The sequence below is a fragment of the Moraxella macacae 0408225 genome, from assembly GCF_000320365.1.
GTDB lineage: Bacteria > Pseudomonadota > Gammaproteobacteria > Pseudomonadales > Moraxellaceae > Faucicola > Faucicola macacae.
Genome location: NZ_ANIN01000002.1, coordinates 576,714 through 634,384 on the forward strand (window position 1 = coordinate 576,714; position 57,671 = coordinate 634,384).

The 57,671-nt window shown below is 39.6% G+C and carries 51 protein-coding genes and 1 pseudogene (2 of these 52 cut by a window edge); 24 read left to right on the forward strand and 28 right to left on the reverse strand.

Going from position 1 to position 57,671, the window contains the following annotated elements; all coding sequences use genetic code 11:
• A protein-coding gene (locus tag MOMA_RS08105) for a peptidylprolyl isomerase (RefSeq protein WP_009502045.1) crosses the window boundary here: on the reverse strand, positions 1–716 show its 5' portion. Its footprint begins 727 nt before the window's first position; the window shows 716 of its 1,443 coding nt (coding positions 1–716); the start codon lies at positions 714–716; its stop codon lies off the left edge, out of view.
• Positions 717–771: 55 nt separating this feature from the next.
• Positions 772–3,519: an LPS-assembly protein LptD gene (locus MOMA_RS08110; RefSeq protein WP_009502046.1), complete on the reverse strand. Its 2,748-nt coding sequence runs from the start codon at positions 3,517–3,519 to the stop codon at positions 772–774.
• 288 nt (positions 3,520–3,807) lie between these two features.
• On the opposite strand from MOMA_RS08110, the gene MOMA_RS08115 reads away from it, so the two are divergent.
• Both MOMA_RS08115 and murU read left to right on the forward strand, forming a co-directional pair.
• The gene (locus tag MOMA_RS08115) at positions 3,808–4,851 is read left to right on the forward strand and encodes an aminoglycoside phosphotransferase family protein (RefSeq protein ID WP_009502047.1); all 1,044 of its coding nucleotides are present in this window, start codon (positions 3,808–3,810) and stop codon (positions 4,849–4,851) included.
• A gap of 15 nt (positions 4,852–4,866) precedes the next feature.
• A complete protein-coding gene (murU, locus tag MOMA_RS08120; RefSeq protein WP_009502048.1) occupies positions 4,867–5,574 on the forward strand; it encodes an N-acetylmuramate alpha-1-phosphate uridylyltransferase MurU in 708 nt (235 codons plus the stop codon).
• Between the two features lie 163 nt (positions 5,575–5,737).
• On the opposite strand, the gene MOMA_RS08125 is transcribed toward murU, so the two are convergent.
• Positions 5,738–7,075, reverse strand: a complete 1,338-nt coding sequence (locus tag MOMA_RS08125; RefSeq protein WP_009502049.1) for a glyceraldehyde-3-phosphate dehydrogenase — start codon at positions 7,073–7,075, stop codon at positions 5,738–5,740.
• A 247-nt stretch (positions 7,076–7,322) separates the two neighbouring features.
• Between MOMA_RS08125 and aphA the strand changes: the two genes are divergently transcribed.
• Positions 7,323–8,051, forward strand: coding sequence for an acid phosphatase AphA (gene aphA, locus MOMA_RS08130; protein WP_009502050.1), 729 nt, complete (start codon positions 7,323–7,325; stop codon positions 8,049–8,051).
• 142 nt (positions 8,052–8,193) lie between these two features.
• Here the strand turns inward: aphA and MOMA_RS08135 are convergent, their stop codons facing one another.
• Positions 8,194–9,213, reverse strand: a complete 1,020-nt coding sequence (locus MOMA_RS08135) for a coiled-coil domain-containing protein (protein ID WP_009502051.1) — start codon at positions 9,211–9,213, stop codon at positions 8,194–8,196.
• Positions 9,214–9,546: 333 nt separating this feature from the next.
• Positions 9,547–10,560, reverse strand: coding sequence for an NUDIX domain-containing protein (locus MOMA_RS08140; RefSeq protein WP_009502053.1), 1,014 nt, complete (start codon positions 10,558–10,560; stop codon positions 9,547–9,549).
• Positions 10,561–10,711: 151 nt separating this feature from the next.
• Here MOMA_RS08140 and hemP point away from each other — a divergent pair, with 151 nt between their 5' ends.
• Positions 10,712–10,876: a hemin uptake protein HemP gene (gene hemP / locus MOMA_RS09735; protein ID WP_009502054.1), complete on the forward strand. Its 165-nt coding sequence runs from the start codon at positions 10,712–10,714 to the stop codon at positions 10,874–10,876.
• A 176-nt stretch (positions 10,877–11,052) separates the two neighbouring features.
• Here hemP and orn read toward each other — a convergent pair whose 3' ends face one another.
• Positions 11,053–11,604: an oligoribonuclease gene (gene orn, locus MOMA_RS08145; protein WP_009502055.1), complete on the reverse strand. Its 552-nt coding sequence runs from the start codon at positions 11,602–11,604 to the stop codon at positions 11,053–11,055.
• Between the two features lie 131 nt (positions 11,605–11,735).
• On the opposite strand from orn, the gene rsgA reads away from it, so the two are divergent.
• From rsgA to secB, 4 genes are all read left to right on the forward strand, one after another.
• Positions 11,736–12,809, forward strand: a complete 1,074-nt coding sequence (gene rsgA / locus MOMA_RS08150; RefSeq protein ID WP_009502056.1) for a ribosome small subunit-dependent GTPase A — start codon at positions 11,736–11,738, stop codon at positions 12,807–12,809.
• A gap of 188 nt (positions 12,810–12,997) precedes the next feature.
• Positions 12,998–13,417, forward strand: a complete 420-nt coding sequence (locus MOMA_RS08155) for a rhodanese-like domain-containing protein (protein WP_009502057.1) — start codon at positions 12,998–13,000, stop codon at positions 13,415–13,417.
• A 169-nt stretch (positions 13,418–13,586) separates the two neighbouring features.
• Positions 13,587–13,850, forward strand: coding sequence for a glutaredoxin 3 (grxC, locus tag MOMA_RS08160; protein WP_009502058.1), 264 nt, complete (start codon positions 13,587–13,589; stop codon positions 13,848–13,850).
• A gap of 125 nt (positions 13,851–13,975) precedes the next feature.
• Positions 13,976–14,419, forward strand: a complete 444-nt coding sequence (gene secB, locus MOMA_RS08165; RefSeq protein ID WP_009502059.1) for a protein-export chaperone SecB — start codon at positions 13,976–13,978, stop codon at positions 14,417–14,419.
• Positions 14,420–14,512: 93 nt separating this feature from the next.
• On the opposite strand, the gene lysS is transcribed toward secB, so the two are convergent.
• From lysS to prfA, 3 genes are all read right to left on the reverse strand, one after another.
• Positions 14,513–16,051 carry a lysine--tRNA ligase gene (gene lysS / locus MOMA_RS08170; RefSeq protein WP_009502060.1) on the reverse strand — a complete coding sequence of 513 codons (1,539 nt, stop codon included), beginning with the start codon at positions 16,049–16,051 and terminating at the stop codon, positions 14,513–14,515.
• A gap of 20 nt (positions 16,052–16,071) precedes the next feature.
• Complete coding sequence (locus tag MOMA_RS09740) at positions 16,072–17,919, reverse strand: HpaII family restriction endonuclease (protein WP_009502061.1); 1,848 nt, start codon at positions 17,917–17,919, stop codon at positions 16,072–16,074.
• 91 nt (positions 17,920–18,010) lie between these two features.
• Positions 18,011–19,093, reverse strand: a complete 1,083-nt coding sequence (gene prfA, locus MOMA_RS08180; protein ID WP_009502062.1) for a peptide chain release factor 1 — start codon at positions 19,091–19,093, stop codon at positions 18,011–18,013.
• A 244-nt stretch (positions 19,094–19,337) separates the two neighbouring features.
• On the opposite strand from prfA, the gene pnuC reads away from it, so the two are divergent.
• Positions 19,338–20,051 carry a nicotinamide riboside transporter PnuC gene (gene pnuC, locus MOMA_RS08185; RefSeq protein WP_009502063.1) on the forward strand — a complete coding sequence of 238 codons (714 nt, stop codon included), beginning with the start codon at positions 19,338–19,340 and terminating at the stop codon, positions 20,049–20,051.
• Complete coding sequence (locus MOMA_RS08190; RefSeq protein ID WP_009502064.1) at positions 19,988–20,605, forward strand: AAA family ATPase; 618 nt, start codon at positions 19,988–19,990, stop codon at positions 20,603–20,605. The genes pnuC and MOMA_RS08190 overlap by 64 nt, the downstream gene beginning before the upstream one ends.
• Before the next feature lie 70 nt (positions 20,606–20,675).
• On the opposite strand, the gene MOMA_RS08195 is transcribed toward MOMA_RS08190, so the two are convergent.
• On the reverse strand, positions 20,676–21,053 hold the full coding sequence (locus MOMA_RS08195; RefSeq protein WP_009502065.1) for a rhodanese-like domain-containing protein: 378 nt from the start codon (positions 21,051–21,053) through the stop codon (positions 20,676–20,678).
• Positions 21,054–21,333: 280 nt separating this feature from the next.
• Between MOMA_RS08195 and ccoS the strand changes: the two genes are divergently transcribed.
• Positions 21,334–21,528: a cbb3-type cytochrome oxidase assembly protein CcoS gene (gene ccoS, locus MOMA_RS08200; protein ID WP_009502066.1), complete on the forward strand. Its 195-nt coding sequence runs from the start codon at positions 21,334–21,336 to the stop codon at positions 21,526–21,528.
• A gap of 40 nt (positions 21,529–21,568) precedes the next feature.
• Positions 21,569–22,393 (forward strand): sulfite exporter TauE/SafE family protein, encoded by an 825-nt coding sequence (locus tag MOMA_RS08205; RefSeq protein ID WP_009502067.1) that lies wholly within the window; start codon positions 21,569–21,571, stop codon positions 22,391–22,393.
• Positions 22,394–22,415: 22 nt separating this feature from the next.
• On the opposite strand, the gene MOMA_RS08210 is transcribed toward MOMA_RS08205, so the two are convergent.
• The 3 genes from MOMA_RS08210 to mfd all read right to left on the reverse strand — a co-directional run bounded on the left by MOMA_RS08210 (position 22,416) and on the right by mfd (position 26,793).
• Positions 22,416–22,784 (reverse strand): tautomerase family protein, encoded by a 369-nt coding sequence (locus MOMA_RS08210; RefSeq protein WP_009502068.1) that lies wholly within the window; start codon positions 22,782–22,784, stop codon positions 22,416–22,418.
• A gap of 72 nt (positions 22,785–22,856) precedes the next feature.
• Positions 22,857–23,048 (reverse strand): oxidoreductase-like domain-containing protein, encoded by a 192-nt coding sequence (locus MOMA_RS08215; RefSeq protein WP_009502069.1) that lies wholly within the window; start codon positions 23,046–23,048, stop codon positions 22,857–22,859.
• A gap of 91 nt (positions 23,049–23,139) precedes the next feature.
• Positions 23,140–26,793 (reverse strand): transcription-repair coupling factor, encoded by a 3,654-nt coding sequence (mfd, locus tag MOMA_RS08220; protein ID WP_009502070.1) that lies wholly within the window; start codon positions 26,791–26,793, stop codon positions 23,140–23,142.
• A 283-nt stretch (positions 26,794–27,076) separates the two neighbouring features.
• Between mfd and MOMA_RS08225 the strand changes: the two genes are divergently transcribed.
• Positions 27,077–29,173, forward strand: coding sequence for a TonB-dependent receptor plug domain-containing protein (locus MOMA_RS08225; RefSeq protein WP_009502071.1), 2,097 nt, complete (start codon positions 27,077–27,079; stop codon positions 29,171–29,173).
• 136 nt (positions 29,174–29,309) lie between these two features.
• Positions 29,310–30,566 carry an HmuY family protein gene (locus MOMA_RS08230; protein WP_009502072.1) on the forward strand — a complete coding sequence of 419 codons (1,257 nt, stop codon included), beginning with the start codon at positions 29,310–29,312 and terminating at the stop codon, positions 30,564–30,566.
• 151 nt (positions 30,567–30,717) lie between these two features.
• On the opposite strand, the gene MOMA_RS08235 is transcribed toward MOMA_RS08230, so the two are convergent.
• Positions 30,718–31,761, reverse strand: a complete 1,044-nt coding sequence (locus MOMA_RS08235) for a type I glyceraldehyde-3-phosphate dehydrogenase (RefSeq protein WP_009502073.1) — start codon at positions 31,759–31,761, stop codon at positions 30,718–30,720.
• Positions 31,762–31,888: 127 nt separating this feature from the next.
• Entirely contained in the window at positions 31,889–32,551 is a 663-nt protein-coding gene (gene adk, locus MOMA_RS08240; protein ID WP_009502074.1) for an adenylate kinase, read from the reverse strand.
• Positions 32,552–32,916: 365 nt separating this feature from the next.
• Between adk and MOMA_RS08250 the strand changes: the two genes are divergently transcribed.
• Together MOMA_RS08250 and MOMA_RS08255 are read left to right on the forward strand one after the other, a co-directional pair.
• Positions 32,917–33,129, forward strand: a complete 213-nt coding sequence (locus tag MOMA_RS08250; protein ID WP_009502075.1) for a PspC domain-containing protein — start codon at positions 32,917–32,919, stop codon at positions 33,127–33,129.
• Between the two features lie 231 nt (positions 33,130–33,360).
• The gene (locus MOMA_RS08255; RefSeq protein WP_009502076.1) at positions 33,361–34,677 is read left to right on the forward strand and encodes a glutamate-5-semialdehyde dehydrogenase; all 1,317 of its coding nucleotides are present in this window, start codon (positions 33,361–33,363) and stop codon (positions 34,675–34,677) included.
• 98 nt (positions 34,678–34,775) lie between these two features.
• Here the strand turns inward: MOMA_RS08255 and MOMA_RS08260 are convergent, their stop codons facing one another.
• From MOMA_RS08260 to ychF, 9 genes are all read right to left on the reverse strand, one after another.
• Complete coding sequence (locus MOMA_RS08260) at positions 34,776–35,822, reverse strand: threonine aldolase family protein (RefSeq protein WP_009502077.1); 1,047 nt, start codon at positions 35,820–35,822, stop codon at positions 34,776–34,778.
• A gap of 83 nt (positions 35,823–35,905) precedes the next feature.
• Complete coding sequence (gene lpxK, locus MOMA_RS08265) at positions 35,906–37,084, reverse strand: tetraacyldisaccharide 4'-kinase (RefSeq protein WP_009502078.1); 1,179 nt, start codon at positions 37,082–37,084, stop codon at positions 35,906–35,908.
• Between the two features lies 1 nt (position 37,085).
• On the reverse strand, positions 37,086–38,594 hold the full coding sequence (putP, locus tag MOMA_RS08270; protein WP_009502079.1) for a sodium/proline symporter PutP: 1,509 nt from the start codon (positions 38,592–38,594) through the stop codon (positions 37,086–37,088).
• Between the two features lie 244 nt (positions 38,595–38,838).
• A complete protein-coding gene (holA, locus tag MOMA_RS08275; protein WP_009502080.1) occupies positions 38,839–39,885 on the reverse strand; it encodes a DNA polymerase III subunit delta in 1,047 nt (348 codons plus the stop codon).
• Positions 39,886–39,947: 62 nt separating this feature from the next.
• Positions 39,948–40,493, reverse strand: a complete 546-nt coding sequence (gene lptE / locus MOMA_RS08280; protein WP_009502081.1) for an LPS assembly lipoprotein LptE — start codon at positions 40,491–40,493, stop codon at positions 39,948–39,950.
• A gap of 129 nt (positions 40,494–40,622) precedes the next feature.
• Entirely contained in the window at positions 40,623–40,970 is a 348-nt protein-coding gene (locus MOMA_RS08285) for a hypothetical protein (protein ID WP_009502082.1), read from the reverse strand.
• A 92-nt stretch (positions 40,971–41,062) separates the two neighbouring features.
• Positions 41,063–41,449: an SCP2 sterol-binding domain-containing protein gene (locus MOMA_RS08290; RefSeq protein WP_009502083.1), complete on the reverse strand. Its 387-nt coding sequence runs from the start codon at positions 41,447–41,449 to the stop codon at positions 41,063–41,065.
• Positions 41,450–41,631: 182 nt separating this feature from the next.
• Positions 41,632–42,309, reverse strand: coding sequence for a lipoprotein-releasing ABC transporter ATP-binding protein LolD (gene lolD / locus MOMA_RS08295; protein ID WP_009502084.1), 678 nt, complete (start codon positions 42,307–42,309; stop codon positions 41,632–41,634).
• A 23-nt stretch (positions 42,310–42,332) separates the two neighbouring features.
• Positions 42,333–43,424: a redox-regulated ATPase YchF gene (gene ychF, locus MOMA_RS08300; RefSeq protein ID WP_009502085.1), complete on the reverse strand. Its 1,092-nt coding sequence runs from the start codon at positions 43,422–43,424 to the stop codon at positions 42,333–42,335.
• Between the two features lie 172 nt (positions 43,425–43,596).
• On the opposite strand from ychF, the gene MOMA_RS08305 reads away from it, so the two are divergent.
• The gene (locus tag MOMA_RS08305) at positions 43,597–44,457 is read left to right on the forward strand and encodes an Rpn family recombination-promoting nuclease/putative transposase (protein WP_009502086.1); all 861 of its coding nucleotides are present in this window, start codon (positions 43,597–43,599) and stop codon (positions 44,455–44,457) included.
• 103 nt (positions 44,458–44,560) lie between these two features.
• Positions 44,561–45,418: a 16S rRNA (adenine(1518)-N(6)/adenine(1519)-N(6))-dimethyltransferase RsmA gene (gene rsmA, locus MOMA_RS08310; RefSeq protein WP_009502087.1), complete on the forward strand. Its 858-nt coding sequence runs from the start codon at positions 44,561–44,563 to the stop codon at positions 45,416–45,418.
• On the opposite strand, the gene argC is transcribed toward rsmA, so the two are convergent.
• From argC to ppsR, 3 genes are all read right to left on the reverse strand, one after another.
• Positions 45,415–46,512 (reverse strand): N-acetyl-gamma-glutamyl-phosphate reductase, encoded by a 1,098-nt coding sequence (argC, locus tag MOMA_RS08315; RefSeq protein WP_009502088.1) that lies wholly within the window; start codon positions 46,510–46,512, stop codon positions 45,415–45,417. The two genes, rsmA and argC, sit on opposite strands and share 4 nt — an antisense overlap.
• A gap of 74 nt (positions 46,513–46,586) precedes the next feature.
• The gene (hemE, locus tag MOMA_RS08320; protein WP_040625383.1) at positions 46,587–47,687 is read right to left on the reverse strand and encodes a uroporphyrinogen decarboxylase; all 1,101 of its coding nucleotides are present in this window, start codon (positions 47,685–47,687) and stop codon (positions 46,587–46,589) included.
• 99 nt (positions 47,688–47,786) lie between these two features.
• Entirely contained in the window at positions 47,787–48,662 is an 876-nt protein-coding gene (gene ppsR / locus MOMA_RS08325) for a posphoenolpyruvate synthetase regulatory kinase/phosphorylase PpsR (protein WP_009502090.1), read from the reverse strand.
• 221 nt (positions 48,663–48,883) lie between these two features.
• On the opposite strand from ppsR, the gene ppsA reads away from it, so the two are divergent.
• Positions 48,884–51,259 carry a phosphoenolpyruvate synthase gene (gene ppsA, locus MOMA_RS08330; RefSeq protein WP_009502091.1) on the forward strand — a complete coding sequence of 792 codons (2,376 nt, stop codon included), beginning with the start codon at positions 48,884–48,886 and terminating at the stop codon, positions 51,257–51,259.
• Between the two features lie 121 nt (positions 51,260–51,380).
• On the opposite strand, the gene MOMA_RS08335 is transcribed toward ppsA, so the two are convergent.
• Positions 51,381–52,778 (reverse strand): S1C family serine protease, encoded by a 1,398-nt coding sequence (locus MOMA_RS08335; protein ID WP_009502092.1) that lies wholly within the window; start codon positions 52,776–52,778, stop codon positions 51,381–51,383.
• A 362-nt stretch (positions 52,779–53,140) separates the two neighbouring features.
• Here MOMA_RS08335 and MOMA_RS08340 point away from each other — a divergent pair, with 362 nt between their 5' ends.
• From MOMA_RS08340 to MOMA_RS08360, 5 genes and pseudogenes are all read left to right on the forward strand, one after another.
• Positions 53,141–54,319 (forward strand): acetate/propionate family kinase, encoded by a 1,179-nt coding sequence (locus tag MOMA_RS08340; RefSeq protein ID WP_009502093.1) that lies wholly within the window; start codon positions 53,141–53,143, stop codon positions 54,317–54,319.
• Positions 54,320–54,809: 490 nt separating this feature from the next.
• Positions 54,810–55,871 (forward strand): annotated as a pseudogene (gene pta / locus MOMA_RS08345) (phosphate acetyltransferase); the annotation flags it as partial.
• 228 nt (positions 55,872–56,099) lie between these two features.
• Positions 56,100–56,885 (forward strand): NYN domain-containing protein, encoded by a 786-nt coding sequence (locus tag MOMA_RS08350; protein WP_009502095.1) that lies wholly within the window; start codon positions 56,100–56,102, stop codon positions 56,883–56,885.
• Positions 56,886–56,903: 18 nt separating this feature from the next.
• On the forward strand, positions 56,904–57,293 hold the full coding sequence (gene rsfS / locus MOMA_RS08355; RefSeq protein ID WP_009502096.1) for a ribosome silencing factor: 390 nt from the start codon (positions 56,904–56,906) through the stop codon (positions 57,291–57,293).
• A gap of 54 nt (positions 57,294–57,347) precedes the next feature.
• A protein-coding gene (locus tag MOMA_RS08360) for an NAD-dependent epimerase/dehydratase family protein (RefSeq protein WP_009502097.1) crosses the window boundary here: on the forward strand, positions 57,348–57,671 show its 5' portion. The gene runs 390 nt beyond the window's last position; the window shows 324 of its 714 coding nt (coding positions 1–324); its start codon is at positions 57,348–57,350; the stop codon falls past the right edge of the window.

Genomic DNA, 57,671 nt, shown 5'->3' on the forward strand with positions numbered 1-57,671 from the left:
TGACGTTCGCTGACATTTTCGCCGTCTTTATTGCCATATGGCACGCGAATATGAAACGGGCGATATTGGCTTTGCTTTAATTTTTCGCCCTCAGGGGATTGCAAAAACTTATCCACATCTTTTTCACTGATACGCACAAGACGGGCAACTTGTTGCTGCTGCAAAAGCTGAATGCTTAAATCCTCAACAACTTTTTGGCGTAAGGCTTGATAACCGCCCGGTTGTTGTTTGTCTAGGCGTTGCTGAAAATCTGCCAAACTGCTTGAACCATTTTGTTTGGCAATACCGGTTAACACACCGGTTAATCGATCTTCGTCCACTGTTAGTCCTTGACGTTTGATAAAATCAAGCTGAACTTGGCGGTTTATCATTTGTTCCAGTACTTGCGCATACAGTTCATTTGCCTTCGGTATGGGTTGGTTTTGGCGTTGCAATTGAGTTACCGCTTGGGCAACCGCTTGATCCAATTCACTGTTTAAAATCGTGCTGTCATTGACGATCGCTACCACACCATCAATTGTTTGTGCTTGTGCTTGTGCTTGATCTTGGTTTAAGTCTTGTTTTGACGCTTGCACTAAGTCTTGGTGGTTTTCAACAGGCTTGGTGGCTGTATCGGCGGCGGTTGCAATTTGACTAAGCACAATCGCCGTACCAAACATCAAAGCTTTTAACAACACTTGCAACCATGTTGGTTGGATTTTTTTTGTATATTTCATAAATACTGTTCCTCATTACCAATCATGAATTGGTATCAATTAACTTAAAATTAAATTAAAATCGGTTTAATTGATTAAAACCTTGCACGCGGTCGTTAATCATAGACGAAAGTTTGCCATAACGTTTGTTAAAAATACCGTTTAGGCTAAGCTGTGCCATGATTGCACGTTTTGGCTTATTGTCATTGTCAAGTTCATTATAATAGCTGCGGCCATACAACGAAAATCCATAACAACAACTTTCATAAGTAACCCCTGCCAATACATCGCTGTAACGGTTTTTTAAATTGTCATATTGTACCGCCGTCAAAAAACCCCAATTTTGGCTGATTGGAACAACCGCGGCCACCGTTAGGGCTGTAAGAGCCTGTTGTCCCATTGGATGCGGTTTGCGTTTTACCATGCCAAGGTTGTACAAAGCGTTATTATTAGGCTGATAACGCAATTGGGCATTATAATAGTGCAAATCACCCTTGGCATTCACCGCCCCATCTAAATCCAGCCAAACATCTTGATAAGGCTGGGCGTTAATTTGTAACACCGTGCCTGAACTTTTTACCGCCAACGGTCGGTTATGATCCGCCAAATGCACTCGTATTTTATCCAAATAAAACTGCTGTCCAATGCTTGCATCCAAACGCGTAAGGCCATTGGCATCAATATAACGATAATTGACAGAAGGGGTTATATGATTGTTATCTGCCAAACGATCATAGCCAAAAAACCAAGAATTTTCATACAGTTGTGGAAAATTAAGCGAGGCTAAACGCGTGTTAAAATTTGGTACATCGCTTTGGTCTTTGTAGGGTGAGTACACATATTTTAAACGCGGACTAATTAATTGATAACCACCTTTTGTGCTATTCAATTTTTTGTTATCCAATTTTTTGTTATCCAATTGTGCAAAAGGTGATCCTGATTTGTAAAAATTCAATCCCATATCAAGGCTAAATTCAGGCACAAAAATAGATCGGATTTTATCATCTTTGGCAAAATTATTCGCAAGCGTGGTTTGTTTGTCGTATTGGGTGTAAAGATGCTGTAAACTTAGCGTGGGCGTCATATAACCCCAAGTGCGTTTTAGCGGATACGAAGCACTGATTTTATTATACAGTCGTCCGCCACTTTGTTCAACCGCAGAATTGTCATCAATTGGCCGTTTAAAATAAGCAAAATCACTCACTCCTTGCACATCGATGTGTTTAAAAAAAGGCAAACGGTATTGCATGGATAATTGTGGCAGGCGCTGATAAGGTCGATCTTTATCCAAAATATCTTGCCTGTAGGTTAATTTATTATCCAATGTTTGAAAGGTTTCCACTTTTGCCAAAGCGGTCAAATAATCGTTATGATAATTAGCTTGAATGCGCCGCGGTAGATTAAGCTGAATATGCTCCATGCCAAGCGTGTCAAAATCATCAAAATACGCCGAGTCTGATACATATTGGTATACAGCATTGGCTGATAACGTTGGGTATTTTTTTGATTGCCAATGATGCTGATAAAACAGACTTTTGCGATCTTCGCCGTTGTATTTTTTATCATGTGGCAAAAAAGTACCCGTCAGATCGCCTTGTCCAAAACTTGCACTTAAGTAACGCAACTCACCTGTTAACATTGGGTTACGGTTGCTAAAAATATTCGGTGTCAATGTCATATCATAATTGGGTGCAAGATTAACATAATACGGTGTTTGCACCGCAAGGCCGCCGTCATTGCTAAAACCAAATTTTGGCAACAAAAACCCACTCGTACGCCTATCGTCAATCGGAAAATTAAAATAGGGCAAATAAAAAAGCGCCTTGTCTTTGATTTTAAAGGCAGCGTTATACACTTGAGCCCTACCCGTATCCGTGTTAATATCCAAATTTTTGGCGTTAATTTGCCACGTTGGATTTTCAGGAGGACACAAGGTAAACATCACATCATCAATTTCATAATGCGTGTCATCTACCTTATGCAACTGTTTGGCATAACCATGGGCTTGTAATGACACACTGGCAAAAGCAACCTCTTTTGCCACAGCTTTGCTAAAATCAGACTGATACGCCACTTCATCAGCAACACTGATTAAACCCAAATCACTGTTGGTTGTTGTATCATCACTGTGGTTGCTTTGTGTTTGGTTGTTTTGTGTTTGGTTGTTTTGTAGCATCGTAACATTACCTTGTGCCAAGGCAATGCCGTCTTTTAAATTTACCGCCACTTTATCCGCATTGAGTTGTTGCAAGCCTTGACTAATCTGAACATCACCGACAAATTCAGCATAGCTTTCATTGTTGTAATAACCGTAATCGGCTTTGGCATACAGTGTTGTATCGTTGCTTAGGCTATTTTGAGAATCTTGGGTTCGAGAATCGCCTTTTGCCACATCGGTATTTGGTAGCAAATGTGTCCACGCGCCTTGACACACAGCGGCTTTTTGCGTTTTTCCGAGCAAATTGTTGGTTAAATTTTTACCAAATCCTGCCAATTTTTCTGCTTGCTTATTGGGCTGTGCTTGCTTATTGGATTGATTGTGATTGGTCGCTTGATTGATTTTATAATATTGTTTTAAACGCTCTAAACTTTGTTGCCTAGCTGTATTTGCGGTAAAATTTTGGTGTGTGCGAGCCGATTTTACCTCGATTTGAGTCTCATCAATGTTGGCTTCATTGATGTTGGCTTCATCGGTTTGAGTGCCATCGATTGACAAATTTTCTTCCATCAAGTCAACATTTGTCGATAAATTTTCTGCATAAACCACAGGCGACAACATAAATCCTGCCAGTGCCACAAAACAATGTTGGTAATTTTTTATCATAAACCCACCAAACAACCGCCTAAAGAATGCTAAAAACCTTAGCATAATATCATTTACCGCCAAATTATACTATTTTTTTTCATAATTTTGGTTGTTTTCATAATTTTTGCTAAAAAATTTTGTAAATTAGCCAACTTTTATTGGCTTTTAAACATTGGTTTTTAAAAATTTTTGCCCAAATGATAGAATTTTCTTGAGAAATTGGCGGTTTTTGGATAGGATAGTAGCTTTTATAAGACAATAGTTTTTACTGTTGTTAAAATTTTCACGCTTAATCAGTTTACTTTTATGAATAACACCCACACACAACGTGATGCCGCTCTTTATCAATGGCTACAATCGGTTTTTGACCAACCGTTTTCTTACCAACGCTTAGCAGGTGATGCCAGTTTTCGCCGTTATTATCGTTTACAAGTTGATAACCACAAAACCAAGCAACCGTTTATCGTTATGGACGCCCCACCCAACCAAGAAAGCATCAAAGAATTTATTGCAGTGGATAAATTAATGGCAGATTTTATCCATGTGCCAAAACTTATCGCTGTTAATGAAGCACAAGGTTTTATTGTACTAGAAGATTTAGGAACCACGGATTTTGCTGATAAACTCAACGAAAACGCAACAAATCAAGAAAAATTGTATCAAAAAGCCCTCCAAACTTTGATAAATCTACAAAAAATTTCAATTACCAATGCCAAAAACTTACAACATCACCCATTGCCAAATTATGATGAATCTTTGTTAAAACGCGAAATGAGTTTGTTTGATGCGTGGTTTTTGCCCTATATTGGCATTGCTTTGGACGAAAACACCCAACAATTGTGGCTAAACACACAAAACCAAATCGTCAAAGATGTCGCAAGCCACCCTAAAGTGGTTGTACACCGAGATTTTCACAGTCGCAATTTGATTGTTACCAATGAATTGACCTATGAGTTAGGCGTGATTGATTTTCAAGATGCGGTGATCGGATCGTATCTGTATGATTTGGCATCATTGTTAAGAGATGCTTACATCAATTTTGATGAAAACTGGGTTGAAACAAATTTACAATATTTTTATGCCAACACGGATTATAAAAATACCCTTGATTTTCAACAAGTTAAGCAAGATTTTAACACCATTAGCCTACAGCGTCATTTAAAAGTGATCGGTATTTTTATTCGTTTGTATCAACGCGACAAAAAAGACAGATACCTTGCCAACTTACCAAAAGTCATGCAAGATTTATTAATCTCGCTAAAAAACCTCATAAACAAAAATCAAGTATATGCTGATTTTTATGCATGGATTGAACAAACTGTATTGGCAAAATTTCAACAAAAATTCTAAAGCAAAGGCTTAATAATGATAAACCAAGCGATGATTTTAGCAGCAGGCAAAGGCACTCGCTTACGCCCTTTAACTTTCAGCATACCAAAACCTTTGGTGGCAGTTGGTGGCAAGCCCTTGATTGTGTGGCATATTTTGGCATTAAAACAAGCAGGCATTCAAAAAATTGTCATCAATGTGTCATGGCTTGCAGATAAACTAATCAATGCACTTGGCGATGGCAGCCAGTTTGGAGTGCATTTAAAATTCTCACGCGAAGACGCCAAGGCATTAGAAACAGCTGGTGGCATTAAAAAAGCCTTGGCAGATGGTTTATTAAGCGACGACCCTTTTATTTTGGTAAATGGTGATGTGTGGACGCCGTTTGATTTTACTCAATTAACCAATTATCGTTTTAGTGACAACCAACTGGCCCATTTGCTATTAACCGACAAAGCCACGCACAACCCAAATGGTGATTTTTCCTTAACAAACAACTTAGTAACGTTAACCGATTTGCCAAAATATACGTTTGCAGGCATTAGTGTCATTGCACCAAAATTGCTACAAAATGTAACCTTGGGCGAAATACAGCCTTTGGCTCCAATTTTAAAACAAGCAATTGCCCGCCAACAAGTAACCGGTGCATTGCTTAATGACAATTGGGTTGATGTAGGAGAGCTTAAAAGACTTGAAAGCTTAAATCAATATTTGGCACAACAAAATTTGGCACAACAAAGATAAAACCATCGCTACAAATAAACGCACAACCGTATTGACACTTGTGCGTTTATTTTTTTATCAAATATTGTTAATAATGTGGTGTTGTTAATAATGTGGTGTTGTTAACAATGTGGTGTTGTTAACAATGTGGTGTTAATAACACATTGTTAATCAAATCAAGCAATTAGCCATTGCTTGCCATCACTTCTGCCACGCGAATCACTTGCGTGCTATAGCCCATTTCATTGTCATACCACACATAAAGCGTTGCACGGTTATCGGTTGCAATGGTTGCTTTGGCGTCAAAAATTGCCACTTTTTGCGAACCAACAAAATCTGTAGATACCGCTTCAGAACTGTCAGAATAATCAATTTGCTGTTGCCACTGCTCGCTATCCGCTTGGGCTTTAATAAAGGCATTTAGTTTGTCGGTAGAATCCACTGCTTTTTCAAAATTCAGATTTAAAATTGCCAATGAAACGTTTGGTGTTGGCACACGAATGGCACTGCCTGTTAATTTGCCTTTTAACTCTGGAATGGCTTTTGCAACCGCACTGGCAGCCCCCGTTGATGTCATTACCATATTTAAAGGTGCAGCACGTCCGCGACGTTCAGATTTGTGATAATTGTCTACTAAATTTTGATCATTGGTAAAAGCGTGAATGGTTTCCATATGACCATTGGCAATGCCATAAGTATCGTGTAGTACTTTTAAAATTGGGGTAATGGCATTTGTGGTACAGCTGGCCGCCGATACAAGCGTATCTTTGCCAATGGTATGGTGATTTACCCCATACACAATATTTTTAATCTCGCCTTTGGCAGGAGCAGTTAGCAATACTTTTTTTACGCCTTTGCTCTCTAAGTGTTTGCCAAGCCCTGCTTCATCTTTCCATTTGCCTGTGTTGTCAATCACAAGCACATTGTCAAGCCCATAAGCGGTGTAATCAATTTCACTTGGATCGGAGGCATAAATCACCTTAATAAAACGACCGTTGACAATCATACCGTTGTTTTCAGTGTCAATTTCAACCGAACCATCAAACCAACCATGAACCGAATCCCTCTCCAGCAGCGATCCGCGTTTTTGCAAATCACCATCACCAGCAGGACGCACCACAATGGCTTTTAATTGTAAGCCCTTATCCGATGCAGCACCACTCATCAACAAGCGTGCCAAAATCCGTCCAATCCGTCCAAAACCATACAATACCACATCGGTGCTTGCAATAGCGACCCCATTGCCAAATTCACTTGCTTTTTTGCCTAATTTTAGGGCTTGACCCAAATCAACCGTGGTATCTGTTACATTTAATTCTGTGATAAATGCCAAGCTATCGGCGATATCCAAGCCATGTTCGTTATGTTTGGCAAGAATATCAACCACCGATAACAAAACACGCTCACCAAAAAACAACACATTAACGTTTTGTTGTGCAAGTTTGGCAAGGCTTATAATCAGTTCAACTGCTTTGTTTTCTTGAGTTTGGCGGTTTTTTAGATGGGTTTGGTAAATAGACATGATTTTTCCTTAGATTTGAATACGTTACGATTTGAATACTTTACAAAAAATTAAAGTTGAATTATAAAATAATTTTTATCATCTATCAATTATAAATAGCCAAAATAGCCAAAACAGATAAATAAGCATCATTCCAATGACATTCATTACAATAATTATACAATCAAGCATATACATTACAAATAATTTACGATACTATTACGAAACTGTATTTATTTTTTCAAAAAAACATATTATGGAGAAATATATGAATCGCCTGCTTAAATTGACCGGTTGTATATTGGCATGTATGCCCTTGATTGTCCAAGCCGCAGGACCCAAAATTCCTTATACCCATAAAGGCATTACCGCCATTGACTACGCACACGAAAAAGACGTAAATTGGGTATCGGTTGAAAGTATCGCCAAAAGTCTTGCAGGCAAACCACCGATGACTGTTAGTTTTGATATTGACGATACAACTTTGGTATCTTCGCATTGTTTTTATTTTGGTAAAAATCAATTTTCACCAACAAGCTACGATTATTTAAAAAATCAAGATTTTTGGAATTATGTCGCAAACGGCTGTGATTTATCCTCCATACCAAAAGAATCTGCTCGCCAATTAATTAACATGCACCAAGCACGTGGCGATCAGGTTATTTTTATCACAGGTCGTACAGGACAAGCAAACAACGATCCAACACAGCTTGATTTTCTGGCAAGAATTTTAGAAAAAACTTTTAATATCAAAAATATGCAACCTGTCAATTACACCAAGGACACGCCAATTGCTCCTTATGCTTATGACAAAACTTACTACATTGTCAAACATAATGTAAAAATCCACTATGGCGACAGCAACGATGACATACTAGCAGCCAAAGAAGCAGGGGTTTTACCCATTCGCGTGATTCGCACGCCTGTTAGCACCAACAAACCATTGCCAATTAACGGTGGCTATGGTGAAGCAGTATTAATTGATTCTTCCTACTAAATAAATTAATAAACTTGCATAAAAAATCCCCACCAAATTTTAGTGGGGATTTAATGAAACACTTTAAACAATTTTTAACAACAATGTTTTTAACGATGTTTAATTAAAAAACAATCTGTTAAACTAAACCATAACGCTAAACTTAGTAATCCGATGCCGCTCTTTTAGCCCCTGCAATGCTTGCAAAGAAAGTCAATAACGCACTGATTAACCAAAACAGTCCAGTATACAAAGCAACTTTGCGAGCAGCATCTTCTGCTTGTTGCAAGGTTTGGTTGATGGTGTCTTCTACGCTTTGTTTGGTTTGGGTTAAGTACTCTTCAGTTTTGTGTTTGTATTCACTATAAGCACTGACTACTTGATCGCGGATTTGTAAGGCTTGCTCTTGGGATAGCCCTTCTTTTTGTAACGCAACAATCAGATCATCACCTGTTAAATTTTTTTCAATTTTTGCCATGTGCTGTTTGGCGTGTTCGTCCAAGTTTTTCCAAGTGTCCAAATTGGTAAAATCCAGATTTTCTACCGCTTGTTTGGTTTGGTTGATTTGTTTTTCCAGCACATTGACCGTGGCAGATACTTGCTCTTTGTTTAAGCCATCGGTGTTTTTGGCAATCCAAGATTCAATGTCTTCACGGCTGACATTGGCAGATGCTTTTTGTAATGCTTCTTGAGCTTTTTGTTGAATTTGGGTGTTTTGTGATGCTGCACCAACTGCAACCGCACCCGATCCTAAGACATTGGCCGTTGTGCTTGCTGCCGAACTGACGGTGGTTCCGATAACATTGCCCGTACCTCTTAAAATACTGGTTGCACCGTTCATGGTAAATAAAGTGGTGGCAAACAAAATGGAAGCTGCTGTTAAAATCCCAGTTAAGGTAACATTTTTTGGGCTAATAACCGAGCCGTTGCCAAGTAAAGTTTCAGGAGCTGAGTATTTAACAGCAAAAAACCCTGCAAAAAACGCACTCAATAAAGCGGTTAAAGCAGCATAAATACCTGCGGCTATGCTTGTACCTTTAAGATCAAAAGGCATGAATGAGCTTAATACCAAGGCCAAAGAGATCATCGCCATGACAATCACAATGCCAATTAACAAGCCTGCAAAAACACCACGCCAAGAAGGGCGTGCTTGTGATACCTGTGATACTAAGGGTTCTACCATAATAGCTTCTCCAAAAAGAATAAAAAAGCCTCACTCGAATTTAACTGCTTACATTAATACTGTTTGCATTAATACTATTTGCATTAATACTATTTGCATTAATACTATTTGCATTAATACTATTTGCATTAATACTATTTGCATTAATACTATTTGCATTAATACTATTTGTATTAATACTGTTTGTATTAATTTGCATGAATGCTTACGTCAAAATCCGTGTAAAGCGATGGTCGATAAAAATCCTAGTTTATTATAACAAAATTTTTTATGCTTGGCAATTTTTTCTCATTAATTAATTAATAACTAAAAATAGTATTTACCTAAACTTATTTATTCAAAACCTCTTATTCCTGCAACACCATACGCACCATAGCGTTGAGCAATTTGACAATCTTTAGGAGATAAGCCGCCAAGAGCAAAAACAGGCATATGGGCGTGATTGGCTAATGCTTGAAATTTTTCAAATCCAAGCGGTTTGGCCATTGGGTGAGTTTTAGTGGCTTTGACAGGTGATAAAAATATTCCAACCACCCTGTGGGTTTTTGCCAACGCATTGATTTTTATAACATCATCTAAATTATGACAGCTGGCAAAATAACAACAATCTTTTGCCAAATCTGCAAAACCACGACAAAAATCATCATAAGTTAAAACCACAACAGCAGGCTTTATCTCCACAGACAAGGCATCAGCACGACTTAACAAAAATACCACATCGGTACGCATTTTTTGTAGCTTTGTAATTGCATGATGGTTAAATTCATGATGATCTTTTAGGCGGGCATAAAAATGGGCGTTTTTTGGCAAACGATCGGCATAAAAATCAACCCAATTTTCAATGGTTTTTAATTTTTCATCATCAGCAAAATATGCCAATTCACGACCAATCACAATTTGATTGGCAAAAGCCAACCAAGTCAAAATCCGCGTATTGGCATTTGGTAAGGGATATTTTTTATTTAATAAATCGGCTTTTTTTACCCAAACAATTGGTTGTTGCTCTGCACCTTTTTTGCCTTGTAAACTGTCAAATTGCAATCGAGTAAACACAACTTTAAACACAAACAAAACCACTGACTTAGTGTTATGTTTATCCGTGTCATTGTTGTCCTCAACATAATCATGCCAAATTTGCCCCATATTAATAATATGGTTATGACGAATATCCACGCCGATCTCCTCAGAAACCTCGCGGATTAACGCAGATTTTGGCGTTTCATTGTTGTCAATTTTACCGCCGATAAACTCATAACAATCGCCCTGATGTTGATTTTTGTTTCTAAAACCCAACAAAAATTGCTCGTCAAACTCAATTACCGCCAATGATACTTGAATTTTTTTCATAAATTTTCCTTTAAAAACAAATACTTATAAATATATATAAAAAAATTTTGTTTTTTTAACAAAAAACACTTGACGAAAATGATAATTTAAATGATAATTATTCTCAATTAATCAATCATATTTTTTTAAAGAAGCCAACAAGGAGCAGCTTATGTATCACCTACTTAACCGCGCAATCCCACAAAGCCAAGCAATTTTGCCAACTTTACAATCCAATCATCTGTTTGCTATGACCAAAGAGATTCGCATTCAGCACGAAGGCGAGGAATATCGTTTACGCTTAACGCGCAACAATCGCTTAATTTTAACCAAATAACTTTATCAGATCTTTTTACTTTATCAGATCTTTTTTAATCGTTAAATCATTTTAATCATCAATGCTAAATTGACAATATGGCATAACGGATTGTGCTATCAATATTGTGCTATCAATTTAGCATAAAAAAACCAATCCAATGTGATTGGTTTTTTTATTTTAGCTAAATTTAATCATTATTGAATAAATTTGAAAAAATGTTCCTTATAATGACGTAATTCACGAATAGAGTCGCGGATATCATCTAATGCCAAATGACTGCCTTTTTTTTCAAAACTGTTTAAAATATCAGGTCGCCAACGGTATGCCAACTCTTTTACCGTCGAAACATCAAGGTTGCGATAGTGAAAAAACGCTTCCAATTTTGGCATTTGCCTGGCCATAAAACGCCGGTCTTGACAAATGGAATTGCCACACATGGGTGATTTGCCCGCTTCTACATATTTTGCCAAAAAACCAATGGTTGCATCTTGTGCGTGTTCAAGCGTAACCGTACTGCGACGAATTCTGTCTACAAGCCCTGACTGGTTGTGCTGACGAGTATTCCAATCGTCCATTGCATTTAGCACAATGTCAGGGGTATAAATTGCAAATACTGGGCCTTCTGCCAAAATATTAAGCTCGCTATCGGTAACGATGGTTGCAATCTCAATAATCGTATCACGCATCGTGTCAAGACCTGTCATTTCCAGATCCACCCAAACCAAATTTTTTTTATCAATTGCCATAATTTTCTCAATCGTTTTTCATCGTTTGTTCAATTATTTTTACGAAATAGTTTACCATATTAACAGATTTTTAGGCTAAAATATGCTTTTATTTTAATATTTTGATAATTTTTTGAGATTTTGGCATATTTATGGCTCTGATTCGCAAACGCAAACTTACCGATCAACAAACCAGACGGATTAAAAAACAACAACAAAAACAACAAGTTATTGATGATGATGAGTTAATGGACGGTATTGTCATTGCCAATTATGGCAAACAATTAGAAGTGCAAGCCATATCTTTGCCTAAACGATTGCCTAAAAAACCAACGCCTGTTGTTGGTGAGCCTAGGCCCTTTTGGCAAGCGATTGAATTGCACAGTGTTTGGCGGTGTCATACTCGCACCAATTTGTCGCTGCTTGCCACAGGCGACAAAGTGCGACTGTCCGCCGATCCAAACACTGGGCTTGGACGGATCGAGGCGGTTTATGATCGTAAAACCGTGATTTTTCGTCCAGATCGTTATCACAAACTTAAACCAATTGCCAGTAACGTGGATATTTTGGCAATTGTTTTTGCACCATTGCCCTTGCCCTCAGCACAATTAATTGATCGTTATTTGGTGGCGTGTTGTGTGTCAAATATTAAGCCTTTATTAATTTTAAATAAATCTGATTTAATCAATGATGCCAATTATCATACAACAAAAAACCTACTAAACGATTACCAAAAGCTAAACTATGACACCTTAATCACCCAATCTAACGGTGATTTAAGCGAACTTTGGCGGTATCTGCAACACAAAACGGTGATTTTTGCAGGACAGTCAGGGGTTGGCAAAAGCAGTTTAATCAACCGCCTGTTGCCAAATGTTACTCAATCGGTCAATGAAATTTCAACCATTTCACAACTTGGTCAACACACCACAACAACAAGCCGTTTTTTGGCGTTTGATCCAACTGATTTAAGTCAAGGAGCGGTCATTGACACCCCAGGCATTCGCGAATATGGACTGTGGCATTTACAAAAAGAGGAGGTTTTGGCAGGGTTTATAGAATTGGCACCCTTGGCAAATTTTTGCCGTTTTCGTGATTGTAAACATACCGCCCAAACACCAAACTGTGCGATGTGGCAAGCGGTAGCTAAGGGTGAAGTGTTGGCAAGACGTGTGGAAAATTTGGTCTTATTGCAAGACGAAACCCAACTTAGGTTTGGCAATTAATCGCTTAAAATCCAAGCGTGATTAACATTTAGCAAATTATTTTTACAATGACGCCAATTAACGGTATAATAGTGAGGTTTTGCCGTGTACAAGTTTTCATGTACAAGTTTTCATGTACAAGTTTTCACAGACACAAACTTAAGAGATTTTTAAATAAAATTGATTTTTAAATAAAATTGGAGACAACTTTGGAACGTTGGTTTGAATTTATGGGCAATCACCCATTTTTATTTGGCATTTTATTTGTGCTAATTGTGTTGTTTTTTATGATAGAAACCAAACGCGGAGGCAAAAAAATTAATCCAAATGCCGTAGGTCTTATGGTCAATAATGACAATGCCCAAATCATCGACGTTCGCCCCAAAAAAGACTTCGAAAAAGGCTATATCAAAGGCAGTCGCAATTTACCTTTTACCGATTTAAAAGATCACATTGACAGTCTAAAACAAGACAACCGTCCGCTAATTATCGTGTGTCAAATGGGCATGATGGCAGGCACTGTGGTGGCCATGATTGGCAAAGAAAATGTGTATCGATTAGATGGTGGCATTGCCAATTGGCAAGCTTCAGGTTTACCACTCGTCAGTGAAAAAGTGGTTAAAAAATAGATTTTTAGCAAAAAATTGGTGCAATTGGTAAATAATTGGTAAACAATGGCTTGAATTTAAAAAATCCAACCTTATTATTGTTATGATTGTTTTTTAACCGTTTTTAATTAAGACCAGTTTTAATCACAATGTTTTAATAACAACAATGTTTTAATAACAAGGATAAACAATGAAAACACCAGTTACCATTTATACCACGCCTTTTTGCCCTTATTGCATTCGTGCCAAACGCTTATTAAGCAATAAAGGTGTGGATTTTACCGAGATCAGCATATACGATGTGTCTGGCGAGGATCGAAAAGCCCTTGCCCAAAAAACCAATAATTATCGCACTGTGCCACAGATTTTTATTGGCGATCGATTTATTGGTGGCTCCGATGAGTTGGCAAAATTAGAACGCGAAAACCAACTTGAGGCTTTATTAAACGGTTAAGTGCTTATTTAACCATTAATTTTTTTAACCATTAATTTTTTAATCATCACATTTTCAACAATTAACAACGATAACTTTTTTTGTAACGATAACTTTGTAACTAACAATGCTTTGGGAGAAAAATCATGGCAGAAGAACAAACCTTACAACCACAACTTGCTTTAGAGCGTATCTATGTAAAAGACATGTCGCTTGAAGTTCCAGGTGCACAAGTGTTCACGCGTGAATGGCAACCAGAACTTGATATCAATTTATCAAGCAGTGCTGAAAAACTAGACGATGAGCATTATCAAATCGTGCTAACTGTAAATGTAACAGCAAATAATGGCGGTGAAACGGCTTTTATTGCAGAAGTACATCAAGCAGGGATTTTCATGATGCAACACATTCCTGAGGATCAAATGAATGCAATTTTGGGTGCGTATTGTCCAAATGTCTTATTCCCTTATGCACGTGAAGTCATTAGTGATATCGTAACGCGCGGTAGTTTCCCACAATTGTTGCTTGCCCCTGTAAATTTTGATCAAGCATACCAACAAAGTTTGGAACAAAATCAAAATCAGGCATAACTTTATCAAAAGACTTAAAAAAGAGCATTGTAAAAAAAAGAGCATTGTAAAAATGCTCTTTTTTTTACGCTTAAGTGCATTTCATTACATTTTTTATTCTTTTCTACGCATATGTGGGAATAAAATCACATCGCGAATGCTCGGAGCATTGGCAAATAACATCACCAAACGATCAATGCCAATGCCCTCGCCTGCCGTTGGTGGCAGTCCGTATTCCAACGCTTCGATAAACTCACCATCATAGTGCATGGCTTCGTCATCGCCTGCGTCTTTTTCGGCCACTTGTTGCCTAAAGCGTTCGGCTTGGTCAATGGGGTCATTTAATTCGCTAAAGCCGTTGGCAATTTCACGCCCACCGATAAACAATTCAAAACGGTCGGTAATTTCAGGGTTATCATCATTACGGCGAGCCAGTGGCGAGGTTTCGGCTGGATATTCAGTGATAAAAGTCGGCTGACGCAACTTGGTTTCGGCCGTTTCTTCAAAAATAATGGTTTGTAATTTGCCAATGCCAAAAATGTCTTTGACTTCCATGTGCAATTGATTTTTGACATAATCTGCCAAATAATCCCTGTCATTGATTTTATTCATGTCAAAATCTGTGGCGTATTTTTCAATGGCTTTGGTCATGGATAAGCGTGCAAATGGGGCTTTAAAGCTAAGTGCTTCGCCTTGGTAATTAAGCTTTGTGGTGCCAAGAATGTCCATTGCCAAAGTTTCCAGCATGTTTTCGGTCAATGTCATTAAGTCTTGATAGTCGGCATACGCTTCATAAAACTCGATCATGGTAAATTCTGGATTGTGGCGAGCGGAGACGCCTTCGTTGCGAAAGTTGCGGTTAATTTCAAACACCCGCTCAAAGCCGCCCACCACCAAGCGTTTTAAATAAAGCTCTGGGGCAATTCTTAAAAACAGTGGCATGTCCAACGCATTGTGATGGGTAACAAAGGGGCGTGCCACTGCACCACCTGGAATGACGTGCATCATCGGCGTTTCAACTTCCATAAACCGCTTATCCAGCATAAATTTGCGAATCCCTGCAATCACTTGACTGCGAATGATAAAAGTTTTGCGACTGTCATCATTGGTCATCAAATCGAGATGGCGACTGCGATAACGGGCTTCGGTATCGGCAAGGCCGTGGAATTTATCAGGCAGGGGGCGTAAAGATTTGGTTAAAAGTTGCACTGTTGTGGCGTGAACGGATAGCTCGCCTGTATTGGTGCGAAACAGATAGCCTTGTATGCCAACAATATCACCGATATCCCACGTTTTAAAATCGTTATAAATTTCATCACCTAAATCGTTTTTGCTCACATAGGCTTGGATTTTGCCACTCATATCAGCCAAAGTGATAAAACTGGCCTTGCCCATAATGCGTTTTAGCATGATACGTCCAGCTACCATAACCATAACTTTATCATTATCAGCAAGGGTTTGTTTGTCTTGATTGGCAAATTGTGTTTGTAAATCTTGGGCGTAATGCGTGCGTTTAAACTGATTGGGGTATGGATTGTTGCCTGCATCAATGATGGCTTGACGCTTAGTATGACGCTGTTTGATAAGTTCGTTTACGTCTTGAACTTCGGTCGTGTCTAAGGTTTGAATTTGGGTTTGGGTTTGATTTGACATAAAATTTCCTTCAAATGGTCTTAAGTTTTGCTAATTATGTTCTCGGTTTGGTTTTCTTGGTTTGGATTTTTGGGTTCAGCAAGGCGTAATTGTAAGTTTAACTTAAAATATACCTTATTTTTTTCTTGATAAATACTACCAAATCGGTGCCTTGTTGACGAGGGTGTGTCAAAAAATGTATTTTGATAGAAAAAATCTTTGAGCGTTTTATCCTGCTTAGTATGATAAAATAACAGCTCGCCTTGATGATTGATAAGCAAAACAGAATTGGCTGATAGTTCACCTGACCAAACTTGGGTTGGAAATATACCCAGCACCGTGCATTTGACAAAATCCCTTAAGCGACATTCGATCTGCTCGGCTTTTTTTGGTGGTTGTATCTGACTAAATTGGTATAAATATTTACCAAACTGTTTTTTAAAAAAACCTAACAAGGCTTGGGCTAAAATTTCAGGCATGAGTGAATCCACTTTTCTAAGCGTGGATTCATAAAGATGATTTTCACACGCCACAAATTCAAATACGCCACCATGTTGCTCAATTTTCTCTATGCGATCTTTGATTTTAGCAGAGGTTTGAATTTGGTTAATCTCATCAATTTTAGTGGCGTCCAATCCTTTGATTTCAAAAATAAAATTTGTGGCTTGAGAAGCATTGGATAAGGCTTGGATATGCATCACATCACTTGAAAAAGTGGCTCTGCTTTCACGAATGGTAGTGAAAATTTCGTTCAGTTCGGTTTGATTAACAACGTCTTGTAATGGTATTTTTCTTGCCAAATGATGATTGGCAAAAATCTCAATTTCACTTTGGGTTAAATCAATGTCTTTAGTGGCGGTATGAATTTTTGTAACCAAAACTTGATCTTGAGTTGCTTTGGCGTAAGAATCTCCATAAGGCAAAATACGCTGATGAATCAGTTTTAATAATGCATAAATTTCGCTTAACTCGCCTTTATTGCATTTTATGGGCGTTTTTTGTATGATTTCACTTGGTTTGTGTTCATCAATAGATTGTAACTGCTCTATCATAACCTTGGCAATTTGTCTTACCACCTCAACACAAACGCTATTGCCAAGCTGTTTCATAGCTTGGGTTTTTGATACAGGAAATTCAAAGCTGTCAGGATAGGTCATCATACGTTTTGCCTCGCTAAGGCCAATTCGTCGCACTTCGCCTGCCACGCGATAAAATTCCCAATTACGTCTATCATCAATGGGTGAACCTTTTCCGCCCACGCGTAAAGTAAAGCCAATTTGCTTTTCACAAGGGGCGTTAAAAATATCCGACATGGTGTATGTTAAAGGCATTTTTGGCGGAAAATTAAAGCTAATTTGGCTTGAGATGTCTTTTTTAAATCCAACTAAAAAAACCCTAGGTCTGTGCTGAGGCACGTTATAATCACTGGCTTTTAATACTTGATGTTGCACCACATAACCTGCTTTATCAAGCAAAGTTAAGATTGTTGCGTAGGTTTTACCATCATCATGATTAACCAAATGACGCACATTTTCCAAGATAAAGGCTTTGGGCTTTTTGGCTTCTAAAATATCCACAATGCAAAAAAATAAATTGCCACGCTCTGAATCTGCACCGTCCTGAAAGCCTTTTTTTAAGCCTGCTTGTGAAAAGGGCTGACAAGGAAATCCTGCACACAAAATATCGTGATCAGGAATATGTTCTGGGGCAATTTTACGAATGTCTTCATTCAACTCAAACTGCGTGGTATCAAAGTTTTTGCGATAGGTTTGGCGAGCGTGGCTGTCTTTTTCTGAAGCAAAAACGCATTTTGCACCAAGATCCGATAAAGCAAGGTGAAAGCCGCCAATGCCTGCAAATAAATCAACAAAGGTAAGCAATTTTGCCATTATACCGCCCTTTCGCCCAAAATTTTACCAAGCAAGTTTGATACAATTTTTAGTTTTATACAATTTTTTATACAAAATTTTTTATACAAAATCACCCATCACCACCCACACTTGCCATCAAATCCGCCTGATGTTCACGCAGTAGACTATCGATAAGTTCGGTTAAATCACCTTGCATGATCGCATCTAATTTGTACAAGGTTAAATTGATGCGATGATCGGTCATTCGCCCTTGCGGAAAATTATAAGTGCGAATGCGTTCAGAGCGGTCGCCACTGCCTACCAAATTGCGTCGCATATCGCTGCTGGCGTCAATTTGTTTTTGCACTTTTTCTTGGACAATTTTGGCAACCAACATTTTCATGGCTTTGTCTTTATTGGCATGTTGAGAGCGTTCTTGTTGGCATTCTACCACAGTGCCTGTGGGAATGTGAGTAATGCGCACGGCCGAATCGGTTTTGTTAATATGTTGCCCCCCTGCCCCACTTGCACGGTAAGTATCAATGCGCAAATCGCTCGGATTAATCTCCACACTGTCATCAATTTCTATTTCAGGCATAACCGCCACGGTACACGCCGAGGTATGCACTCGCCCTTGGCTTTCGGTTTCTGGCACACGTTGCACGCGGTGTACGCCACTTTCAAACTTTAAGCGTCCATAGACACCATTGCCTGACACTCGGCTAATGATCTCTTTATAACCTCCATGTTCTGCTTCATTGGCAGACAAAACCTCCACTTGCCAGCCTTGTGATTGGGCGTATTTTTCATACATACGAAACAAATCACCACTAAAAATCCCCGCCTCATCACCGCCTGTGCCTGCACGAATTTCCAAAAACGCCATTGCTTTATCATTTGGATCTTTTGGCAACATCATGACATTTAATGCTTCGGTTAAAGCGTCAATTTTGGCTTTGACAGATTGGATTTCTTCTTGTGCCAAATCTTTCATATCAGGATCGCTTAGCATTTCTTCAGCACAAGCCAAATCATCTTCTGCCTGAATAAAGGCATGCCACGTTGCAACAAGATCGGATAGATCACTGTGCTCTACCGACAATTGCCGAAATTTTTTATTATCCGACATGGTTTCTGGATCAGACAATAAAGCCGTTACCTCTTCAAATCGGTCAGCCATTTGGTCCAGACGAACTCGCAAACTTTCTTTCATGATTTTTTACAATGCTTAATAAATAAATCATCTATTTTGCCACAAAATCAGAAATTTTGCATGGATTTTGTTGTTTTTTTTACGGATTTTTTTGCAATTTTTAGCAAAAAAACCATGATTTAAACCAATTTAAAATAATTTGGCGGTTTTTACGGATTTTATGTTGGATTTTATGTTATAGTGTAGCAAATTTTAAAAACCATAACTTTAAAAACCATAACTTTAAACAAGCAACCTACTTAACATGAGTGATTTTTTTAACCATCTGTTCGCCCAACTTTTTGCCCAATATCAAGCGTACACGCCCATGTTAATGGCGTTAGAACTGATTGCCAGTGTGTTCGGACTGATTTCTGTGCTGTTGTCAAAACGTGGCAATGTGTTGGTATTTCCTGTCGGTTTGATTAGCACAGGCTTGTATGTGTATTTACTTTGGCAATGGCAATTATTTGGAGATATGTTGATTAATGTTTATTATTCAGCAATGGCAATTTTTGGTTGGATAAATTGGCAACAAAATCAACAGAATCAACAAATTGTAACAATTAGCACCACCACTTTGAAAGAATGGCAACAACTTGGTCTGATCGCAATTGGCAGTTTTATTTTTGTCGGCGTTGTGTATTATTTTAAACCTTTTATTAACAATCATTTTAGCATGACTGGGGTTAGTTTGGGTTTTTCGCACTTTGTTTGGACAGATTATGTCGATATTTTAACCACAGGATTGTTTTTGGTAGGCATGCTGTTAATGGCAAATCGCAAAATTGAAAACTGGCTTGTGTGGATCGCAGCCGATGCTATCAGTGTGCCACTGTATTTTTACAAAGGCATAATTTTTACTTCCGTGCAGTATTTTTTATTTACCCTTGTGGCAATTTTAGGCTATTTGTCATGGCAAAAACTACTCGTTCAGCAACATTTAACTCAACACCAAAACCTGCAAACCACGCTCTAAGCATACCAAAACCTGTGCTTACCAAGGTTAAAAAAGTACTGATTTTGGGAGCAGAATGCACAGGCAAAAGCACGTTGGCACAAGATTTGGGTGCGTATTTTACCACGCCGATTGTTAACGAGTACATGCGTACTTATTTGACAGAAAAACCAAGCAATTATACATGCCAATGGGTTGATTTATTGCCAATTGCCGTCGGACAAATGATACATGAAAACCAAGCCGTTAGCCTGGCAGAAACTCAAAACCTGCCGTATGTTTTTTGTGATACAGGCTTGTTTGAGATCATGGTGTACAGTCATTGGTATTTTAATGCCTGTCCAAAAGAAATTGAACAACACGCCAACCAATACCGCTATGATTTGGTGCTATTAACCGATAATTTTGGCATACAATGGGTAGCAGATACCATGCGAGATTTACCAAACGGACATGATAAAATGCACCAAACTTTTGTTAAGTTTTTAAACGCCCATCGTATGGAGTTTGTTGCCATATCTGGCAACCGAAAGCAACGCGTACAAAATGTGGTGAATTTATTAGCCAAACTTTAAACTTAAGTTATTTGGGTTAAACTTAAGTTATTTTAATTAAGTTATTTTAAGCAAGGTTTTATTTTCACGTCTAATTTTGCACTTCTACATTGCTATAACCTGCTGATTGCAACTCATTTTTGGCTTTTTCGGCACGACTGCTGGCACCGCTGTATAGCTTGATGTTGTCGGATTTGCTTATGCCTTGACTGCTAATTTTTGTAACGATTTCGCTATGTGGAATGTTAATTGCACCACTGGGGTGATTCATTTGGTATTCTTCTGGCGTGCGAACGTCAATCACCACGGTTTTGGCTTGCACGCTCGGTAACAACAAAAATCCTGCCAACACAAGCGATGCGATAAATAACGGCTTTTTAGCAAATTTTAAGGATTTTAACAGATTTTGCTTAACTGGATTTTGCTTAGGCTTTGATGCGGTTGTTTTTGACGCGGTTGTTTTTGACATAACTGTTCAACTTTATTTAACTAAAAATTTAGTGATTAATCCTATCATAGCACACTTTATTAACATTAAACATTGTAAAAATGTTTTTTAATTGTAAATGTAAAATTTGCTAAGATGTTGTATTTTTTTACAAAAATTTGGTGTATAATAAGACAAAACGTTACAACATAACATTCATAATTTTTTATTCTTATTAAAAACTTGTTAAAAACTTTGTTGTTAAAAACTTTGTTAAAAAACCAAGTACTTTTCACCCTTAATCTTTACAAAGCTGTATGCCATGCAAAGCATTTATTTTTTAATTCCAATCAGTTTAGTCATGTTTGTTTGTGCAATTTTTGCAATTTATTATGCAATAAAATCTCGCCAATTTGACGATTTGGACAACGAATCTCAACGCGTTATTCTTGACGATCGCCAATTTCGACGTAAGCAACTAAAATCAGCATCAACAGCACCAAACATTCAAAAATAACAGCAAAAATATAGCAAAACTCATAAATTCTGGAGAAAATATGACTGTAGCACTCTTATTAATGGCACTTGGCATGGGTTTTTTTGGTTCACCACATTGTTTGGGCATGTGTGGTGGCATTGTAACAGCGTTTGGCATGTCTATGCAGTCGCTATCGCCAGCACAAAAAACACGCTTAATCATCACTTATCATTTTGGGCGTTTAACCAGTTATGCAATTTTGGGCGTGATAGCAGCACTGATTGGCACAACGGTATTACAGCCCTTATTGGTCAACAATAATTTACCCAGAATATTAGTCGGTGGCGTGTTGGTTTTGGTTGGTTTGTCTATGCTTGGATTGCCGTTTTTAAACCGATTAGAAAAAGCAGGGGCAAAACTGTGGCAAGCAATGTCGCCTTTGCGTCAAAAAATCTTTCCACTAAACACCATGCCAAAAGCACTTGGTGCAGGGTTGTTATGGGGATTTTTGCCCTGTGGCTTGGTATATGGTGCATTGCTTATAGCTGTGGTGGGTCGTGATACATTGACAGGGGCTATGTTAATGTTTGCCTTTGGACTTGGTACATTGCCAATGCTCCTTGCCACACAAGGCACAGTAGCAGCACTACAATCTCGGATTAAACGCTTTCGCTTACGTCAAGCCAATGCAGTTGTTATGTCATTATCAGGGCTTGCGGTGATTTTTTTACCAATGACAATGCACCACGGATCGCACGGCCATCACCATCATCATCACCACATGCCAGCCCATGTTGAACATTCACACCAAGATTCTACACAAGAAATGCACCATCATGATCATGAACATTCTCACCATCATGAACATGGACACGATCACAGCTTGCACCATCATGCACATTAAAAATCCAAAAGTGCAAGTTTAACTAAATAGATTGTTTAACATATTGATGTGATAGTTCGGTAGTATTAATGGTAATTTGTAGTTTTTGGGCGGTGTCAAGCCGCTCAATGTGTTTGACATGATGTACAATACTGTCAAAAATACGCGAAATGAGATCGGCTTTGGTGGTGTCATTTCGCCCACTCATCAGATAAAACTGCACAGAAATAAAACTGTCCTCGCCTGTTGTTATACCAACAAGGCTATGCGATGCTTGACGAATATGGCTTTTGATGGCCGTTGCGTTTTCAAATTCACCCGTTTGCCACAGGCTTTCATTAATTGCTTGTAATAGCACATTAGGCTGTTTTAATTGAATGTCTTGACTGGTTTCAATGACAATGTGTGGCATAATTTTTTCCTTGATAAGGTTAACTAAATATCAGATTAATTGAACAAATTTTTTAAAAAACCAACAAAAAAATTAGCCAACAGGTTTTGCCAATTCATTGAGTCGTTGCAGGCGTTTTTGTTGCTCGTCATAGGCTTGTTTTTGTATGCGATAAATTTCATAAACGCACAGTTCTTCACAGCCGTTATTGCAACACTCCCAATCTTCAGGATAAATGGGCTCTTCTATTAGGCGTTCGCCATTAGGCAATTGGTTTGTTGTCATACAATTGTTTCATTTTATTGTTTCATTTCATTTTTTCATTTTATTGCTTGATTTTATTGCACAAAATCAAAAGCCGATTTTAATAGCCAGTTTATACCGTGGTTGCCAATTTTTCAAGCAAACTTTTGATAAACTCAATGCGTTTTTGTACATTTGCCAAATTTTGTTCATCAAAAACTTTTAATCTGGTTGCCCCATACATTTTAAATTTGCTCGGATTTGCCTGAATCAAGCCAATGATCGTCATCGCATCTACAGGCGTATCGACTGAAAAATCCAGTACAGCCACGCACGCATTGGCATCGATCTTATCAATTGCCAACGCTTCTGCCATAAGCCTAAGTTTGTGAATGGCAAACAAATTTTTAACCGGATCGGGCAAACTGCCAAAACGATCGAGCATTTCACTGCGTACATGAATTAACTCATCATGATTTTGTGCATTGCTAATTTTTTTGTAAAACAACAGACGCTGATGCACATCACCCAAATAATCATCAGGAATAAGCGCCGAACAATGCAAGTTAATGTCGCTTGTTAGTGATAGTGGCATGTGCAAATTTGGCTGCTTGCCTGCTTTAATTGCTTTGGTTGCACGGTGAAGCATATCCATGTACAGATTAAAACCGATCGCTTGCATGTTGCCACTTTGTTGTTTGCCAAGCAATTCACCCGCCCCACGAATCTCCAAATCTTCACCAGCAAGCATAAAACCTGCACCAAGCGTATTAGCCTTGCTAATTGCGTCTAAGCGTTTTTTGGCATCACCGGTTAAGCCTTTGATAGAGGGTATAATCAGATAACAGTAGGCTTGATGATGGCTGCGCCCCACACGACCACGCAATTGGTGCAGCTGGGCCAGGCCAAATTTATCCGCACGATTGATCACAATTGTGTTGGCATTTGGAATGTCAATGCCTGTTTCAATGATGGTGGTACAAACAAGCACATTGTGTTTTTTGTGATAAAAATTTTGCATAACCTGCTCAAGATCACGCTCTTTCATCTGGCCGTGGGCTATCGCCACGCGAGCTTCAGGCAACATTTCTTGTACAGTTTGTGCCATACGTTCAATACTTGCAACATCATTGTGCACCAAATAAACCTGCCCACCACGCAACAGTTCACGCAATATTGCCTCTTTCATCAAAGAGGTGCTTTTTTGCACAACAAACGTTTTGATCGCAAGCCGTCTGGCCGGCGGTGTTGCAATGATAGACATGTTTTTCATGCCTGATAACGCCATGTTTAAGGTGCGTGGAATGGGCGTAGCCGTCATGGATAACACATCTACATCGGATTGCAAGGCCTTTATCCGCTCTTTATCACGCACGCCAAAACGGTGCTCTTCATCAATAATCATCAATCCCAACTTAGCAAAACGAATGTCATCTTGCAATAAGCGGTGCGTGCCAATGATAATGTCAATATTACCCATTGCCAAATCATGAATAATTTTATCATGCTGTTTTTTTGTGCCAAAACGTGATAGGCTTTCAATACGCACCGCCCAATCGGCAAATCTGTCCATAAAATTATCTTCATGTTGCCCTGCCAACAGTGTCGTTGGTACAAGCACCGCCACCTGATAGCCGGCTTGCACTGCAATAAACGCCGCTCGCATTGCCACTTCGGTTTTGCCAAAACCAACATCACCGCATATCAGGCGATCCATCGGCTTGTTTTGTTTCATATCATGAATAACCGCCTCAATGGCATTTGTCTGATCGGGCGTTTCTTCAAAAGCAAATTGACTGGCAAACAAATCATACAAAATCGGATCGATGCCAAAATTTATCCCCACTTTGGCATCACGACATGCCTGCACATGAAGCAATTCAGCTGCCACATCGTGGATTTGTGCCAAGGCCTTTTGTTTGGCTTTATCCCATTTGCCACTGCCAATATGATGAAGTGGCACAGATGACTTATCACCGCCTGCATAGCGACTGATAAGCTGTAAACTTGACACAGGCACATAAATACTGGCATCATCGGCATATTTTAGATGAATAAATTCTTGCAACTGCTTGTCAATTTCAAGCACGGTCAATCCATGATAACGCCCAATGCCATGCTCAATATGCACCACAGGATCGCCAATGTTTAACTCACTGACTGATTTTAGCAAAAATTCATCAGACACATCGCTTTGACGGCGGCGACGCGTTTGCAATACTTGCCTACCAAACAGATCCGCTTCAGAAATAATTGCCAATTCACCGGGTAAATACGCACCACGGTCAATCGGTGCAACGGTTATCGCAAGTTTTACAGTGGCTGTTTTTTGTACAATGGCTGTTTTTGGTAAATCCGTGTCATTTTCTAAAAATTGCTCTAAACTATCAACCAAAACCAAATCTGCTTTATTTTGCAATGCCCTGCTTTGTAACAATTCGGTTAAAATTTCGCGGCGTCCTGCGGTTTCTGCTACGATTAGCACCGGTTTTTGTTGCTTTGCCAAAAAATCCAACAAGTGTTGTAGCGGTTCGGTAAATTTATGGTTTACCGTCAAAATTGGCAACTCGCTAAAGGCTGCGTTAATTGCCCCGGCTCGCTTGGCAACCGCTGTCTCGCTGACAATAATTTTGGCAAAATCTTGCAAATGCTCATAAAAAATCTGTGGGGTTAGATACAATTGTTCTGGTGCAACAATGGGTTTTGTGATGTCATGACGCCTGTCGTTGTAACGCGTTTGTACTTGTTGCCAAAAACTATCCAGTGCTGTGTCAAATGCCTCGTCCAAAACAAACAAACTGTTGTTTGGTAAATAACCAAAAAAATCCGAACCATTTTGCCAAATGTCAGGTTCAAAAAATAACGGCTGATAATATTCTACTCCGGCAGGGGCAATGCCTTGCATCACATCATTAAACAATTCAAATTTTCTGGCACTGGTATGCACAAAAGCACTGGCAAAATTGGCTCTAAAGGTTTCTTTTGCACTTTCTAGTGGCATTTCCTTGGCCGGTAAAATTTTAAAACTGGCAATTTTTCCTAAATTTTTACTTAAATAAGTCTTAAAATTTGCGTATAAAGCCGGATCATTTTGTTGCAATTCATCTACATCGGTTTGGGTTAAACTGCGTTGGGTTTGTGGGTTAAAAAACCGAATGCTGTCAATTTCATCATCAAACAATTCTAAACGCACAGGAAACGGTTGACCAACTGCAAACAAATCCATAACGCTGCCACGCACCGCAAATTCACCCGGTTCAAACACATTATCCACTGCATGATAACCTGCCTGTACAAGGCGTTCGCGCTGAAAATCCAAATCAAACACCTGCCCCACTGATAAATCAAAATGTTGTCCAATTAGCCACGATTTAGGTGCAACGCGGTGCATTAAAGTCTGCACACTAAGCAACAAAACTCCCGTTGTTGGCATATTTGTCAACAAACGAATGCGTTCGGCAATGATATCCTGGTGAGGCGACAATTCATCATAAGTCAATGTCTCCCAGTCCGGAAATACATAAGCATCAACCCCACAAAATCGCAATTCGGTTTCTAACTGATTTAGGCGGTTTTGGTCAGTTGTAATGACAACTTTTAAAGCACTGCTTTGTGAACATTGAGATGAGTGTGAACATTGAGACGGGTTTTGGTTTAAACTGGCAAGCCACATCGCCAAACTTAAACCTTGCAAATTACCAAGCCTGCGTTTTTCAACGGGCTTGATTGGATCGGCAAACAATTGACTGTTAATACTGTGAAATAATGGAACGAATGGATTTTTCATTGGCTGGCTGTCTGTTTAAGGATTGTCTAAGTATCGGTTGTCTAAGTACTGAGTAAAAATTTATCGCTATTATGGGTTGTGTTCATGAATTTTTAAAGAGGTTGTTGGGTTGTTTTTGTAAAGATACACAATTTTATCGTTGTCAAGATTTTATTTATAAATGATAATTATTTGCATTTATGTCTTGATTATTCTGTAACTTTATAGTAAAGTTACTCGCGGTAAAATTTTAGCAATATTTGTTACCTTTAATCAATCTTTTTACATTCAATTTGGATAAACTATGTCAATTCGTGCCAAAAAACCACCGTATTTTGCGGTTAAATTGCCAAGTTTATCCACGCTTAGCCTTGCCGTTTTGCTTAGCCAAGCAAGTTTTGCCCAAAGCACCATCGATACCAACTTACCAACCGTTATGCTTGACACCATCGTCATCAGTGCCAGCCGCACCGAAAAAGGCGTCAAAGAAGCCCCGATTCCCGTTACCGTCATCAGCAAAAAACAGCTTGAGCAGCACCAAGCACGCACCTTAAAACAAGCCTTAGAATTGTTGCCACAAGTACAACTTCGCCCCTTACACGGCAAAACTGGCTACGAAGTGGTCATGCAAGGGCTTGATGGCAATCAAGTGTTGGTGTTGATTGACGGCTTGCCAATCACCGCAAGCACAGGCTCTACGGTGAATTTAAATCAATATTTAAACGCCGATGTGGAGCAAATTGAGGTGATTCAAGGGGCATCGTCAGCACAATATGGCAGCTCGGCGATGGGCGGGGTGATTAACGTCATCACCAAACGATTAACGCCCAATGACAACCGCATCACAGGGCGAATTGCAGCCGATGTTGGCACAAATTTTGCCCAAAATCCATCAGGCAACTCCTTAGATGACAATTATCGCCTTATCGAAGCCAGTAGTGACATCGCTTTTGACAAACAAGGCGAATGGCTTGCTCGCATTTCGGCGTCAAAACTTGACGATAAAGGCTTAAGTTTAGATAACAAACAATGGGGCAGATTAAAAGACAACAGCCAACAAACCCAAGCGGTTGCTAAGTTGCAATACGCCCCCAAGGCAACAAATTTACAAAACATTTGGCTTGAAGTGGGCGATTATAAAGAAGTGGATATTGGACGTTTTAATAGAAGCCGTGGCCCGCAAACTTATCCAAATTTACGCAAAGAAGAGATTGACAAACGGCGGTTTTCGGCAGGATTTAGTCATCAATTTAACGAGTTAACCGGCGGACTTAAAAATTCCAAATTGCAAGGAACAAAGCTACAAGGCTCGTTGCTATCAGAAAATTACGACAGCTTTGCCAATACGTCAGTTTTAGGCACAACCACCATAGAACGGAATGCCAAAATCACCACTCAATTGGGTCAATTGCAATTAGACTTACCCGCCACACAGCTGGTTAATCAAACGCATTTGCCCCAATTTGGCGTAAGTTACCGCAAAGACGGCTTACGCCAAACCAACAACGGCAAAAGCGAGCTCAAAGGCGATGATGTCAGCCGCAACGTGCAAGAAATTTACGCCCAAGATGATTGGCTGATTGGTGATAATTTGGAAGTTTTGGCAGGGGCAAGGTATCAGTATGATAGTGATTTTGGCAATCATGTTGCCCCCAAAGTTTCGCTAAAATACGATTATGTGGGTGATACAGGCGTGCGGCATATTTGGCGGGCAAGCGTTGGCAGCGGCTACCGGGTGCCAGATTTAAAAGAGCGGTATTATTTATTTGACCACAGCACCTATGGCTACAAAGTGCTTGGCAACCCTGCCTTGACGCCTGAAACTTCCACCAGTTATCAAATTGGCTACCAAAGCGATTTACAGCCCAATTTATCCTTGGCGGTCAATCTGTTTTACAACGACATCAAAGATTTAATCCAAGTTGACAGTACTAAGCCCAGCCATTATGAAGGCGATGTCATGGTGTTTCAGTACGAAAACGTCGCAGGAGCCAAAACTTATGGCGGCGATGTGGCGATTGGTTGGCAGCCTTGGCAAAATTTGGATTTACAAATCAATTATGGTTATTTAGGCACGCTAAACAAACTCAAAAACACGCCTTTGACAAATCGCCCAAAACACAAAGCGGGGCTAACTGCCAATTATGACGTTTCTGACGCTTTAAGATGGATTAACAAATTGACTTACGAAGACAAGCATTTATTAAGCACAAGCGATAACAGCTATTCGCCAGCTTGGTGGATTTGGAATACTGGGCTTGATTATCAAGTCAATAAACAACTGGGCGTGCACACATCGGTTAACAACGTTTTGAACAAACAAAGAGACGTGAAAGATAAAAACGATCAAAGCAACATTGATAATCGCCAATGGCTGATTGGAGCAAGTTATCAGTTTTAGTTGTGGTATTTTACATTTTTTCTAACGATAGTTTAACAATATTTTTAGTTTTAACAATATTTTTAGTTTTAACAATATTTTTAGTTTTAACAATATTTTTAGTTTTAATAACAGTTTTAACAACAGGAGCAATATCATGCAAAAACAACTCACACTGTTATCAATCGCCTTACTTAGCACAGCCTTAGTCGCTTGTGGTGGTGGCGGTGAGGGCAGTTCAAACCAAAGTAGTAAGAACAACGCTGGCAAACACAATACTGGTAAACACAGCAACGGCTCAAGCACCAACACAGGCAAAAACACTGGCAAATTTACTCAATCGGCAAAATGGGTCATCAACACCGAAGCCAACTCATTAAACGCAGCCACTCCAAAAGTGTATTGCTATGATTTTGACGGCAAAGCTGAGGTTGGTTGTGATACCGACACTTGGGATTTAAAATTTGACAATTCAGGCAAATACGTACCCAAACTATGGTCAAACAGTGGCGTTAGTGGTGATGGTAAAGGTGGTGTGTTTGGTCTGCTTAAATGGTCAGACTTAAAAACCTTTACCGATGCAACCCTTGATCCTAAAAGCAAACACAGCATTGTCAATCATTATCAAGTGGATAAAAAAGGCAGTATTTTTGACACACAAAAATGGTATGAATACAATGCCACAAGCCACCAATTATCACCCAACAACCGTGTCTATCTTATCACCACCGACAATACAAGCCCTACCACACAAAGCTCGGTGCAATTGCCAATCTTTGCTGTGCAAGTCATCAATTATTATAGTGCAGCAGGCGTATCAGGACACCCAACTTTACGTTGGATTGATACCGCCACACCAAACAACGTTAAAACCAAAACCTTTGACGCATCAGCAACCACGCAATACATCAACCTAAAAACCGGCGAAACCACCACCGAAAATGGCGATTGGCATATTGCACTGGATCGCTTTAATGTCAGACTAAACGGCGGCACGGGCAGTAAAAAGAAAGTGGCTGGATTTTTGGCAAAAACCCCGGCAGGCTATTATGACACCAATAACAAGCCCATTACCGATAAATTTAATAAAGACAACAAAACCGAAAGCCTTGCTGATTTAACCAATGTAGCCGGTTATAAGCTACCAACGTCTGCAAAAGACTGGGTATCTGATAAAAAACGTTCCGCATTAAATGCGTATAACAACCAAAACCCATTTGATCTTGGTTGGTATGTTTATAGTTTGGTCAATCATAAACTTGTTGCAAAAACCGATGACGATGCACAAGGGGCATTATTACGCTCCTCTACAGGTGATAGTTATGCTCGCATGCGTTTGGCAGAAATTCAATACAAAGAAAATGCAACATCACCAAATGCTTGGGTATTTGAGTTTGACATTCAACCAAAATAACCAACCAAAATAACGCACAATTTTAATCAATGTTTTAAGTAATTATAAAAAATAGCCTGTTGATATGGGCTATTTTTTATTAGCTTAGCTTTTTATTAGCTTAGCTTTTTATTAGCTTAGTTATTAGCTTAGCGTTTTATTAGCTTGGTTATTAACTTAGCTTTTGGCACATATCTAACATTCGATTGGCATAACCCCATTCGTTATCATACCACGCAAACACCTTAAACTGCTTACTATCACCTACGCCAACTGACATGGTTTGTAAACTGTCAATAATCAGCGAATACGGTTCATGAACAAAATCACTGGACACCAAGGGTTCATCAGTATAGCCCATAATGCCAAACAATTCTTGCTCGCTTGCTTGTTTTAACACTTGGTTAATGCCACAAACGTCAGTCAACTTGTCAAAAACAAAAGCAACATCAATACTTGCAACATCAAGAGTCGGTACACGCAACGAATGTCCATTGATTTTGCCTTGCATGCTTGGCAATACTCGCTCGACCGCCCCAATGCTGCTAGATGTAGTAGGAATAATATTAAAGCCGGCCGCTCTGGCGCGACGTAAATCACGATGCACTTGATCAAGCACATTTTGATCGGCAGTTACCGCATGAATTTCAGTAAGCATGGCATTTTTTACCCCAAATGCCTTATCCAACACAGCCAACAAGGGTACCAACGCTTGCGTGGTACACGACACTCCAGACACAATTGCTTTATCACGGCTTAATTCATAATCATTTACCCCAATCACAACACTTGCATCCACTGTATCAAACGGGGCAGAACCAATAATTACCTGTCTTGCCCCTGCGTAAATATGCTGATAAGCATTGTTATAACTGCGAAAATACCCTGTACTTTCCAGTACAATATCCACCCCAAAATTTCGCCAATTAAGGTTTTTTGGATCAGCTTGTTGCAACACATGAATAACATGCACTTGCCCGTTGATCTTAATGTTAAATTGATTGTTGTTTAAACAAATATCCACATCAAATCGGCTGTTTAAACGCCCATGCGTGCTGTCATATTTTAACAAATGTAACAAAACATCAGCACTTGCCACATCGTTGATTGCCACAATGCAAAAATTTTGCGGACAATTGTTTGCCAAACGCTGCAAATACGCACGCAATACATTTCGTCCAATTCGCCCAAAACCATTGATTGCCAAAGCCTGCATAAACCATCACTCAATAATTATCACTCAATTTCAAACAGAAAAATCCCACACAAGCATGTTAAAAATTTGCGTGGGATTATAAAAACCTGTGTTATTTAAAAGCCAATTTAAAGCTAGAGTTTAACAATTACGTCGATCGCTTTAATTCTGCCAACACTTGTTCGCTTACTTTAGCTATGTCCTGCGTACCGTCAAAACTGGCATAACGCGGTGCATTTTCGCCTGATTTTGCCAAATCTTGATAAAAACCAATCAGTGCTGCGGTTAATTTGTGATAAGTTGCCAAACGTTCGCGAATGGTATCTTCTTTATCATCATCACGCTGAATCAACAACTCGCCCGTTTCGTCATCTACATTGGCAACTTTTGGCGGATTATAAACCGTATGATAAGTACGCCCAGAAGCCAAATGCACACGACGACCCGACAAACGTTGAATGATTTGTTCATCAGGGACGGCAATTTCGATCACGTTGTCAATGGTTACCCCGGCATCAACAAGGGCTTTGGCTTGTGGAATGGTGCGCGGAAAACCGTCAAAAATACAGCCGTTAACACAATCAGGCTTAGCAATACGCTCTTTTACCAAATCAATAATCAGATCATCTGATACCAAACCGCCTGCATCCATCACGCTTTTGGCTTGTTTACCAAGCTCTGTGTTCTCTTTAATTGCTGAACGCAACATATCGCCTGTTGAAATTTGTGGGATATTCAAGGTTTTGGTAATCATTTGGGCTTGTGTGCCTTTGCCAGCTCCAGGTGGCCCTAACAAAATAATGCGTTTCATGCAAAACTCCTAAAACAAACAGTAGATTAAAGCAATAGATTAAAAAAATAAACAATCGCTAACAATACCGCTAATCACTAAAAATGGCAAGTATTTTTTGTAAAATTATGGTTTTAATTTGGCAAATGGGTGTTAAATGCATGCAAAAAAACTCAATTTATGTAAAACCAAGTTTATGTAAAAAATTAGAAAATTGCGTAACTTTTGCTAAAAATTTGTTACCAAAGCAACACAATAAACAACCCAATTTTGCAAAATTTTTTGTATAATATTTTTCGTTAAGTTAATAAGTTTTCGTATAACAATTTACAGACAACACAATCAACAACAAATAGGCAACCAACAACAAATAGGAAGCACTTAATATGGCAAAACTAACCAAATTACACCGTTCAACCAATCATCGCATGCTCGCAGGCGTGATGGGTGGCGTTGCTGAATATTTAGGTTGGCGTCCAAACATGGTGCGTTTGTTGTTTGTCATTGTATCATCTGCAAGTGCCGCTGTACCTGGGATTTTGATTTATTTGGTGTTGTGGCTTGTTATGCCAAATGCTACGCCAAGTTCTTATGCTTAACAAGCTATGCTTAACAAGACAAGCTCTTATGCTTAAACATTAACAAATAACATTAACAAATAACATTAACAAATTTATTAAATTTTATTAAAATAACCATTGATTCATTTTCCTCCTGCCCTGATGTGATATCAGGGTATTTTTTTAGGCTTAATTTCTCATCGGTTTAATTTTTCTCATCGGTTTAATTATGCTATCATAACCAACAATTAATTTCTTTGGAATATCAACATGCACAACATTGACACCGAAACAGACACCCAAATAGACACCAAAACTTATATGGAACAGCTTGGCAAATCCGCTCGCAAAGCCAGTATGACCTTAGTCCATGCCACCACCAAAGACAAAAATAACGCTTTAATTGCTATTTTTGACCGTTTACAATCTGCCAAAGCCACAATTTTATCCGCCAATGACCGCGATATGCAAAACAGCCGCCAAAAAGGCTTAGATCGTGCGTTGCTTGACCGTTTAGAGCTAACCGAAAGTCGATTTAACGCTATGCTACAAGGTTTAAAAGATGTTGCCAATTTGCCCGATCCAATTGGTGAAATTAGTGATATGGCTTACCGTCCAAGTGGCATTCAACTTGGCAAAATGCGCGTGCCACTGGGCGTTATCGGTATGATTTATGAAAGCCGTCCCAATGTAACCATTGAAGCATCAAGCCTTGCGTTAAAATCAGGCAACGCAATTATTTTACGCGGCGGATCAGAGGCCTTTTATTCTAACCAAGCCTTGGCAAAATGCATACAAGATGGGCTTGTTGTGGCAGGATTATCACCCAAATGCGTGCAAGTTGTTGCCACAACCGATCGCAAGGCTGTGGGTGAACTTATTGGTATGCACAAGTTTGTTGATGTCATTATTCCGCGTGGTGGCAAAGGGTTGATTGAACGCATTAGTCGCGATGCCTGCATTCCTGTGATCAAACATTTAGATGGCAATTGTCATACATTTGTTGAAAGTTCTGCTGATTTTGACATGGCAACCAATATTTGCGTTAATGCCAAAACCAGCCGTTACGGTACTTGCAATACCATGGAGACATTGTTAATTGAGGCTAAAATTGCCAATGACTTTTTGCCAACCGTTGCCAAAGCAATGATACATGCTGATAATGCTATGCAACTTCGCTTGTGCAAAACTGGTTTTACAATTTTAAACAACATCGCCGCTTTACAAAACCATATCACGCAAGCTTCTGAAGAAGACTGGCATACTGAATACCTTGCACCGATTTTAGCAATCAAAATCGTAGCAGACATTGATGAAGCCATTGCCCATATCAATCATTATGGCAGTCATCATACCGATGTCATTATCACCGAAAATTACCGCCTGTCGCTAAAATTTATGCAAGAAGTCGACTCAAGTTCGGTCATGGTCAACGCATCGAGCCGTTTTGCCGATGGTTTTGAATATGGGCTTGGGGCTGAAATTGGCATTTCTACCGATAAAATCCACGCACGCGGCCCTGTTGGCTTGCAGGGCTTAACCTCACAAAAATGGGTGGTTTTTGGACATGGTGAAGTGCGAATTTAACCCAGTTTTTAACATTTAAAAACAAAATTTAACACTTGAAAAACAAAACTTAGCTAAGCGGAAAACTTAGCTAAGCGGTTTGGTTAGATGATTGGCACTCATTTCACCAAATCTTTAATCGCACTCACAAGCACATCAACTTGTGCTTTTGTTGTGTCAAAAGAGGTCATAAGACGCACCTCGCCTGCTTTGACATCTGTGTCATAAAACTCAAATTGCTCGTGCAATTGTTTTACCACATCAGGCAAAAAACGCACAAAAACAGCATTGGCATGCACAGGATATAACACCGTTACACCGTTTAGATCTTTAATTTCATGGTATAAATAATTTGCCATATCGTTGCTATTTTTTGCCAATTGATACCACAAATCATCTTCAAACCACGCCAAAAATTGTGCAGCCACAAAACGCAGTTTTGAACCCAGTTGCATGTTGCTTTTGCGTAAACGGCGCATTTGTTCATCAAGGGTTGGATTTAGCACAATCAAGCCCTCGCCTATCATTAGGCCGTTTTTTGTACCGCCAATTGACAACATATCAATGCCTAAATTTGCCAAATCCGCCCAATCGGCGTCCAATGCCACCAGTGCGTTAGACAACCTTGCCCCATCTAAATAAAAATACAAATCAAATTCTTGGCAAACTTTGGCAATGCTGCTAATTTCATCTAGTGTATAGCACATACCAAGCTCGGTAGTTTGGCTAATGTACACCACACTGGCTTTTGCTGTGTGTTCGCTTTGGTTGCGATGATAACAAAAATCATATAACGCATCTGGTGATAACTTGCCCTTTGGCGTATCAATTGCCAATAACTTCATACCGCCAATATATTCAGGAGCAACGCTTTCATCGTTATTAATATGGGCTTCTTTGGCACAAATCACCGCCCCACAACGTGGCAATAATGACTGCAAACCAAGCACATTTGCCCCTGTACCATTAAACACCAAATAACAGCTCGCCTGCTTGCCAAACTTTGCTTTCATCAAATGCTTTAATGCCACGCTATAAGTGTCATGCCCATACGCCTTGTCATGTCCGCCGTTTGCCGCTGCAATGGCTTGCAAAATCTTAGGGTGCACCCCTGAATAATTATCCGATGCAAAAGTAAAATGCTTAGGATTGTGCAAGGTTTTCATTTGGTTATCCTTAATTTAAAATTTAGCTTTATTTAAAATTTAGCTTTGTCAATTAATTTGTAAAAATCACAAGATTGCAAAAACTACAAAACTTCATCAGCAACAAAATCACCCAACAAATGATTTAACTGCTGATCTAAAATTTGATAAACCTTTGCATTTAACACCGCCTTGACAGGCAAAACCCAAATTTTGTTTGCCAAATCTGCACAGGTTTGATTGGTATTGCCGTTATTTAGGTTATTTTGTAGGGTATTTTTTTGTAGGGTATTTTGCAACAATAAACGCACTTTTACTGCATCTTTTTCCGTGATAACGATTGGTAAATTAGGCAAATTCTCAAAATCACTTAGGCTAAATTGATGATGGTCATTGAGTGGTTTTTTCACCAAATCAAAACCCAGTTGAGTTAAACTGTTAAAAAACCGATCAGGAAAACCTATGCCTGTCATCGCAATAACCGTTTGAGCGGATAAGGTTTGTTGCTTAGCATCAAACTTAGCATCAAACTTAGCATCAAACAACCGTGACTCAGTAGAAAGCAGTGAATCGGTAGCAAACAGCGGTTTGGTAAAAAACAGCGGCAAAATTGGTTGTTGCTCCAAATACATCATGGGCTGATTGCTAAAATTTTGTTGATTTTTGACTGCAGCAGCAAAATGATAAATCACCGTGGCATTTGGATCCAACAAGCGTTTGACAGGTTCGCGCAAAAAACCCGTGGGTAACACTTGACGATTGCCAAAACCACGTTTGGCATCCACCACAATCCATTCAGCATCGCGATCTAAAGCGTAATGTTGTAAACCGTCATCGGTCAAAATCACTTGCAAATTCGGATAATGCTGTAACAACAATTCAATCGCCTGCTTACGATCCGGACAAACAGCCATAGGCACAGCCGTGGTTTGCACAATCAAACAAGGTTCATCTCCAACCACACCAGGGGTAGATTGCACGGTAACCATGGTAGGCATTTGTTTGGTATCACCGCCATAACCGCGGCTAATCACGCCAACATTCACCTTTTTTTGTTGCAAATATTGCACAAGCGCAATAATTAACGGCGTTTTACCACTCCCTCCAACTGTGATATTGCCAATGACAATAACCGGTATGGGTGCATAATACATCTTTTTTAAGCCGTGTTGGTATAACTTTTTATTTAGCCCGGTTATCAAGCGATATAGCCAACTGATCGGTAGCAACAGCCACAACCAAAAGGCTTGTTTTTGCCAAGCGTTTAACAACATTTGTTGCATATTATTTTGCCTGTTGATAAGCTTTATCGGCTTTTGCAAAACACGCTTCAACCGCTGCACTGTTTTTGGTAAATAATGACACAACATAAATTGCCAACATTGCCAAAATAAAGCCCGGTATCATCTCATACAACTCACTGCCTGTTAAAGGTTTCCACACAACCACAGTTAACGCCCCAACAATCATGCCAGCCAATGCCCCTTGTGCGGTCGTTTTTTGCCAAAACAATGACAACAATACCACAGGCCCAAACGATGCACCAAAACCCGCCCATGCATTTGACACAAGCCCCAGTACTTTACTGTTAGGATTATAAGCAATGACAATTGCAATGATCGCAATGAATAACACCATACAACGCCCAACCCACACAAGTTCTTTTTGATTGGCATTTGGACGGATAAAACCTTTGTACAGATCTTCTGTGATCGCACTGGAACACACCAATAATTGACAACTTAATGTACTCATAGTCGCCGCCAAAATTGCTGACAACACCACACCAGCAACCCAAGGATTAAACAACAGTTTTGACAACTCGATAAAAATTCGTTCACTGTCTATTCTGCCTGTCTTATCCGCCATGGTCGCGATCAATTCAGGGTGCGTGGTAAAATAAGCCAAACCAAAATAACCCACCGCCACTGCACCACCTAAGCATAATACCATCCAAGTCATGCCAATTCTGCGCGCAGTGTTGAGTGATTTTACACTTTGAGCAGCCATAAAACGTGCCAAAATATGCGGTTGTCCAAAATAACCAAGCCCCCACGCCGCCGCCGAAACAATCCCAACCAAACTTGTGCCAAACACCAAACTGTCGTATTCAATGCCCTTCGTTTGACTGGCCATTGCCAATGCAGCATGAATTTCAGTCATACCACCCAAATTCAAATACACCATCACCGGAGCAAAAATTAACGCAAAAATCATCAAACTTGCCTGAATGGTATCTGTCCAACTTACCGCCAAAAAACCGCCGATAAAAGTATAAACAATCGTCGCTCCTGCACCAAGCCACAACGCCGTAACATAATCCAACTCAAACAAACTTTCAAACAGTCTTGCCCCTGCAACCACGCCCGCTGCACAATAAATGGTAAAGAAAAACAAAATAATACCAGCGGTGGCAATTTTCATTAGGCGATTATTTGCACCAAATCGGTGAAAAAAATATTCAGGCAACGTCAAGGCATTGGCATTAAACTCGGTAAACACACGCAACCGCCCTGCAACCAACAGCCAGTTAAAATACGCCCCAATGACAAGCCCTATTGCAATCCACGACTGGCTTAAACCACTTAGGTAAATTGCACTTGGCAAGCCCATTAACAGCCAACCTGACATGTCCGATGCCCCGGCTGACATTGCTGTTACAAAACTGCCTAAACTGCGACCACCCAAAATATAATCATCAAAATTGCGCGTTGCAAAATACGCCATAAAACCAATGCCAAGCACCACCACCAAATACAATGCAAAGGTTATATACACCGGATTACTAAACATATGTTTATCCTTAAATCTGCCCTTAGCAAACAATCACACCCATTGATAAAACCAACCGTCATAAACCAATCAACCAGGTTAATTTTATACATTTGTTTGCCAATCGTCCACTCAAAATAAAATTGCTAGATTAATCTTAAATCTAGCAACAAAATCTATCAATTTATTTTAACATTTTTTTGCACAAACTGACAACAAGCATAGCCTGTGCTTAAACCAAGTTTTTTAAGCCTAAGTTTTTAAGCTAAGATCGAAATAACGAACGGCCAGCCACTTGTAACGCCAATTGGTATAACAATTCCCACGCAGGCTGTTCAATCAAACCTTTTACCGCCTGATCACAACGATAAGCCAATTCCGTCCATTGGCTAAAATTTTGTTCGTGGTGTAAATGCCGATTTAACGCATTTTGATACAGCCCTTGTTTGCTTTGCCAAATACCCAATTCAGCAAAACTTTGCCCACAAGCCAATGCCTGCAATATACGTATGTCTTTGGCAATCACCCAAAGCACAAGGGTTTCAGGTTCTTGGACATATTTTAAATGTTGTAAAATTTCCACCACTTTTGCCACATCACCTATCAACATCGCATCAGACAAATCAAATGTTGTAAAATGCGACTGACTAACAAGCCCATCTTGCAATTGCAATTCGTCCACCATTGTGAAGTTTTGCTGCAAAGCGGGGTTATATAAATAAGACAAGCGCCACAACGTTTGATAAGCACTTAATAAGTTGTGTTTGGTGTGAATCATCAACTGTTGCCATGCATTGGGTGTCAACTCAATACCAAGGCTTTTAGCCTTAGCTTTTAGCACATCATGACGCTGGCGTTCTTGATACAATTGACAATCTACCACCATGCCATGTTTTTCATATAATTGAAAAAACACGCTTTTTTGGCTTTTTTTGTCAAATTTATCCATCAAAACAATCAAACAATTTGCCTCATTTTGATCTTGCTTGGCATCGATTTGATTGGTTTGGCTAAAAATTTTAAGCTCGGTTAAAACCTCTTTATCAGGCTTATGGTTGCCTTTAGCAATCACAACTTTTTTATCATCAAACAATGATAAACTATTAAGTTCTGCTAAAATATCCTGCCAAGATTTTGCACTGACAATATCCATGTGTTGCATGCTCATATTCGCCGATTTCCAGTGCACCTGCCATATTTCAATCAACCATTGTGATAACAAAGGCTCATCGCCGTGCAATAGCCACAAACCTGTCATGGGCGTTTTGGCGTTTTGGGCTTGGGTATAGGCTTGCAAAAAAGTTTGTTGCATAAATTAAACAGCCAAATAAACAATAAAAAATAAACAATAAAAGACATCATGTAAAATCTTACCTAGGATGCTTTTGGCAAAGTCAATGCCACATATTGATCCGCAATCCGTTCAGCAAGTGCATCATACAGCCAGTTTTGGATTTTTTCAGCTTGGGTGTTCTCGGTATTTACATTGGCTTGATCGTATTGATAACTGTGTTGCACTTGAATGGTGTTGGTTTTACTAACAATTTTATCATGCTGTTGTGTATAATAAGTTACATCTGCTGACATGACCATACGAACTTCAGTCAACACGCCGCGCAATTGAAAATTTTGTAACCGAATATTTTGCACCAAAATGCTGGGTTTTTGAACACCAGATTTGCTGTCAAGTGCAGATTCAGTGTCAACCGTTACCGCCAATAGGCTAAATTTGTCTTTTAGTGCGTTTTTTAACGATACATCTGCCAAATTATCACCAAAAATCAGCGATGTGGATGGAATTGACAGCGACAAAGGCGATGTATAACCACGCAAATGAAAGCCACAAGCCGTTACTTGTAGCACCAAAACCGCCACAATACAGCTTCGACAAAAAATTTGTATTGCTTGTTTAAGTTGCATATCGTACCTGGTTTTAATCTAATTAAAAATAAATTAGTTAAAAAGATTGGTTAATAAAAAGATTGGTTAAAAATATTAACTTATTAAAAAATATTAACTTATTAAAAAATATTAACTTATTAAAAAATATTAGTTAAAAAACATATTCACGCCGTATCGAATCCCAAACCCAAGCCAATACAGCACATTGGCAATTACAAACATCGCAACCACCGTTGCCACATTTCGCACGCCAGTGGGAGGATTTGAACCCTCAACAGGATTAGGGCTTGTATTGGCAATGGCTTGATGTTCCAGTTTGATGTACGCCAAACGAAGTACAACATGAGCAATGACAAATACCGCGATCACCACCCAATGCACAAACAACGCCCCTGCACCAAAATTTAACAACAATGCAAGATTGGTTAGCCAATTGATCATCTTACCTTTGTCGGTTTTACCAACATCAGGGCGGTTTTGGAGCATGGGATTCATAAAAATAGCCTTAATTAATTCTTAAGTATTTTTGATTAACTTAAGCATTTTTGATTAACTAAATTTTTTGATCGGTTGAATTTTTTGATTGGTTAAATTTCGGTAATTGCCAAAATATCCTTGAACAATTGTGTTTGTTCTGCACTTGGCGTGGCCGTTTGGATTGACATCAGTTGCCCCATATCGCCCTCCACACGGATTTTCCCCTCCATAAAGGCCTGCATGGCATAGCCCATATCCCGCTCCAAAAACACTTTTCTCAAGGTTTCATCATCAAGGCTTAACGTGGTTAACGCCCCATCTTTTGCACCTTGGTGGATAACACCATCATAAAACGATGCACTGACATTGCCGTCTGCACCTGTAACATTTAAGTTAATTGACAGATTTTTGATGACGGGCGGTAACTTTAAATCGCCTGCTTTTGTGGTTAAATCGTTCACTTGTGTAAACCAATCTTGCGTTAAAAATTTTGCCATAATATAGATCCTTTTAAAAAATAATTAAAGTATTGTTAAAAACAATAGCTGTTTAATGAGGCAGTTTTATAAAATTTAAAGGTAAAAAACAATTTTATGTTAAATTTTATATTTTGTTAAATGTTGTATTTTGTCAATGATGCTAACCATCACTGAATTGTTAACCACTCGTTTTAACACAATCATTGTACCCATTCGCCACTTTTTAGTTCAAGCTGTTTATCAGCAAGACTTGCAAGCTGTCTGTCGTGCGTAACCATTAATAAAGCTGTGCTAAAATCTCGTTGTAGTTCGGTTAAAATTTCAAATACCGATTGGGCGTTGGCATGGTCTAAATTGCCCGTCGGCTCGTCTGCCAAAATCAACGCAGGCTTGGTAACCAATGCCCGTGCAATTGCCACGCGCTGCCGTTCACCGCCTGACAACTCGCTTGGTCGGTGCTCTAAACGATGGGATAACCCAACTTTATTTAACAGATCAACTGCAGAAGCCCTAGCTTTAGCAATCGGTATATCATTTCGCATTAACAAGGGCATGGCAACATTTTCAATTGCACTAAATTCTGCCAATAAATGGTGAAATTGATACACAAAACCCAAATGTTGATTGCGCAATTGTCCGCGTTTGGTTTCGTTAAGCGTGTTAATCAATTGCCCTTGTAGCCAAACTTCACCTGTGGTAGGTATATCCAATCCGCCCAAAATATGCAATAGCGTACTTTTGCCAGAACCACTTGTGCCAACAATTGCAATTTTTTCACCTGCATTTACCGAAATATCAAGGCCATTTAACACCGTGGTGGTGCTTTTACCGTCCTGATAAACCTTGGTAATGCTCTTAGCTTTTAAAATATTTGTCATGTCAATCAGTCATATCAATCAAACTACACATTAAACCTAAAATGCATGACATCACCATCTTGCACAATGTAAGTTTTGCCCTCTAAGCGAGATTTACCTGCTGTGGCGGCGCCTTTTTCACCTTGATAAGCAATAAAATCATCAAAAGCAATGACTTCAGCGCGGATAAAACCGCGTTCAAAATCACTGTGAATCACGCCTGCTGCTTGCGGTGCAGTCGCCCCAACAGGCACAGTCCACGCACGCACTTCTTTAACACCTGCGGTAAAATAAGTTTGCATGTTTAAAAGTTCATAACCTGCACGAATCACGCGATCAAGCCCTGCTTCTTTCATACCCATGCCCTCTAAAAACTCCGCCTTTTCTTCGTCATCAAGTTCAGCGATCTCAGCTTCAATTTGATTGCACAAGGGCACAACAATAGCATTGTCATTATTGGCAAAATCACGCACAGCATCAAGATAAGGATTGTCATCAAAACCATCTTCGGCCACATTGGCAATATACATCACAGGTTTTAGCGTGATAAGCCCATAACTTTTAATACATTTTTTCTCATCATCGTCCAAATTTGCCATGCGTGCAGGTTTGCCCTCGGCTAAAAACGGCTCGATTTTGTTAAACACATCAAGCATAGCCTTGGCATCTTTATCACCCCCTTTGGCTTTTTTACTCACATTGACAATTGCACGATTTACCGCTTCTAAATCTGCCAATGCAAGCTCTGTGTTAATGGTTTCAATATCAGACAAAGGGTTGACACGACCATCTACATGAATGACATTGTCATCATCAAAACAACGCACCACATGAGCAATGGCATCGGTTTCACGAATGTTAGCCAAAAACTGGTTACCCATGCCCTCGCCCTTGCTCGCCCCTGCCACAAGCCCTGCAATATCCACAAATTCCATCGTGGTTGGCAAAACGCGTTCAGGTTTTACAATCTTAGCAAGTTGTTTTAAACGCGGATCTGGCACGGGCACGATGCCTGTATTTGGATCTTTGGTGCAAAACGGAAAATTTTCAGCAGCAATGCCTGCTTTGGTGAGTGCATTAAAAAGCGTCGACTTACCAACATTTGGCAAGCCGACAATACCACAATTAAAACCCATAAGGCGTTTTCCTTAAAAACAGAAAAATAAATGGCGTTTATTATAGCAAATTCTGTTGCTTTTGACACCAAAACAATTTGAAAAAAACACAAAAATAGTGAATAATGATGCCAATGATACCAAAAATAATACCAAATACCGATGACAACCGTACAAGCACAAGGAGATTTATATGGGTATTTTTGTCAATCCATTTACCGATTTTGGGTTTAAAAAACTGTTTGGTACAGAACCTAATAAATTTTTACTACAACATTTTTTAAACGAACTGCTATATGCTGAACAAGGGCAGATTGTAGACATTCAATACCTAAACAACGAACATCTGGGGCATAGCGTATTGGATCGAAAAGCCATTTTTGACTTATATTGCACCAATGAGCGCGGTGAAAAATTTATTGTAGAGTTGCAAAAAACCAAACAAAAATTTTTTAAAGACCGTTCGCTTTACTATGCAACCTTTCCCATTCGCGAACAAGCCAAGCGTGGCGACAATTGGAATTTTGAGTTGGCCGCGGTTTATACCATAGCAATTTTAGATTTTGTCTTTGATGAGGACAAACACAGCGAAAAATACCGCTACGATGTCAAATTAACCGAACTACAAACGGGCGATATTTTTTATGACAAACTCACCTTTATTTATTTATCCATGCCAAAATTTAACAAACAATTGCACGAATTAGACACAAATTTTGACAAATGGTTGTATGCGTTTAAGCATCTGTCTGAGCTTGACAGCATTCCTGGTGAATTGGATTTACAAGTTTACCGCGACTTTTTTGAAAAAGCCAAAATTGCCAATTTTAGTCCAAAAGAAATTGCTCAATATGAAGACAGTTTAAAATATTACCGCGACTTAAAAAATTCACTAGACACAGCAAAAGAAGAGGGGCGATTGGAGGGAATATTAGAAGGACAATTGGCAGAAAAAATAGCGGTTGCCAAAAACTTAAAATCTCTAGGCGTTACCAACAAACTGATTCAACAAGCAACAAATCTATCCCTTGATGAAATCAATCAACTTTCATAACAACTCACAACAGACATAACAGATCACAACAGACAAGCTACAACACCATAAACATGCTATAATAGCCAAAATCAGCATTAAATTTTAAAACATAGGAATAATTATGGCAAGCCCTCGTTTTTTGCATCATCAACCAAAAAAGCGTTTTGGACAAAATTTTTTACACGATCAATCCGTCATTAGCCAAATTATTGACCGCATTCATTGTCAAAAAGATGATCTTATGCTAGAAATTGGCCCAGGTTTGGGTGCAATTACCGAACCTCTGTTGACTCAAGTAGAAAAACTAACCGTGATCGAGATCGATACCGATTTGGCGGACAATCTACGCATTCAGATTGGCGCAAACAGCAACAACAATCTGACAATTATTAAAGCCAATGCAATGGAGGTGGATTATCGCCAGTTATTTGCCACAATTGCAGGTTCCGCTGACAAAAAAATGCGCATTGTCGGTAATTTGCCTTACAACATTTCAACCCCTTTGTTGTTTCATTTGCTAACTTTTTCTGATGTCATACAAGACATGCACTTTATGCTACAAAAAGAAGTGGTGGATAGAATCACCGCCCAGGTGAACTGTCGCGAATATGGACGCTTGTCGGTGATGATGCAATATTTTTGCCAAACCGATTATTTATTAACCGTGCCAAACGGAGCGTTTCACCCTGCTCCAAAAGTTACCAGTGCTGTGTTTCGTTTAACCCCTTATCAACAAAAGCCAATCACAGCCAATGATGAAAAATTGTTTGCTCTTGTGGTAAGAGAAGCCTTTAATCACCGGCGCAAAACCCTAAGAGCAATTTTCAAAAAACACGCATTATTGCCACCAATCAGCGAACAAAATTTGCTTGATTGGCAAATCAATCCAATGGCAAGACCTGAAACTTTAAGCGTGGCAGATTTTGTCAAATTAAGCAATGGCATTACCGATTTAAAGTTACTAAGTGAACACGGTTAAGGTGAAATTGGTGCAAGCGTTAAGCCTGCCGTTTCATCTAGCCCAAACATAAGATTCATGTTTTGCACCGCTTGCCCTGATGCACCTTTGACAAGGTTGTCTTGTACCACCAAAATCGTCGCAACTGGGCTATTGGCAAAAGTTTGCACCGCAATGCGTAAGCGATTACTACCGCGTACACTGCCAGTATTGGGATATTGACCGCTTGGCAACACATCTACAAAACTTTCATGCCGATAAAAATCTGTATACAACCGCTGTAAATCAAGCGTTTGCCCTACATCGGTTAAGCGCAAATGAATGGTGCTAAACATGCCACGTATCATCGGTACTAAATGTGGCACAAAACGAATCTGATGTCGTTGCGGTTGGTTTTGACCAGGCTTTAGGATTAATGTATCAATACCTTGCTCAATTTCTGGCAAATGACGATGTCCTGCCACGCCATAAGCTGAAAAACTGTCTGATATTTCGCTAAACATTAAATTTAGTTTTGCTTGACGCCCTGCACCCGAAACACCTGATTTGGCATCAATGACAATATAAGGATCAATGACTGATTGATTCATCAAATTTTGCTGATGAATAATCGGTGCAAGACCCAAAATCGCCGTCGTCGGATAGCAACCTGGGTTGCCAATAATCATTGCTGTTTTAATTTTTTCGCGGTTAATTTCTGGCAAACCGTACACAGCTTGTTGCAACAAATCTGGACAAACATGTACAAGTTGATACCATTTTTCAAATTCTGTTAAATTTTGTAGGCGAAAATCCGATGCCAAATCAATGACTTTTACCCCTTTTGCAATTAACGTCCGAGCATGTTGCATAGCAACACCGTGAGGGGTGGCAAAAAATACCACATCGCACGCTAAGAGCTTTTGCGCATCTAAATTATCAAACACCAAATCACAAGCCACGTTGCGCAAACTTGGAAAAATCTCATCTACACGCCTGCCTGCTTCGGTTCGTGATACCAAATATTGAATGTCAGTGTGTGGGTGTAGGCTTAATAAACGGATCAGTTCAACGCCTGTGTAGCCAGTTGCCCCAACAATAGCGACTTTGATTTTTGTTGTGTTAACTTTTGTCATATTGTTCCTGATTTATTTTGTTCCCGATTTATTTTTTTTCTTGGTTTATTTTTGTGCTTGGTTTATTTTTTGGTTTATAATGAAAAATCATGCACCGCATCAATAAACGCTTTTGCACAATCAGGATCAACCCACTGCTGAATGCCATGTCCAAGATTGGCTACATAGCCGGTTTTTTGTCCAATGCTATAAACATCATTTAACATCAAATGCGTGTGTTTGTAAATGTTTTCACAGCTTGCATACAGTACCGCAGGATCGAGATTGCCTTGTAGGGCAATGGGTTTTGTTGGTGCAAGGGCAATTTTGCGTGCATCAGCAAGCGACATCGTCCAATCCAACCCAAGCATATCCGCCCCATTTTGTACTTGTGTGCTAAGCCATAAACCGCCACCTTTGGTAAACACAACAACCGGTATATCAGGATATTTGGCTTTAACACCTTGCACCACTTTTTGGTTATACTGGTGCGAAAATGTCATAAATTCACGGTATGCCAATACCCCGCCCCAACTGTCAAATACCTGCACCAATTGTGCCCCTGCATCAATTTGAGCAACCAAATAATCAATCACCACGTTGGCAAGTTTGTCAAGCAATAAATGCAAGGTTTCAGGTTCACGGTACATCATAGCTTTAATATGACGAAACTCTTTAGAGCCGCCTCCTTCTACCATATAGGTTGCCAATGTCCACGCACTGCCTGAAAAACCAAACAAGGGTGCGATGCCATTTAACGCATGACGAATATTGGTAACCGCTTTCATCACATAATCCAGCTCGGTTGCTATATTGACGTTTGGCAAGGCCTCTACATCAGTAAGATTGCGAACGGTTTTTTTAAATTTTGGCCCATCGCCTGCTTCAAAATAAAGCCCCAACCCCAGTGCATCAGGCACAGTCAAAATATCGCTAAACAAAATCGCACAATCAAGATCAAAACGTCGAAACGGCTGTAACGTTACCTCGGTAGCCTTGTCAACATCTTTACACAAACTCAAAAAATCCCCCGCTTGGCTGCGCGTTTGTTTGTATTCTGGCAAATACCGCCCCGCTTGGCGCATGATCCACACAGGCGTGGTGTCTACTTTTTCAAAACGAATGGCTTTTAATAAACGGTCATTTTTTAAAGGTGGAAAATTATGGCTTGGGGAATTATGGCTTGAACTTGACATCATGTGTTCCTGTATGGTTTTATGGGGAGGTTGTTTTGTGGTAAAATTTTTGGTAAAATTTTGGTAAAATTGCTTGGTAAGTTTAATAAAAACCAAAAATCAACCAAAACGGCGTTTTAATCCCGTCATTTGTAAAATCCGCGTGGCAATTTCTTCAATAGACATGGTAGAAACATCAATGTTTGGAATGCCTTGTGAGATATAAATGCCTTGAACCGCTTGCAATTCTTGTTGACATTGACGATAACTGGCATAGCGACTGTCCGCTTTGCGTTCTTGGCGGATTTTTGCCAAACGATCTGTGTCAATCACCAGTCCAAACAATTTGTCTTTATACGGCTGTAGGGCTTTTGGTAGCGTATTTTCGTACAAATCATCTTCGGTTAATGGGTAATTTGCCGCCCGAATGCCAAATTGTAACGCCAAATACAAAGACGTCGGCGTTTTACCAGAACGCGAAACGCCGATCAAAATAATATCAGCAGCCGTATAATGGTGAGTTCTGGCACCGTCATCGTTGTCAAGAGCAAAATGCACCGCATCAATGCGATCTTTATAAATCTCAGAATCCACATCACCGTGGGCGTTTACTGTGTGTGGTGCAGGTGTTACGTTTAATTCTTCAGAAATTTTGCCAATCAACCCTTCATAAATATCCAAATTAAACGCATCGGCTTGGTTAATACGTTCGCGGATTTTGTCATCTACTATCGTATCAAAAACCAGTGGTTTCACCCCATCTTTTTGGTAAGCTTGATTGATATGATCGACCGCACTGTCCGCTTTTTCCATACTGTCTACATAAGGAATGACGTATACCTGAAACGGCACATCGGGAAATCGCGTTAACATAGAACGCCCAATGGTTTCCGATGTAATTGCTGTGCCATCAGAAACATAAAATACCGTGCGTAAATTATCACCGGTTTCGTTTAACGCATTTTTGTTTTGCATGGTTGCCTTAATGGTGTCCATAATATATCCTTGTTAAAAGCATGCCTTATTATAACCAATTCTCATAAAATTTTGCCAAATTTTTTGCAAAAAATTTACATCTATAAAATCACATCTGAAAAAAAATAACCAAATTTGTAAAAATTTTTTGTGAAAAAAAATTTTTTGGTGTAAAATATCACAATAATTTTGCAAAATATACCTATTTCATAAACTTATTTTACCACAATCACGGAGTTTTTATGAACCCACAAGTCATTCCATTTGAAAAACTTGGCAAAAATGACATTGACAAAGTCGGTGGCAAAAATGCGTCATTAGGCGAGATGATTAGCCATTTAACCGATCTTGGCGTAAGCGTGCCAACAGGTTTTGCAACGACATCAGAAGCGTTTAATAAGTTTTTACACGATACAGGTCTAAATGCCAAAATTAACGATGCGTTAAAAGACTTAAATGTAGACGATGTTCACGCCCTTGCCAAAACAGGCAAAAAAATTCGCGATATGATCATCGCCCAACAATTGCCAAAAGATTTGGAACAACAAATCCGTGATGCGTTTATAACCTTAAGCCAAGGCCAAGACATTGCTGTTGCGGTGCGCTCATCGGCAACCGCTGAAGATTTGCCCGATGCGTCATTTGCAGGGCAACAAGAAACCTTTTTAAACATTCGTGGCATTGACAACATTTTGGTGGCAATTAAAGAAGTGTTTGCCTCTTTGTATAACGATCGTGCCATTGCGTATCGCGTCCATAAAGGCTTTGAACACGCAGGCGTGGCATTATCCGCAGGCGTACAACGCATGGTGCGATCTGAAACTGGTACATCAGGGGTCATGTTTAGCATTGATACTGAAAGCGGTTTTGATGATGTGGTGTTTATTACCGCCAGTTATGGTTTGGGTGAAATGGTGGTACAAGGGGCGGTAAACCCTGATGAATATTACATTTCTAAAGCCTTATTAAACAACAACAAACCTGCAATTATCCGTCGTAATTTGGGTTCAAAACAACAAAAAATGGTCTATTCTGACAGTTGTTCGGCCGGCAAATCTGTAAAAGTTGTGCCTGTTGACAAAGAAGAACGCCAACAATTTGCACTTAGCAATGATGAATTAACCGAACTTGCCAAACAAGCCCTGATTATTGAAAAACACTACGGCCATGCTATGGATATTGAATGGGCAAAAGACGGTGATAGTGGCAAATTGTTTATTGTGCAAGCTCGCCCAGAAACCGTAAAAAGTCGCGAAAGCAGCAATGTCATGGAGCGGTATTTGTTAAAAGAAAAAGGCAATGTGATCTGCGAGGGACGCTCAATCGGTCAACGCATCGGTGCAGGCATGGTGCGTATTGTTAACTCAATTAGCGAAATGGATAAAGTTCAAGACGGTGATGTATTGGTATCTGATATGACTGATCCGGATTGGGAGCCTGTGATGAAACGTGCATCGGCCATTATTACCAACCGTGGCGGGCGCACTTGTCATGCAGCCATTATCGCTCGCGAACTTGGCGTGCCTGCCATTGTCGGTTGTGGCAATGCAACCGAACTGCTAACTGACGGCCAAATGATTACCGTGTCATGTGCCGAAGGTGATACTGGTTTTATCTATGAGGGCAAATTGGATTTTGAAATTCAAAACAATTCCATTGACAGTATGCCAGAGCTTGCGTTTAAAGTAATGATGAATGTAGGCAACCCTGATCGTGCGTTTGGTTTTGCCAAAATTCCAAATAAAGGTGTAGGTTTGGCTCGTCTTGAATTTATCATTAACCGCATGATTGGCGTGCATCCAAAAGCCCTGCTTAACATGAACACCTTACCACGCGAAATTGTACAAGCAATTCAAGATCGCATTGCAGGTTATCCAAGCCCTGTGGATTTTTATGTAGACAAATTGGTAGAGGGCATTGCAACCTTAGCCGTTGCGTTTAAAGACAAGCCTGTTATCGTGCGTATGTCTGACTTTAAATCCAATGAATATGCCAACCTTATCGGCGGTAAACTGTATGAACCTTCAGAAGAAAATCCGATGCTAGGTTTTCGTGGTGCAAGCCGTTATGTGTCTGACAATTTCCGTGATTGTTTTGATCTTGAATGTCGTGCGTTAAAGCGTGTGCGTGATGACATGGGCTTAACCAATGTTGAAATTATGATACCATTCGTACGCACCACAGGCGAGGCCAAGCGAGTGATTGAATTGTTGGCCGAAAATGGCTTAAAACGTGGCGAAAACGGTTTACGCATTATTATGATGTGCGAATTGCCCACCAACGCATTGCTTGCCGATGAGTTTTTAGAATACTTTGACGGTTTTTCGATCGGTTCAAATGACTTAACTCAATTAACGCTTGGGCTTGATCGTGATAGCGGTATCGTCTCTCATTTGTTTGACGAACGCGATCCTGCGGTGAAAAAAGTGTTAAAAATGGCAATCGATGCCTGCAACAAAGCAGGAAAATATATCGGTATTTGTGGACAAGGCCCGTCTGATCACCCAGATTTGGCACATTGGCTGATGGAACAAGGCATAAGCTCGGTGTCGTTAAACCCTGATTCAGTATTGGACACTTGGTTTTTCTTAGCAAAAGACACTCAACAAGCTCAATAAAAAAAACACCAAACACGTGCGTTAAAGTTAAAAAAGGCATATCTAAGCATATGCCTTTTTTCAATTATTTTTATTTCTTTTAATTATTTTTATTTCTTTTAATTATTTTTTATTTTTTCAATTATCGCCCATTTCTAAACAGCTCTAGCAACTCTTCAGGAATTTCACGTTCTTTGGCATCTTGTTCTGCAAATGGATCAACCGATTGGCGTCGCTGTTGATTGTTGTGTTGTTGATTGTGATTTTGTAATGACTGTTCTAGTTGTTGCAATGATCGCACATTGTTTTGGGCTTCTCGTTCCCCTAAAGTTACAACAATGTCTTGTTGTTTATCGCCACGTTTTACCGTCATTGTAACCTGACTGCTTGGTGATTTTCTGGCAACCATTTGGATTAACGCATTGGCATCGCTGACTGCTTTGTTATCCATTGCCAAAATAATATCACCGCGTTGTAGCCCTGCTTTTCCTGCAGGGCTGTTAGGCATAACGCCAACCACCATCACCCCTGCTGTATCATCTAAGTTGGTTGGATTTTTTGCCCGCCCTTGCAGTTCAATACCAAGCCAACCACGGCGCACCCTACCGTCTTTAATCAGGCTGTTCATAACGTGTGATACAATTTCCGTCGGAATGGCAAAACCAATCCCCATAGAACCGCCCGATCGTGAAAAAATCGCCGTATTAATGCCAACCAATTGCCCATAAGCATCGACCAACGCACCGCCAGAATTACCGGGGTTAATTGCTGCATCAGTTTGGATAAAATCCTCAACCATGTTAATGCCAAGCCCTGTACGGCCTGTTGCTGAAATAATCCCTTGTGTAACCGTCTGCCCCACACCAAATGGATTGCCAATCGCCAACACAACATCACCAACTTCTGTGGATTTTTCTTTAAAACCAAGCGGTTTTAACCCAGTTAAATTTACCTTAATCACCGCCAAATCACTTTCAGGATCGCTTCCGATAAGTGTCGCACTTGCCTTTCGACCATCGCTTAACATCACCACGATATTATCCGCTTTGGCAATTACATGGGCATTGGTTACAATATAGCCATCTTGCGAAATAATCACCCCTGATCCAAGGTTTGTGCTTTCTGAGTCTTGAGGTGCACCGTGAAATTCATAAAACCTACGCAACACCGGATCATTCATATACGGATTGTCTACTTTTTGCGTGGTATAAATGTTCACTACCGACTGCGATGCCGTAGCAACCGCATTGTGATAACTGGCAACCTGGGCATTTGTATCGTTATTTACCATTTGATTTGGCACAGGTTCTGCTTTTGGTGGTTGCCAATTGGTTGTGGTATTTGGCAATACAGGCGTATGATTGTTAAAAGACATTTTACCATTGGTTAACAAATAAAACCCTGCCAACATTAATAACAACAACAAAACCCACGGTAAAAACAATAAAAATTTACTCGGCTGTTGATAAGTTGGTGGTAAATTGTGATTGGATTGGTTTTGTGAGGTTGGTTTTGAGTTGGGTGGTTGTGGGTTTGTCATGATTGTTTCTCAAATGGTTGTGTCTTAAATTTATTTTGTAAAAAGAATTTATTTTGTAAAAAGTTAACCATCAAGGTTTTTGATGGTATTGTAACACCAAAATATTTTTGTGTTTTAATATTTTTTTCATAAAAATGTATCTAACTTAACAAAGTGTTAACCAAAAAAGTGTTAGCCAAAACATGTTAGCCAAAAATCGCCTGCCTTGGCTTTTTGGCAAAATTTGCTTAACAAACCATTTAAACAAAACACTTGTCAATAAAAGCACTCGGCTAAATTCATTAAAAAATAAACATTTGCCAAAAATTGTGCTATAATCAAACGGTTTTTATCTTTTTTAAAACCCATTTTAAGGAAAACCAATGCAAAATCCCATTCTTGTTTTAAACTGTGGCTCATCTTCATTAAAATACGCCCTTATCTCTGAAGATGGTGAAAACCGCATCGAAGGTTTAGCCGAAGCCTTAGGCAATGCTGATGCACGCATCAAGCATAAAGATCTTGAGGGCAATAAAACCGAAGTGCAAATCAGTGGCGGAGCACATGCCGAAGCTTTAAAAGTCATCTTAGGTGATTTAATCAAAGACTATAAACCCGTCGCTGTCGGTCATCGCGTTGTGCATGGCGGCGAACAATTCAAAACTGCAACCGTTATCACGCCTGATGTGTTAAAAACCATTGACGAGTTGTCCTATTTGGCTCCACTGCACAACCCTGCCAATGTTGAGGGCATTAAAGCCATCAGTGCAATTTTTCCAGATTTATCACAAGTGGCAATTTTTGACACCGCTTTTCACCAAACCATGCCAGCACACGCTTACCGCTATGCGTTACCAAAAGAGCTGTATACCAAACACCACATTCGCCGTTACGGTTTCCACGGTTCGTCGCATGCCTATGTATCAAATCGTGCCAGTGAACTGACCTCAAAAGATGGCAAACACGGCTGGATTGTTGCTCATCTTGGCAATGGCTGTTCCGCCAGTGCGATCTATGATGGCAAAAGCCTTGACACATCTATGGGGGTAACGCCACTTGAGGGCCTTATGATGGGTACGCGAAGCGGTGATGTTGATCCAAGTTTGCACGCTTTATTAAATCGCATTGCAGGCATGTCATTAAACGATGTCGACACGTTGCTCAACAAAAAAAGCGGCCTGTTAGGCGTATCAGGCATTTCTAATGACATGCGTGATTTGGAAAAAGCCCAACAAGACGGTCATGAAGATGCAATTTTAGCCCTTGACATGTTTGCTTATCGTGTTGCCAAATACATTTTAGCCTACAGTGCCGCCTTGCCAACATTGACAGGCGTTGTGTTTACAGGAGGCGTGGGTGAAAATGGTGCAGATATGCGCAGCAAAATCGTGGAAAAACTCAAGCATTTGGGGGCAAAATTTGATCAAACTAAAAACCAAGCATTATTCCGTGGTGCAGAAGGTTCGTTTCATAGCGAAGATTCCAGCATTGAACTTTGGGTGATTCCAACTGATGAAGAACACCAAATCGCCACAGAAACCAAAGCAATTTTAGGGTTGTGATTGATTGTTGTTATTAAATAATTATTAAGTAATTCTTTAATAATTGTTAAATAATTATTAAATATAATATGTTAAATAAATATAATATGTTAAATATAACATAATGATTAAATGACTGTTAAATGATTGTAAATAAGAGGAAAAAATGACTACAATTTTATTCATTCCTGTAAGCCAAACCGCAGACCTTGATGGTGCAATTGCCAAAACAGGCAAAGCCGCGTTTTCACCGTTTGAGTCCATCGGTCAAAATGAATTTGAAAGTGCCTTGGCAAATGGTAAATTTGATGATTTATTAGAAACCGTTTATGAAAAAGCCCAAGCCATCAACCATGACAACCCCATTCAAATCGTCAAAGGCATCGCTTTAACGCACGGTTATGCCAGCAGCGTGAACGAAAAACTCGCCCATGCCTTAGATGCAGATGTGATTTTGGTGGGTGATGAGCATGACGATGCGTTGTTTGCCATTGCCAAACAAGTTTTTGGTGAACGCGTCATCGGTCAAGTCAAAACAAACGATGATGTGGCAAATTTAATCAAAGCCAATAACCGCCCAAGTCGTTTATCACCATCAGCATTTCGAAGTGCGTTGGTTAAAAAAGCCCAATCGGCCAAAAAACGCATTGTGCTGCCAGAAGGTGCTGAAGTGCGTACCGTGGAAGCTGCCATTATTTGCCAAAATCGTGGCATTGCCAACTGTGTCATGCTCGCCACCAAAGATGAAGTACAAGCGGTTGCCAATTCTAAAGGCTTGACAATTCCTGATGATTTAGAGATCATAGATCCTGCCAGTATCGCCGAGCAATATGTCGCTCCTATGGTGGAACGCCGTAAAGGCAAAATTGACGAAGCCAAAGCCCGCGAAGAGCTAAAAGACACCGTTGTACTTGGTACGATGATGTTGCATATGGGTGATGTCGATGGGTTGGTATCAGGTGCCGTACACACCACTGCCAACACCATTCGTCCTGCATTCCAGTTAATCAAAACCGCACCACACTACTCACTTGTTTCATCTATATTTTTTATGCTATTGCCAGAACAAGTGGTCGTATATGGTGATTGTGCTGTTAATCCAAATCCAACCGCTGAACAATTGGCTGAAATTGCTATCCAATCCGCCCAATCTGCCAAAGCATTTGGCATTGATCCAAAAGTAGCCATGATCAGTTATTCAACCATGAATTCTGCCAGTGGCCCTGATGTGGATTTGGTAACAGAAGCAACTCAACTTGTCAAACAAAAAATGCCAGAGCTTGCAGTAGATGGCCCATTACAGTATGACGCAGCCGTTGTGGCAAATGTGGCTAAATCCAAAGCACCAAATTCACCTGTGGCAGGTCAAGCAAATGTCTTTATCTTTCCAAATCTAAGTGTTGGCAATGCACTGTACAAAGCGGTTCAACGCAATGCCAATGTATTGTCGGTTGGTCCTATGTTGCAAGGTTTAAATAAACCGGTCAATGATCTGTCGCGTGGCTGTTTGATGGACGACATTATTTACACCATTGCCTTGACTGCTGTACAAGCAATGAGTGATGATGGTTAAGGTTTTTTGGATTGACAATTAACATGCTTAAACCAACATGCTTAGAATTAACTGCTTGGCATAATTCATTGGCAAAGGTAAAAACCCCTAAACCTTGGTTTGGGGTTTTATATTTAAATCGTTTTAATGATTGTAATTTTTAATGATTGCAATCATGATTGAAAAAACTTCTGCAAAAGGCTAATTTATGTTAAACTATGCCTAATTTTGGCTTTAAAATCATTTGTCATGCCACAAGAAATACGACTTGCTGTGCTCATTGATGCCGATAACGCATCGGTTACGCACCTTGATAAACTGCTGTCCGAAATTGCCACCCTCGGTAAGGCAAGTGTTCGCCGTGCGTATGGCGACTGGACTCGCCCACAACTTAACAGTTGGAAAAATGTACTGTTATCGCATTCCATTCAGCCCATTCAACAATTTAGCTACACCACAGGTAAAAACGCCACCGATGCCAGTTTGATTATTGATGCGATGGATTTGTTATATACCGAACGTTTTGAAGGGTTTTGTTTGGTATCATCTGACAGTGATTTTACACGCCTGGCACAACGCATTCGTGAACAAGGGCTGTTGGTGTATGGTTTTGGACGCAGCAACACGCCAAAACCTTTTGTCCAAGCCTGCGATCGCTTTACTTATTTGGAATTTTTTGACGATGAAAAACGTCCAACAGTAGACTTTTATGATTCAGCGGACATGCTTTTTTCTATCGATCGCAACCAAATGAAACCTGTTGATGTGGCAATTACCCTTGTGCGAGTGGCAATTACCAATATGGCAAATGATCAAGGTTGGGCAAACATTGCTCCTGTAAAAAATTACATTCTTAAAGTTGAGCCTGACTTTGATGCACGCTTGTTTAATTTTGACAAATTTAGTGATTTTTTACGGGCGTATCCGCGTTATTTTGAATTACAAGAACGCTTTCCCAATGATAAAAATCACAAAGTGGTTTTTGTACGCAATCGCAATTTGACCGATACGCCATCAGACAGCATGAAAAAATAATTTTACCAGGAATACAATATGAATGTAGCATTATCCCCACAACGCCCAAGCTCTACCGCCCCTAGCTTTACCAATGAGCAATTAAAACAATGTTTGGCTGTGGTTAACACTGCATTAGAAGATTTAAAAGCCAAAAACATCACCGTCCTTGATGTAACCGATCTAACCGATGTTATGGAGTGCATTGTCATTGCTGAAGGCACATCAAACCGTCATCTAAAAACCGTAGCAGACAAGGTGGCATTGGCAGCCAAACAAGCAGGTTTTATACCAATTGGCACAGAAGGACAAGGCACATCTGACTGGGTATTGATTGATTTAGGAGCGGTTGTGGTACATGTCATGATGCCACAAGCTCGTGAATTTTATAACCTTGAAGGTTTATGGTCTAAGGATAATCCTCATTAAACAACCTTGCCCATTAAACAACCTTGTTGTCAAAATTATCCAAAAAGGAATGTTATGCAACGTACCGCCGTGATTATTGGTGCAACAGGCTTGGTTGGACAGGCATTACTGCTCCAACTCGCCAGTTTATATCAACACGTTATCATCATCGCTCGCACTCAACCAAAAGGTTTGAGTGAAAACATGCACTTTTATCAATTAAAAGATTTTAATCAATTAGAAAATTTTATCCAAAATTTAAATTTTTCCGATCCTGTAGATGCGTTTAGCTGTTTGGGAACGACCAAAAAACAAGCAGGCAGTGAACAAATGTTTTATCAAATTGATTTTGGCTTTAATTATGCCTTTGCCAAGACTTGTAAACATAAAGGCGTAAAG

Bases quoted from the DNA above. Each gene is read 5' to 3' on its own strand.
- MOMA_RS08110 (WP_009502046.1), bottom strand. From the start codon at position 3,519: ATGATAAAAAATTACCAACATTGTTTTGTGGCACTGGCAGGATTTATG.
- MOMA_RS08115 (WP_009502047.1), top strand. From the start codon at position 3,808: ATGAATAACACCCACACACAACGTGATGCCGCTCTTTATCAATGGCTA.
- murU (WP_009502048.1), top strand. From the start codon at position 4,867: ATGATAAACCAAGCGATGATTTTAGCAGCAGGCAAAGGCACTCGCTTA.
- MOMA_RS08125 (WP_009502049.1), bottom strand. From the start codon at position 7,075: ATGTCTATTTACCAAACCCATCTAAAAAACCGCCAAACTCAAGAAAAC.
- aphA (WP_009502050.1), top strand. From the start codon at position 7,323: ATGAATCGCCTGCTTAAATTGACCGGTTGTATATTGGCATGTATGCCC.
- MOMA_RS08135 (WP_009502051.1), bottom strand. From the start codon at position 9,213: ATGGTAGAACCCTTAGTATCACAGGTATCACAAGCACGCCCTTCTTGG.
- MOMA_RS08140 (WP_009502053.1), bottom strand. From the start codon at position 10,560: ATGAAAAAAATTCAAGTATCATTGGCGGTAATTGAGTTTGACGAGCAA.
- hemP (WP_009502054.1), top strand. From the start codon at position 10,712: ATGTATCACCTACTTAACCGCGCAATCCCACAAAGCCAAGCAATTTTG.
- orn (WP_009502055.1), bottom strand. From the start codon at position 11,604: ATGGCAATTGATAAAAAAAATTTGGTTTGGGTGGATCTGGAAATGACA.
- rsgA (WP_009502056.1), top strand. From the start codon at position 11,736: ATGGCTCTGATTCGCAAACGCAAACTTACCGATCAACAAACCAGACGG.
- grxC (WP_009502058.1), top strand. From the start codon at position 13,587: ATGAAAACACCAGTTACCATTTATACCACGCCTTTTTGCCCTTATTGC.
- secB (WP_009502059.1), top strand. From the start codon at position 13,976: ATGGCAGAAGAACAAACCTTACAACCACAACTTGCTTTAGAGCGTATC.
- lysS (WP_009502060.1), bottom strand. From the start codon at position 16,051: ATGTCAAATCAAACCCAAACCCAAATTCAAACCTTAGACACGACCGAA.
- MOMA_RS09740 (WP_009502061.1), bottom strand. From the start codon at position 17,919: ATGGCAAAATTGCTTACCTTTGTTGATTTATTTGCAGGCATTGGCGGC.
- prfA (WP_009502062.1), bottom strand. From the start codon at position 19,093: ATGAAAGAAAGTTTGCGAGTTCGTCTGGACCAAATGGCTGACCGATTT.
- pnuC (WP_009502063.1), top strand. From the start codon at position 19,338: ATGAGTGATTTTTTTAACCATCTGTTCGCCCAACTTTTTGCCCAATAT.
- MOMA_RS08190 (WP_009502064.1), top strand. From the start codon at position 19,988: ATGGCAAAAACTACTCGTTCAGCAACATTTAACTCAACACCAAAACCT.
- MOMA_RS08195 (WP_009502065.1), bottom strand. From the start codon at position 21,053: ATGTCAAAAACAACCGCGTCAAAAACAACCGCATCAAAGCCTAAGCAA.
- ccoS (WP_009502066.1), top strand. From the start codon at position 21,334: ATGCAAAGCATTTATTTTTTAATTCCAATCAGTTTAGTCATGTTTGTT.
- MOMA_RS08205 (WP_009502067.1), top strand. From the start codon at position 21,569: ATGACTGTAGCACTCTTATTAATGGCACTTGGCATGGGTTTTTTTGGT.
- MOMA_RS08210 (WP_009502068.1), bottom strand. From the start codon at position 22,784: ATGCCACACATTGTCATTGAAACCAGTCAAGACATTCAATTAAAACAG.
- MOMA_RS08215 (WP_009502069.1), bottom strand. From the start codon at position 23,048: ATGACAACAAACCAATTGCCTAATGGCGAACGCCTAATAGAAGAGCCC.
- mfd (WP_009502070.1), bottom strand. From the start codon at position 26,793: ATGAAAAATCCATTCGTTCCATTATTTCACAGTATTAACAGTCAATTG.
- MOMA_RS08225 (WP_009502071.1), top strand. From the start codon at position 27,077: ATGTCAATTCGTGCCAAAAAACCACCGTATTTTGCGGTTAAATTGCCA.
- MOMA_RS08230 (WP_009502072.1), top strand. From the start codon at position 29,310: ATGCAAAAACAACTCACACTGTTATCAATCGCCTTACTTAGCACAGCC.
- MOMA_RS08235 (WP_009502073.1), bottom strand. From the start codon at position 31,761: ATGCAGGCTTTGGCAATCAATGGTTTTGGGCGAATTGGACGAAATGTA.
- adk (WP_009502074.1), bottom strand. From the start codon at position 32,551: ATGAAACGCATTATTTTGTTAGGGCCACCTGGAGCTGGCAAAGGCACA.
- MOMA_RS08250 (WP_009502075.1), top strand. From the start codon at position 32,917: ATGGCAAAACTAACCAAATTACACCGTTCAACCAATCATCGCATGCTC.
- MOMA_RS08255 (WP_009502076.1), top strand. From the start codon at position 33,361: ATGCACAACATTGACACCGAAACAGACACCCAAATAGACACCAAAACT.
- MOMA_RS08260 (WP_009502077.1), bottom strand. From the start codon at position 35,822: ATGAAAACCTTGCACAATCCTAAGCATTTTACTTTTGCATCGGATAAT.
- lpxK (WP_009502078.1), bottom strand. From the start codon at position 37,084: ATGCAACAAATGTTGTTAAACGCTTGGCAAAAACAAGCCTTTTGGTTG.
- putP (WP_009502079.1), bottom strand. From the start codon at position 38,594: ATGTTTAGTAATCCGGTGTATATAACCTTTGCATTGTATTTGGTGGTG.
- holA (WP_009502080.1), bottom strand. From the start codon at position 39,885: ATGCAACAAACTTTTTTGCAAGCCTATACCCAAGCCCAAAACGCCAAA.
- lptE (WP_009502081.1), bottom strand. From the start codon at position 40,493: ATGCAACTTAAACAAGCAATACAAATTTTTTGTCGAAGCTGTATTGTG.
- MOMA_RS08285 (WP_009502082.1), bottom strand. From the start codon at position 40,970: ATGAATCCCATGCTCCAAAACCGCCCTGATGTTGGTAAAACCGACAAA.
- MOMA_RS08290 (WP_009502083.1), bottom strand. From the start codon at position 41,449: ATGGCAAAATTTTTAACGCAAGATTGGTTTACACAAGTGAACGATTTA.
- lolD (WP_009502084.1), bottom strand. From the start codon at position 42,309: ATGACAAATATTTTAAAAGCTAAGAGCATTACCAAGGTTTATCAGGAC.
- ychF (WP_009502085.1), bottom strand. From the start codon at position 43,424: ATGGGTTTTAATTGTGGTATTGTCGGCTTGCCAAATGTTGGTAAGTCG.
- MOMA_RS08305 (WP_009502086.1), top strand. From the start codon at position 43,597: ATGGGTATTTTTGTCAATCCATTTACCGATTTTGGGTTTAAAAAACTG.
- rsmA (WP_009502087.1), top strand. From the start codon at position 44,561: ATGGCAAGCCCTCGTTTTTTGCATCATCAACCAAAAAAGCGTTTTGGA.
- argC (WP_009502088.1), bottom strand. From the start codon at position 46,512: ATGACAAAAGTTAACACAACAAAAATCAAAGTCGCTATTGTTGGGGCA.
- hemE (WP_040625383.1), bottom strand. From the start codon at position 47,687: ATGTCAAGTTCAAGCCATAATTCCCCAAGCCATAATTTTCCACCTTTA.
- ppsR (WP_009502090.1), bottom strand. From the start codon at position 48,662: ATGGACACCATTAAGGCAACCATGCAAAACAAAAATGCGTTAAACGAA.
- ppsA (WP_009502091.1), top strand. From the start codon at position 48,884: ATGAACCCACAAGTCATTCCATTTGAAAAACTTGGCAAAAATGACATT.
- MOMA_RS08335 (WP_009502092.1), bottom strand. From the start codon at position 52,778: ATGACAAACCCACAACCACCCAACTCAAAACCAACCTCACAAAACCAA.
- MOMA_RS08340 (WP_009502093.1), top strand. From the start codon at position 53,141: ATGCAAAATCCCATTCTTGTTTTAAACTGTGGCTCATCTTCATTAAAA.
- MOMA_RS08350 (WP_009502095.1), top strand. From the start codon at position 56,100: ATGCCACAAGAAATACGACTTGCTGTGCTCATTGATGCCGATAACGCA.
- rsfS (WP_009502096.1), top strand. From the start codon at position 56,904: ATGAATGTAGCATTATCCCCACAACGCCCAAGCTCTACCGCCCCTAGC.